The 57,671-nt window shown below is 61.0% G+C and carries 50 protein-coding genes and 1 pseudogene (1 of these 51 running past the window's edge); 27 read left to right on the forward strand and 24 right to left on the reverse strand.

The features are described from left to right. Positions 1-736: IS21 family transposase (gene istA, locus AACY31_RS14430; RefSeq protein ID WP_339504663.1), on the reverse strand; the 736-nt coding region annotated here is incomplete at its 3' end. A gap of 464 nt (positions 737-1,200) precedes the next feature. Between istA and AACY31_RS14435 the strand changes: the two genes are divergently transcribed. The 9 genes from AACY31_RS14435 (at position 1,201) to AACY31_RS14475 (ending at position 11,603) form a co-directional block, all read left to right on the forward strand. Then, positions 1,201-2,883, forward strand: coding sequence for a flavin monoamine oxidase family protein (locus tag AACY31_RS14435; RefSeq protein ID WP_339504664.1), 1,683 nt, complete (start codon positions 1,201-1,203; stop codon positions 2,881-2,883). Between the two features lie 12 nt (positions 2,884-2,895). Beyond that, positions 2,896-3,690: a carbon-nitrogen hydrolase family protein gene (locus tag AACY31_RS14440; RefSeq protein WP_339477206.1), complete on the forward strand. Its 795-nt coding sequence runs from the start codon at positions 2,896-2,898 to the stop codon at positions 3,688-3,690. 62 nt (positions 3,691-3,752) lie between these two features. Continuing rightward, complete coding sequence (gene pqqF / locus AACY31_RS14445; protein WP_339504666.1) at positions 3,753-6,191, forward strand: pyrroloquinoline quinone biosynthesis protein PqqF; 2,439 nt, start codon at positions 3,753-3,755, stop codon at positions 6,189-6,191. Positions 6,192-6,364: 173 nt separating this feature from the next. Then, positions 6,365-6,439 (forward strand): pyrroloquinoline quinone precursor peptide PqqA, encoded by a 75-nt coding sequence (pqqA, locus tag AACY31_RS14450; protein ID WP_003177660.1) that lies wholly within the window; start codon positions 6,365-6,367, stop codon positions 6,437-6,439. A gap of 80 nt (positions 6,440-6,519) precedes the next feature. Continuing rightward, positions 6,520-7,431 carry a pyrroloquinoline quinone biosynthesis protein PqqB gene (pqqB, locus tag AACY31_RS14455; protein WP_339477212.1) on the forward strand — a complete coding sequence of 304 codons (912 nt, stop codon included), beginning with the start codon at positions 6,520-6,522 and terminating at the stop codon, positions 7,429-7,431. Positions 7,432-7,642: 211 nt separating this feature from the next. Beyond that, positions 7,643-8,395 (forward strand): pyrroloquinoline-quinone synthase PqqC, encoded by a 753-nt coding sequence (gene pqqC / locus AACY31_RS14460; RefSeq protein WP_339477215.1) that lies wholly within the window; start codon positions 7,643-7,645, stop codon positions 8,393-8,395. Continuing rightward, positions 8,392-8,667: a pyrroloquinoline quinone biosynthesis peptide chaperone PqqD gene (pqqD, locus tag AACY31_RS14465; RefSeq protein ID WP_339477217.1), complete on the forward strand. Its 276-nt coding sequence runs from the start codon at positions 8,392-8,394 to the stop codon at positions 8,665-8,667. Before pqqC ends, pqqD begins: the two co-directional genes overlap by 4 nt. Next, on the forward strand, positions 8,639-9,808 hold the full coding sequence (gene pqqE / locus AACY31_RS14470; RefSeq protein ID WP_339477219.1) for a pyrroloquinoline quinone biosynthesis protein PqqE: 1,170 nt from the start codon (positions 8,639-8,641) through the stop codon (positions 9,806-9,808). Before pqqD ends, pqqE begins: the two co-directional genes overlap by 29 nt. After that, on the forward strand, positions 9,774-11,603 hold the full coding sequence (locus tag AACY31_RS14475; RefSeq protein WP_339477220.1) for a S9 family peptidase: 1,830 nt from the start codon (positions 9,774-9,776) through the stop codon (positions 11,601-11,603). Before pqqE ends, AACY31_RS14475 begins: the two co-directional genes overlap by 35 nt. A gap of 63 nt (positions 11,604-11,666) precedes the next feature. On the opposite strand, the gene AACY31_RS14480 is transcribed toward AACY31_RS14475, so the two are convergent. From AACY31_RS14480 to bioB, 11 genes are all read right to left on the reverse strand, one after another. Beyond that, positions 11,667-11,825, reverse strand: coding sequence for a YqaE/Pmp3 family membrane protein (locus AACY31_RS14480; RefSeq protein ID WP_339477223.1), 159 nt, complete (start codon positions 11,823-11,825; stop codon positions 11,667-11,669). Between the two features lie 346 nt (positions 11,826-12,171). After that, a complete protein-coding gene (locus AACY31_RS14485; RefSeq protein ID WP_339504669.1) occupies positions 12,172-13,950 on the reverse strand; it encodes an acyl-CoA dehydrogenase C-terminal domain-containing protein in 1,779 nt (592 codons plus the stop codon). Positions 13,951-14,169: 219 nt separating this feature from the next. Then, positions 14,170-15,966 carry an acyl-CoA dehydrogenase C-terminal domain-containing protein gene (locus AACY31_RS14490; RefSeq protein ID WP_339477227.1) on the reverse strand — a complete coding sequence of 599 codons (1,797 nt, stop codon included), beginning with the start codon at positions 15,964-15,966 and terminating at the stop codon, positions 14,170-14,172. Between the two features lie 91 nt (positions 15,967-16,057). Beyond that, entirely contained in the window at positions 16,058-17,347 is a 1,290-nt protein-coding gene (locus AACY31_RS14495) for a GGDEF domain-containing protein (protein ID WP_339477230.1), read from the reverse strand. 266 nt (positions 17,348-17,613) lie between these two features. Next, entirely contained in the window at positions 17,614-19,419 is a 1,806-nt protein-coding gene (locus AACY31_RS14500; RefSeq protein WP_339477233.1) for a phenylacyl-CoA dehydrogenase, read from the reverse strand. A gap of 275 nt (positions 19,420-19,694) precedes the next feature. Continuing rightward, the gene (locus AACY31_RS14505; protein ID WP_339477236.1) at positions 19,695-19,991 is read right to left on the reverse strand and encodes a pyrroloquinoline quinone biosynthesis protein PqqE; all 297 of its coding nucleotides are present in this window, start codon (positions 19,989-19,991) and stop codon (positions 19,695-19,697) included. Positions 19,992-20,112: 121 nt separating this feature from the next. After that, positions 20,113-20,793, reverse strand: a complete 681-nt coding sequence (bioD, locus tag AACY31_RS14510) for a dethiobiotin synthase (protein ID WP_339477239.1) — start codon at positions 20,791-20,793, stop codon at positions 20,113-20,115. Further along, a complete protein-coding gene (bioC, locus tag AACY31_RS14515) occupies positions 20,790-21,602 on the reverse strand; it encodes a malonyl-ACP O-methyltransferase BioC (RefSeq protein WP_339477241.1) in 813 nt (270 codons plus the stop codon). The genes bioD and bioC overlap by 4 nt, the downstream gene beginning before the upstream one ends. Next, the gene (locus AACY31_RS14520) at positions 21,595-22,326 is read right to left on the reverse strand and encodes an alpha/beta fold hydrolase (RefSeq protein ID WP_339477243.1); all 732 of its coding nucleotides are present in this window, start codon (positions 22,324-22,326) and stop codon (positions 21,595-21,597) included. Before AACY31_RS14520 ends, bioC begins: the two co-directional genes overlap by 8 nt. Then, on the reverse strand, positions 22,319-23,497 hold the full coding sequence (gene bioF, locus AACY31_RS14525; RefSeq protein ID WP_339477245.1) for an 8-amino-7-oxononanoate synthase: 1,179 nt from the start codon (positions 23,495-23,497) through the stop codon (positions 22,319-22,321). Before bioF ends, AACY31_RS14520 begins: the two co-directional genes overlap by 8 nt. Positions 23,498-23,600: 103 nt before the next feature. Continuing rightward, the gene (bioB, locus tag AACY31_RS14530; protein WP_339504672.1) at positions 23,601-24,656 is read right to left on the reverse strand and encodes a biotin synthase BioB; all 1,056 of its coding nucleotides are present in this window, start codon (positions 24,654-24,656) and stop codon (positions 23,601-23,603) included. Positions 24,657-24,746: 90 nt separating this feature from the next. On the opposite strand from bioB, the gene AACY31_RS14535 reads away from it, so the two are divergent. The 5 genes from AACY31_RS14535 to rarD all read left to right on the forward strand — a co-directional run bounded on the left by AACY31_RS14535 (position 24,747) and on the right by rarD (position 30,400). Further along, on the forward strand, positions 24,747-25,487 hold the full coding sequence (locus AACY31_RS14535; protein WP_339477250.1) for a ComF family protein: 741 nt from the start codon (positions 24,747-24,749) through the stop codon (positions 25,485-25,487). 57 nt (positions 25,488-25,544) lie between these two features. Further along, on the forward strand, positions 25,545-26,309 hold the full coding sequence (locus AACY31_RS14540) for a TOBE domain-containing protein (RefSeq protein WP_339477251.1): 765 nt from the start codon (positions 25,545-25,547) through the stop codon (positions 26,307-26,309). A gap of 66 nt (positions 26,310-26,375) precedes the next feature. After that, complete coding sequence (locus AACY31_RS14545) at positions 26,376-28,277, forward strand: PhoX family protein (protein ID WP_339477253.1); 1,902 nt, start codon at positions 26,376-26,378, stop codon at positions 28,275-28,277. A gap of 145 nt (positions 28,278-28,422) precedes the next feature. After that, positions 28,423-29,397 carry a serine/threonine protein kinase gene (locus AACY31_RS14550; protein ID WP_003206247.1) on the forward strand — a complete coding sequence of 325 codons (975 nt, stop codon included), beginning with the start codon at positions 28,423-28,425 and terminating at the stop codon, positions 29,395-29,397. Between the two features lie 115 nt (positions 29,398-29,512). Further along, positions 29,513-30,400 carry an EamA family transporter RarD gene (rarD, locus tag AACY31_RS14555; RefSeq protein WP_339477255.1) on the forward strand — a complete coding sequence of 296 codons (888 nt, stop codon included), beginning with the start codon at positions 29,513-29,515 and terminating at the stop codon, positions 30,398-30,400. A gap of 217 nt (positions 30,401-30,617) precedes the next feature. Here rarD and AACY31_RS14560 read toward each other — a convergent pair whose 3' ends face one another. Further along, entirely contained in the window at positions 30,618-31,136 is a 519-nt protein-coding gene (locus AACY31_RS14560) for a glycine cleavage system protein R (protein ID WP_339477257.1), read from the reverse strand. Between the two features lie 582 nt (positions 31,137-31,718). Between AACY31_RS14560 and AACY31_RS14565 the strand changes: the two genes are divergently transcribed. Continuing rightward, on the forward strand, positions 31,719-33,896 hold the full coding sequence (locus AACY31_RS14565; RefSeq protein ID WP_339491547.1) for a malate synthase G: 2,178 nt from the start codon (positions 31,719-31,721) through the stop codon (positions 33,894-33,896). A 142-nt stretch (positions 33,897-34,038) separates the two neighbouring features. Here the strand turns inward: AACY31_RS14565 and AACY31_RS14570 are convergent, their stop codons facing one another. Further along, the gene (locus AACY31_RS14570; RefSeq protein ID WP_339477261.1) at positions 34,039-34,485 is read right to left on the reverse strand and encodes a response regulator; all 447 of its coding nucleotides are present in this window, start codon (positions 34,483-34,485) and stop codon (positions 34,039-34,041) included. Positions 34,486-34,743: 258 nt separating this feature from the next. Here AACY31_RS14570 and AACY31_RS14575 point away from each other — a divergent pair, with 258 nt between their 5' ends. The 5 genes from AACY31_RS14575 (at position 34,744) to AACY31_RS14595 (ending at position 39,673) form a co-directional block, all read left to right on the forward strand. Beyond that, positions 34,744-36,678 carry a putative nucleotidyltransferase substrate binding domain-containing protein gene (locus tag AACY31_RS14575; protein WP_339477673.1) on the forward strand — a complete coding sequence of 645 codons (1,935 nt, stop codon included), beginning with the start codon at positions 34,744-34,746 and terminating at the stop codon, positions 36,676-36,678. Next, the gene (locus AACY31_RS14580) at positions 36,675-37,382 is read left to right on the forward strand and encodes a 3'-5' exonuclease (protein WP_339477264.1); all 708 of its coding nucleotides are present in this window, start codon (positions 36,675-36,677) and stop codon (positions 37,380-37,382) included. The genes AACY31_RS14575 and AACY31_RS14580 overlap by 4 nt, the downstream gene beginning before the upstream one ends. 156 nt (positions 37,383-37,538) lie before the next feature. Continuing rightward, the gene (locus tag AACY31_RS14585) at positions 37,539-38,669 is read left to right on the forward strand and encodes a PepSY-associated TM helix domain-containing protein (protein ID WP_339504674.1); all 1,131 of its coding nucleotides are present in this window, start codon (positions 37,539-37,541) and stop codon (positions 38,667-38,669) included. Further along, positions 38,666-38,845 carry a hypothetical protein gene (locus tag AACY31_RS14590; protein WP_339477269.1) on the forward strand — a complete coding sequence of 60 codons (180 nt, stop codon included), beginning with the start codon at positions 38,666-38,668 and terminating at the stop codon, positions 38,843-38,845. Before AACY31_RS14585 ends, AACY31_RS14590 begins: the two co-directional genes overlap by 4 nt. A gap of 198 nt (positions 38,846-39,043) precedes the next feature. Then, a complete protein-coding gene (locus AACY31_RS14595; RefSeq protein WP_339477271.1) occupies positions 39,044-39,673 on the forward strand; it encodes a glutathione S-transferase in 630 nt (209 codons plus the stop codon). Positions 39,674-39,871: 198 nt separating this feature from the next. Here AACY31_RS14595 and creD read toward each other — a convergent pair whose 3' ends face one another. From creD to rloA2, 5 genes are all read right to left on the reverse strand, one after another. After that, the gene (creD, locus tag AACY31_RS14600; RefSeq protein WP_339504676.1) at positions 39,872-41,245 is read right to left on the reverse strand and encodes a cell envelope integrity protein CreD; all 1,374 of its coding nucleotides are present in this window, start codon (positions 41,243-41,245) and stop codon (positions 39,872-39,874) included. A gap of 54 nt (positions 41,246-41,299) precedes the next feature. Next, positions 41,300-42,271: an alpha/beta hydrolase gene (locus tag AACY31_RS14605; RefSeq protein ID WP_339504679.1), complete on the reverse strand. Its 972-nt coding sequence runs from the start codon at positions 42,269-42,271 to the stop codon at positions 41,300-41,302. A gap of 171 nt (positions 42,272-42,442) precedes the next feature. Next, the gene (creC, locus tag AACY31_RS14610; RefSeq protein ID WP_339504681.1) at positions 42,443-43,861 is read right to left on the reverse strand and encodes a two-component system sensor histidine kinase CreC; all 1,419 of its coding nucleotides are present in this window, start codon (positions 43,859-43,861) and stop codon (positions 42,443-42,445) included. Further along, the gene (gene creB / locus AACY31_RS14615; RefSeq protein ID WP_339504683.1) at positions 43,861-44,541 is read right to left on the reverse strand and encodes a two-component system response regulator CreB; all 681 of its coding nucleotides are present in this window, start codon (positions 44,539-44,541) and stop codon (positions 43,861-43,863) included. Before creB ends, creC begins: the two co-directional genes overlap by 1 nt. Before the next feature lie 69 nt (positions 44,542-44,610). Next, positions 44,611-45,117 (reverse strand): retropepsin-like aspartic peptidase RloA2, encoded by a 507-nt coding sequence (gene rloA2 / locus AACY31_RS14620; RefSeq protein ID WP_339477283.1) that lies wholly within the window; start codon positions 45,115-45,117, stop codon positions 44,611-44,613. A gap of 343 nt (positions 45,118-45,460) precedes the next feature. Here rloA2 and AACY31_RS14625 point away from each other — a divergent pair, with 343 nt between their 5' ends. The 3 genes from AACY31_RS14625 to AACY31_RS14635 all read left to right on the forward strand — a co-directional run bounded on the left by AACY31_RS14625 (position 45,461) and on the right by AACY31_RS14635 (position 48,061). Further along, positions 45,461-46,354 carry an acyltransferase gene (locus AACY31_RS14625; protein WP_339504685.1) on the forward strand — a complete coding sequence of 298 codons (894 nt, stop codon included), beginning with the start codon at positions 45,461-45,463 and terminating at the stop codon, positions 46,352-46,354. 80 nt (positions 46,355-46,434) lie between these two features. Continuing rightward, positions 46,435-47,514, forward strand: a complete 1,080-nt coding sequence (locus tag AACY31_RS14630) for an RHS repeat-associated core domain-containing protein (RefSeq protein ID WP_339504687.1) — start codon at positions 46,435-46,437, stop codon at positions 47,512-47,514. 154 nt (positions 47,515-47,668) lie between these two features. Next, positions 47,669-48,061, forward strand: coding sequence for a DUF3757 domain-containing protein (locus AACY31_RS14635; protein WP_339504689.1), 393 nt, complete (start codon positions 47,669-47,671; stop codon positions 48,059-48,061). Between the two features lie 38 nt (positions 48,062-48,099). Here the strand turns inward: AACY31_RS14635 and AACY31_RS14640 are convergent, their stop codons facing one another. Continuing rightward, positions 48,100-48,678 (reverse strand): DUF2780 domain-containing protein, encoded by a 579-nt coding sequence (locus AACY31_RS14640; protein WP_339504691.1) that lies wholly within the window; start codon positions 48,676-48,678, stop codon positions 48,100-48,102. 301 nt (positions 48,679-48,979) lie between these two features. Between AACY31_RS14640 and AACY31_RS14645 the strand changes: the two genes are divergently transcribed. From AACY31_RS14645 to AACY31_RS14660, 4 genes and pseudogenes are all read left to right on the forward strand, one after another. Then, positions 48,980-49,402, forward strand: a complete 423-nt coding sequence (locus tag AACY31_RS14645) for a DUF3757 domain-containing protein (protein WP_339477292.1) — start codon at positions 48,980-48,982, stop codon at positions 49,400-49,402. Positions 49,403-49,918: 516 nt separating this feature from the next. After that, positions 49,919-50,191: a hypothetical protein gene (locus tag AACY31_RS14650; protein ID WP_053182600.1), complete on the forward strand. Its 273-nt coding sequence runs from the start codon at positions 49,919-49,921 to the stop codon at positions 50,189-50,191. A 189-nt stretch (positions 50,192-50,380) separates the two neighbouring features. Then, complete coding sequence (locus AACY31_RS14655) at positions 50,381-50,593, forward strand: cold-shock protein (protein ID WP_339477295.1); 213 nt, start codon at positions 50,381-50,383, stop codon at positions 50,591-50,593. Positions 50,594-50,619: 26 nt separating this feature from the next. Beyond that, positions 50,620-51,131: pseudogene (locus AACY31_RS14660) on the forward strand (RHS repeat-associated core domain-containing protein); the annotation flags it as partial. A gap of 589 nt (positions 51,132-51,720) precedes the next feature. Here the strand turns inward: AACY31_RS14660 and fdhA are convergent. The 4 genes from fdhA to AACY31_RS14680 all read right to left on the reverse strand — a co-directional run. Further along, positions 51,721-52,920 carry a formaldehyde dehydrogenase, glutathione-independent gene (gene fdhA, locus AACY31_RS14665; protein WP_339477298.1) on the reverse strand — a complete coding sequence of 400 codons (1,200 nt, stop codon included), beginning with the start codon at positions 52,918-52,920 and terminating at the stop codon, positions 51,721-51,723. 210 nt (positions 52,921-53,130) lie between these two features. Then, on the reverse strand, positions 53,131-53,988 hold the full coding sequence (gene purU / locus AACY31_RS14670; protein ID WP_039590651.1) for a formyltetrahydrofolate deformylase: 858 nt from the start codon (positions 53,986-53,988) through the stop codon (positions 53,131-53,133). 127 nt (positions 53,989-54,115) lie between these two features. Next, positions 54,116-54,748: a sarcosine oxidase subunit gamma gene (locus AACY31_RS14675; protein WP_339491557.1), complete on the reverse strand. Its 633-nt coding sequence runs from the start codon at positions 54,746-54,748 to the stop codon at positions 54,116-54,118. A 166-nt stretch (positions 54,749-54,914) separates the two neighbouring features. Then, positions 54,915-57,671: the 3' portion of a sarcosine oxidase subunit alpha gene (locus AACY31_RS14680; protein ID WP_339491558.1), read on the reverse strand. The gene runs 261 nt beyond the window's last position; 2,757 of the gene's 3,018 nt are visible here — the last part of the coding sequence; the start codon falls outside the window, past its right edge; it ends in the stop codon at positions 54,915-54,917.

Below are 57,671 nucleotides of genomic sequence, written 5' to 3' on the forward strand. Positions count from 1 at the left end.
TGTCCTTGGGTTTACGCGAGCGCGCGGGCAGCACGGCTACGCCGTAATGCTCGGCGAGATCGCGGTAACTGGGGTTGATATCCGGCTCGTAGCGATGCGCCTTGGTGACGCCGCTGCGCAGATTGTCGGGCACCAGGATCTGTGCGGTGCCGCCGAAAAAAGCAAAACAGCGGGCGTGCGAGCCCAGCCAGTCGGGCAGTTTCTGCGACCAGGTGGCCTCAGCGAAGGTGTAGCTGGAGGCGCCGAGGACGGCGACAAAAATCTGGGCCTGGCGGATCTCTCCGGTTCGCCGGTCGATGATCGGCACGGTCTGACCCGCGTAATCGACGAACAGTTTTTCGCCGGCGCGATGTTCCTGGCGCATGACCACGTCGACCTTGGCCGCCCAGAGGCGGTAGTGCTCGCAGAACCAGCTGTATTGGAAGCCTTGCGGATGGGCGAGTCGGTACTCTTGCCAGAGCAGGGCCAAGGTTACGCCGGGGCGGCGTAGCTCGGCGTGGACATGAGCCCAGTCCGGTACCGGACGTTGATCACTGGGGACAGCGGGCGGCGGCGGAAAAAGATGCCGTTGCAACTCGGCGTCAGTCAGCGCAGACGGCCAGGTAAGACCGCTGGCAGCAAAGCGATTGAGGTACTCACCGACGCTAGCTCGACCTACTTGCAAGCTGATAGCGACCTGGCGGGCAGATAGGCCGACCTCGAATTTAAGACGTAGCACTTCTCGAATCTTACGCATGGATAACCGCTCCACGACGACCTCTCTGCTTCGATAAAAGAGGTCGATGGTAGTGAATTAATCCTGCGTTGCTGCCTGCCTTAAGGGTGGCCGGATGACCGTGGAATGGGTGGCCGGATCATCGTGGAATCAGTGGCCGGATGTTCATGGAATAGGTGGCCGGATGGCCGTGGAATCCGCAGTCTAAACCCTGCATCACTTAACCTGTGGGAGCGAGGCTGCTCGCGATGGCATTAATTCACTCAGCACCTTCATGGACTGACATACCGCTATCGCGAGCAAGCACGCTCCCACAGGGGACCCGTTTCGTCACTATGATTTATAAATAGATCAAAATGACTGACATGCACTCAAAACGACGACATATTGTGTCTTATTAACGTGCTCCACCCTCCCTAGAATGGCTGGCATCTTTCCTATACTCAGACGCGAACACTGCGTCGAGTCGCCCACCAAGGTCAGCCATGAACAAGAACAATCGCCACCCAGCAGACGGTAAGAAGCCCATCACCATTTTCGGGCCGGACTTTCCTTTCGCCTTTGACGACTGGATCGAGCATCCGGCCGGCCTGGGCAGCATTCCCGCCCACCACCACGGTACCGAAGTGGCGATTGTCGGTGCCGGGATCGCCGGTCTGGTGGCGGCGTACGAGCTGATGAAGCTGGGCCTCAAGCCGGTGGTCTACGAGGCATCGAAGATGGGTGGGCGCCTGCGCTCACAAGCGTTCAATGGCGCCGAAGGGGTGATTGCCGAGCTGGGCGGCATGCGTTTTCCGGTGTCATCCACCGCGTTCTACCATTACGTCGACAAGCTGGGCCTGGAGACCAAGCCGTTCCCCAACCCGCTGACCCCGGCTTCCGGCAGCACGGTCATCGACCTGGAAGGCCAGACCTACTACGCACAGAAGCTGGCGGACCTACCTGCATTGTTCCAGGAAGTCGCCGATGCCTGGGCCGATGCGCTGGAAGATGGCTCGCGCTTCGGCGACATCCAGCAGGCCATCCGCGACCGCGACGTGCCACGCCTCAAGGCGCTGTGGAACACCCTGGTGCCCCTTTGGGACGACCGCACCTTCTACGACTTCGTCGCCACCTCCAAGGCCTTCGCCAAGCTGTCGTTCCAACACCGCGAAGTATTCGGCCAGGTCGGTTTCGGTACGGGCGGCTGGGATTCGGACTTCCCCAATTCGATGCTGGAAATCTTCCGTGTCGTAATGACCAACTGCGACGACCACCAGCACCTGGTGGTCGGCGGCGTCGAGCAGGTGCCCCACGGCATCTGGAACCACGTGCCCGAACGCTGCGTACACTGGCCGGCAGGTACCAGCCTGAATGCTTTGCACCTGGGCGCCCCACGCGGCGGCGTGAAGCGCATTGCCCGCGCATCTGATGGCCGGTTCAGCGTGACCGACGTCTGGGACAACACCCGCGAATACGCCGCGGTGCTGGTCACCTGCCAGAGCTGGCTGCTGACCACCCAGATCGAGTGTGAAGAAGCACTGTTCTCGCAAAAAATGTGGATGGCCCTGGACCGCACCCGCTACATGCAATCGTCGAAGACCTTCGTGATGGTCGACCGGCCATTCTGGAAGGACAAGGACCCGGAGACCGGCCGCGACCTGATGAGCATGACCCTGACCGACCGTCTTACCCGTGGTACCTATCTGTTCGATAACGGGGACGACAAGCCAGGGGTGATTTGCCTGTCGTATTCCTGGATGAGCGACGCGCTGAAAATGCTCCCGCACCCGGTGGAAAAACGCGTGAAGCTGGCCCTCGATGCCCTGAAGAAAATCTATCCCAAGGTGAACATCGCCGCACGGATCATCGGTGACCCGATCACCGTATCCTGGGAAGCCGACCCGCATTTCCTCGGGGCCTTCAAGGGCGCCCTGCCCGGCCACTATCGCTACAACCAGCGCATGTATGCGCATTTCATGCAGGACGACATGCCAGCCGAACAGCGCGGGATCTTTATCGCCGGTGATGACGTCTCATGGACACCGGCCTGGGTCGAAGGCGCGGTACAGACCTCACTCAATGCCGTGTGGGGAATCATGAAGCACTTCGGCGGTGAAACTCACGCCGAGAACCCGGGCCCAGGTGATGTGTTCCATGAGATCGGTCCGATCGCTCTGCCCGAATAAAAGGAGTTATTGATGCGTGTAGCCCTCTACCAATGCCCGCCGCTGCCACTGGACCCAGCCGGCAACCTGCAACGCTTGCACCAGGTGGCACTGGAAGCCAGGGGCGCCGATGTGCTGGTGCTGCCGGAGATGTTCATGACCGGCTACAACATCGGCGTCGACGCGGTGAATGTATTGGCCGAGGTCTACAACGGCGAGTGGGCGCAACAGATCGCCCGCATTGCCAAGGCCGCAGGCCTGGCGATTGTCTATGGCTACCCTGAGCGCGACGAAGACGGACATATCTACAACGCCGTGCAGCTGATCGACGCCCAGGGCGAGCGCCTGACCAACTACCGCAAGAGCCACCTGTTCGGTGACCTCGATCACGCCATGTTCAGCGCCGGCGACGCCGCATTGCCCATCGTGGAGCTCAATGGCTGGAAGCTCGGCCTCCTGATCTGCTACGACCTGGAGTTTCCGGAAAATGCCCGACGCCTGGCCCTGGCCGGTGCCGAGCTTATCCTGGTGCCTACCGCCAACATGCAACCCTACACGTTCATCGCCGACGTCACCGTGCGGGCCCGGGCCATCGAGAACCAGTGTTTCGTGGCGTACGCCAACTACTGCGGCCAGGAAGGTGAATTGCAGTATTGCGGCCAAAGCAGCATCGCCGCACCGAATGGCAGCCGCCCGGCCCTTGCTGGGCTGGATGAGACCTTGATCGTCGGAGAACTGGATCGACAACTGATGGAAGACTCCCGCGCGGCCTACAACTACCTGCACGATCGACGCCCTGAGCTTTACGACGACCTGCACAAACACTGATTGAGGATTGAGAACGCGGCCTAATCCGCTAGCATGAGCGCATCTTTGTTCTGGAAGCGCTCATGCCGGCCCCCGACTCCCTCCACCCCCACACTGAAACCCTGGCCAACGGCTTGCGGGTGACATTGCGTCATGTCCCAGGCCTCAAGCGCAGCGCTGCGGTACTGCGAGTCGCGGCTGGCAGCCATGATGCGCCCTTGGCCTGGCCGGGATTGGCGCACTTGCTCGAGCATCTGTTCTTCCTCGGCACCGAGCGTTTTCCCGTTGGGGAGAACCTCATGGCCTACGTGCAGCGCCACGGCGGCCAGCTCAATGCCCGCACCAGCGAACGCACCACGGATTTTTTTTTCGAATTGCCACCCGCAACCTTCGTCGACGGACTGGAACGATTGTGGGACATGCTCGCCCACCCACGCCTGGATGAAGCCGATCAGTTGCGCGAACGGGAAGTGCTGCACGCCGAGTTCGTCGCCTGGTCCCAGGATGCTGCGGCCCAGCGACAGCTTGCCTTGCTTGACGGCCTGTCGGCGGCCCATCCGTTGCGCGGTTTTCATGCTGGCAATCGCGACAGCCTCGCGGTGACGCAAGCCGAGTTCCAAAGCGCATTGCACGACTTCTATCGCCGCTTTTACCAAAGCGGCCAGATGACCCTGAGCCTGGTCGGCCCGCAAAGCATCGACGCCTTGAAAGCATTGGCTGAACAATTTGGCAGCCATGTACCGGCCGGCGAAGCGCTTGCCAGGCCGGCACCGCCAAAGCTGATGGCAACGTCCCAGACGAGTTATCAACAGGGCCACGAGGGTTGCCTTGATCTGCTGTTCGCCTTCGAAGATTTGCCCGCCGCCTCGCCTCAAGCCCTGGACTTTCTCTGTACGTGGCTGAACTCCAGCAAACCAGGCGGCCTGCTCGCCACGCTGCGTCAGCGCGGCCTGGCTGACAGCCTTAAAGCCACCGTGCTGTATGAATTTACCGGGCAGGCGCTGCTGCACATCGAACTCAAGCATGCCGACGCTCAGGTAGCGGCGCAGATCCAGCCGCTGCTGCACGACTGGCTGGGGTTCTTTGCCGCCCAGGACGACTGGGCGCCGCTGCGCCAGGAGTTCACCGCACAGCTGGTGCGTCGGCAGGAGACAGGGTCGGCCTTGCAGGTGGCCCGCGGGGACGGTGACGGGTGTGGCGCGCCGCTGCTGGCGAACGACCTCGTGAGGCTCAGGGAAATTCTCAAGCAACTGCACCCTGTCGATAACATCATCGAACAATGGCAATTGCCCGCGCCCAACCCGTTCTTGCAAATGCCAAGCGAAGCGCCCCGCGCCGGACTGATACGCGGCCAGACCAGCGCCCACCGCGGCTTGCGAACCTTCGCCCAGGACCGCTCCCGGGGTCGCCGGGAACGCTCGCCGATGCAGTTCAGCCAGGCGCTGCCGGACAACGCTCGTGACGGCGCGGTGTACCTGCGTTGGCAACTGACGACCCAGGCACCGCTCGACTTTCCATTCAGGCTCGACCGGCACCTGCAGGATGTGCGTGAGGATGCTCGCCAGGCTGGCGTGGACGTCAGCTTCGAACCCTCCGGTCATCAATGGCTGCTGAAACTGGTCGGCTTGCAGTCGCCGATACCGCTGGTGCTCGAACACCTGCTGGTAAAGCTTGCGCAACCACTGCCAATGGCCCGCACCGTTCACGAAACCCCGCCGATACCGATTCGACATCTGTTGAAGGCGCTGCCGAATCACTGCCGGCACAACCGGCAATCATCAGCGCTGCCAGTGCCCGACTGCGACCAAAGTGTGTGGGCAACGGCCCGATGGGACGGGCTGTCCATCGGCCTGTCGGCCGCCACCCAAGGGGCGCTGGGCCCTGCGTTGGCCCGGGTGCCGGGCATCGTCGGCGATCAAGCCAGCCAGGTACCGGCACCTCGCGGGCAACGCACCTGGCATACACTCCAGACTCACGGCGAAGAACCGGCCGTATTGCTGTTTTGCCCGACAGCCACCTCGACACTGGCCGACGAAGCCGCCTGGCGGTTGCTGGCGCAGCTGTGTCAGACGCCGTTCTACCAGCGCCTGCGCGTGGAGTTGCAGTTGGGTTATGCGGTGTTCAGTGGGTTGAAACAGATCGACGGGCAAACCGGAATGTTGTTCGGCGTCCAATCACCCAGCCTCTCGGCGCCGCAACTGAGCGCCCACATCGAGCAATTCCTGACCGGGTTACCGGCGCTGATCGAGCAGCTCGATGACTCATCCCTGACCGGCCAGCAGCAGGCGCTCGCCGCCCAACTCCAGAGCACCGCCCTGCCCTGCGCCCAGGCCGCTGAGCTACTCTGGCAGGGCACGCTGGCCGGCCACCCGTCGGATTATCTTGAGCAACTGTCCGCTGCCATCGTGTGCCTGGATCGCACGCAGCTGCAAATGGCCGTCCAACACTTGATCGAGGCTGAAGGGGGATGGTATTGCCTGAGCAACGGAACCTGCCCGAGAGAGCGCTGGCAAGCGGCGTAGTGATCATTACAGGGGGTGTAATGAGCTTTCTTCGAGAATCACGGCGAACGAACATGTCAGATTTAGTAACATAGGCGCCTAAGCATCTGAACATCTCCGAAAGGAGGTGGACTATATGTATAGGTCTCAACCGTTCTATCTAACGAAAGCACCCCAACCAAAGGAGTATTCCCATGTCCTGGTCCAAACCCGCATATATCGACCTGCGTATCGGTTTCGAAGTCACCATGTACTTCGCCAGCCGTTGAATGCTGCAGGCGATTAAGCACGCAGCACTACGCCTCGGTCAGCCGAGGCGTTTTTATTTCGGTTTGCAGATGGAGCAGCCATGTTCGTCCAGATTCTAGGTTCTGCCGCCGGTGGCGGTTTCCCCCAGTGGAACTGCAACTGCGCCAATTGCGCAGGTTTTCGCGACGGCAGCCTGCGGGCCCAGGCGCGCACCCAATCGTCCATCGCCCTGTCCGATGACGGTGTGAACTGGGTGTTGTGCAACGCCTCCCCGGACATCCGCGCCCAGCTCCAGGCGTTTGCCCCGATGCAGCCGGGCCGGGCCCTGCGCGACACCGGCATTGGCGCGATCATCCTGATGGACAGCCAGATCGACCACACCACCGGCCTGCTCAGCCTGCGTGAAGGTTGCCCGCATCAAGTCTGGTGCACCGACATGGTCCATGAAGACCTGAGCACCGGCTTTCCGCTGTTCAACATGCTGACCCACTGGAACGGCGGGTTGAGTTGGAATCGCATCGAACTCGACCAGAGCTTCACCATCGCCGCCTGCCCGAACCTGCGCTTCACCCCGCTACCCCTGCGCAGCGCCGCACCGCCCTACTCACCGCATCGCTTTGACCCGCACCCGGGTGACAACATCGGGTTGATCGTCGAAGACCTGCGCACGGGCGGCAAGCTGTTCTATGCCCCAGGCCTGGGCAAGGTCGACGCGTCGTTGTTGGCGCTCATGGCCGGCTGCGATTGCCTGCTGGTGGACGGCACGATGTGGGACGACGATGAAATGCTGCGCCGTGGCGTCGGCACCCGCACCGGTCGGGAAATGGGCCACCTGGCCCAGAATGGCCCCGGCGGCATGCTGGAAGTACTGGAACAAGTGCCTGGACCGCGCAAAGTCCTTATCCATATCAACAACACCAACCCGATCCTGGACGAAGACTCGCCCGAGCGAGCTGAGCTTGTACGTCGAAAGATTGAAGTGTCTTACGACGGAATGAGTATTGAGTTGTAGGAAGGACGCGACGATTGTGGGAGTGGGTGTGCGCTGTGTCAGCCAATCGCTGCTGGCTGATGAGACGCCATCGCGAGCAGGCTCGCTCCCACAGTAATTTGAGTCGTACCGGATATTTCATGCGTTACAGATCGAGTGTGGGAGCGAGCCTGCTCGCGATGGGGCCAACCCTGACGCCACAGAATCCACGGGAATTGCCCGGAGAACCACAATGACTAACACCCCCCTGTCCCCCGCCGAGTTCGAAGCCGCCCTGCGTGCCAAGGGTGCGTATTACCACATCCATCACCCATATCACGTGGCGATGTATGAAGGCCGTGCCACTCGCGAGCAGATCCAGGGCTGGGTCGCGAACCGTTTTTACTACCAGGTCAATATTCCGCTCAAGGACGCCGCGATCCTGGCCAACTGCCCGGACCGGGAAATCCGCCGCGAGTGGATCCAGCGCCTGCTCGACCACGACGGCGCTCCCGGCGAAGACGGCGGCATCGAAGCCTGGTTGCGGCTGGGCCAGGCGGTGGGCCTGGACCCCGATCAACTGCGTTCCCAGGAGCTGGTGCTACCCGGTGTGCGTTTCGCCGTGGATGCCTATGTCAACTTCGCCCGCCGGGCCTGCTGGCAGGAAGCCGCCAGCAGCTCGCTGACCGAACTGTTCGCCCCGCAGATCCACCAGTCGCGCCTGGACAGTTGGCCCCAGCATTACCCATGGATCGACCCGACCGGCTATGAATACTTCCGCACCCGCCTGGGCCAGGCCCGGCGTGATGTAGAGCATGGCCTGGCAATTACCTTGCAGCACTACACCACCCGCCAAGGGCAGGAGCGCATGCTGGAAATTCTCCAGTTCAAACTGGACATCCTCTGGAGCATGCTCGACGCCATGAGCATGGCCTATGAATTGAACCGCCCGCCCTACCACAGCGTGACCGAACAACGGGTGTGGCACAAAGGGATCGCCTTATGAGTTTCGACCGCAGTAAAACCCCGCACTGGCGCCCCGGCTATCGCTTCCAGTACGAACCGGCCCAGAAAGGTCACGTGCTGCTCTATCCTGAAGGCATGATCAAGCTCAACGACAGCGCGGCGTTGATCGGTGGCCTGATCGATGGTGAACGAGATGTCGTGGCCATCATCGGCGAGTTGGCGAAGCAGTTCCCCGACGTGCCGGAACTCGGTGACGACATCGAGCAATTCATGGAGGTCGCCCGTGCACAGCACTGGATCGAACTTGCCTGAGAGCAGCGGTCTGCCGCCCAAGCCTGAAGTCGGCTTACCGCTGTGGTTGCTGGCGGAGCTGACCTATCGCTGCCCACTGCAATGCCCGTACTGCTCCAACCCGCTGGACTTTGCCGAGCAGGGCCAGGAGTTGAGCACCGAGCAGTGGTTCAAGGTCTTTCGCGAAGCCCGCGAGATGGGCGCCGCGCAGTTGGGCTTTTCCGGCGGCGAACCGTTGGTGCGCCAGGACCTGGCCGAGTTGATCGGCGAGGCACGCAGGCTGGGGTTCTATACCAACCTGATCACCTCCGGCATCGGCTTGACCGAGCAGAAAATCAGCGACTTCAAGAAGGCCGGCCTCGACCATATCCAGATCAGTTTCCAGGCCAGCGACGAGCAGGTGAACAACCTCCTGGCCGGTTCGAAGAAAGCCTTCGCGCAAAAACTGGAAATGGCCCGGGCGGTAAAGGCCCATGGTTATCCGATGGTGCTGAACTTCGTGACCCATCGGCACAACATCGACAAGATCGATCGCATCATCGAGCTGTGCATTGCCCTGGAAGCCGACTTCGTCGAGCTCGCCACATGCCAGTTCTACGGCTGGGCGCAGCTCAACCGCGCCGGCCTGCTGCCCACCCGGGAGCAACTGGTGCGCGCCGAGCGCGTCACCAACGAATACCGCGCCAAGCTGGAAGCCGAAGGCAACCCGTGCAAGTTGATTTTCGTTACGCCGGACTACTATGAAGAACGCCCCAAGGGCTGCATGAACGGCTGGGGCAGTATTTTCCTCACCGTCACGCCGGACGGCACGGCATTGCCCTGTCACGGTGCCCGCCAGCTGCCGGTGCAATTTCCCAACGTGCGCGACCACAGCATGCAGCACATCTGGTACGACTCGTTCGGCTTCAACCGCTTCCGCGGTTATGACTGGATGCCCGAACCGTGCCGCTCCTGCGATGAAAAAGAAAAGGACTTCGGCGGCTGCCGCTGCCAGGCGTTCATGCTCACAGGCGACGCCAGCAACGCCGACCCTGTGTGCAGCAAGTCCGAACATCACGGGGTGATTCTGCAGGCGCGTGAAGACGCCGAGCACGCCACGCAAACCATTGAACAATTGGCCTTTCGCAATGAACGAAACTCGCGCCTCATCGCCAAAGGTTGAGCCTTTCAGCGCCGCCCAGGCCGTTGCCGCCGGCACCGACTTCGCCGAACTGCAGCTGGGGCCTTTGGGTCTGTTTTGGAATGAATACCGCCCCGCAGACGGCGCCTGCCGGATCTGGCATTGGCAAGACGCCATGCCTCGCTGCCTGACACCGGACGGGTTCAGCGCGCGCAGCCGGATCTATGAATACGGCGGCGGATCATTCTGCCTGAGTCATGACGGTGTGCTGTTCGTCAATGAGGCCGACCAGCAGCTGTACCACCAATCCCTGAATGACGAACGCCCCGTGGCGCTGACCTCGGGTGACTGCCGCTATGGGGATCTAGGCTTCGTCGACGGCCAGGTATTGGCGGTGGAAGAACACGCCAATCAGCATCGCCTAGTGTCGATCGGGTTGGCGGATCATCAACGGCATCTGCTGGCCGAAGGCGCTGATTTCTATGCTTCGCCGACCGTGAGCCCGGACGGTCAGCGGCTCGCCTGGATCGAGTGGAGCCGTCCGCATCAACCATGGACCGCAACGCGCTTGATGCTCGCCGAGCGCAACGCTACGGGTTGGGGTGAGCCGCGCTGTGTCGCGGGCAACGGTGAAGAAGAGTCCATCCAGCAACCGCGCTTCGACGCGACCAGTCGTCTTTATTGCCTGACTGATCGCGGTGGTTATTGGCAGCCTTGGATGGAGTCGGCCCAGGGCCTGAAACCGCTGCCCGCCGCCCAAGCCGATCATGCCCCAGCGCCTTGGCAACTGGGTGGTTGTACCTGGCTGCCGCTGGGTGAACACACGTACCTGGCCAGTTGGACCGACGCGGGCTTCGGACGCCTGGGCCTGTGCCAAGGAGACGATGCCGATGAGGACTTCACCGGCACCTACACCCGCTTTCGCAGCCTGACGCTGGATGAGCAGTTCATCTACGCCGTTGCAGCCTCGCCGACCCACCCATCGGCGATCATTGCCATTGAGCGGCATAGCCACGAAGTGGCCGTGCTGGCCGGCGGCATCACGCCATTACCCGTCGAACAGATCAGCCGCCCTCGAACCCTGCGCTATCCATCCGCGTCAGGGGAGGCCCACGGGTTCTTTTACCCGGCCATGAACGCACCCGCAAAACCGCCATTGGTGGTGTTCATTCACGGCGGCCCCACCTCGGCCTGTTATCCCCTGTTCGACCCGCGTATCCAGTATTGGACCCAGCGTGGCTTTGCCGTCGCCGATCTCAACTACCGCGGCAGCAGCGGCTATGGCCGGGCCTATCGGCAGGCGTTGCATTTGAATTGGGGCGTGGTGGATGTCGAGGATGCCTGCGCGGTGGTCGCCTATCTGGACGAGCAAGGCCTGATCGACGGCCGTCGTGCGTTCGTTCGAGGCGGCAGTGCCGGTGGCTACACGACCCTTTGCGCCCTGGCATTCCACGATGTATTCCGGGCCGGCGCCAGCCTCTATGGCGTGAGCGACCCTGTCGCCCTGGGCCGTGCCACGCACAAGTTCGAAGGTGACTATCTGGACTGGCTGATCGGCGATCCGCAACAGGACCTCGAACGCTACCGCGCCCGCACCCCACTGCTGCACGCCGGGAACATCCGGGTGCCGGTGATCTTTTTTCAGGGTGAACTGGACGCTGTGGTGGTACCGCAACAAACCCGCGACATGGCCAGTGCTCTACAGGCCAACGGCGTGGCGGTCGAGGCGCACTACTATCCCGATGAACGCCACGGTTTTCGCAAGGCCGCGAACCAGGCCCATGCGCTGGAGCACGAGTGGTTGTTCTATCGCAAGGTGATGGATAGCGACCTATAGGACACCAAAAAACTATGGGAGTGAGCTTGCTCGCTCCCACAGGGGGTTCTATAACCGATGAATTCAGCGCTTGGCGATGATGTACACCGCATGCACGATGCCGGGGATATAACCCAGCAGTGTCAGCAGGATATTCAGCCAGAAAGCCCCGCCGAAGCCGACCTGCAGGAACACTCCCAGTGGCGGTATCAGGATGGCGATAATGATGCGAATGAAATCCATGGATGACTCCCTGATCGACGATGGCCAAATTGCCCTATAGCTCATTGACCCCATGCCGCTCGCCAGGGTTCAGTGAATCGCAACCAGAAGCAGCCCCGATGGTGGGTGCCTGACAGGAACAAAAAACGCGCACAAAAAGAAAGCCCCGCCGAAGCGGGGCTTTGCAGACTGTTTCCCTGACATCCATTTCACTCTGCCGTCCTGGCAGAATCCTACGTATCCATGTTGTTACTCTGCGCGTCCTGCGCTACATCCATGGAAGCTAGATTAGCCCTGGATCCAATCCGTCGATAGAGGGAAAACGCCAGCACGACGTGTAAGATAATGCTTACACATCGTCATCATTTCAGAACTGGCCGGATTCCAACAGGAACAGCGACTCGCTGCCCGCCTTGACCGAAGCGCTCAAGGAATGAATACGCGGCAGCAGGCGGGCGAAATAGAATCGCGCCGTGCCCAGTTTGCTCGCGTAGAAATCATCCTGGTTTTCTTTGCCCAAGGCCGCCCTGGCCATCAGTGCCCACATGTAGGCATACGCGATGTAGCCAAACGCCTGGAGATACTCCACCGACGCCGCGCCGATTTCGTTCGGGTTGCTTTTCGCCCGGTCCAACAGCCAGTCGGTCAATTCGTCCAGCGTGCCGACAGCGCTGTTCAACGGCTTGATGAACTCCGCCAGATCGCTGTTCGCGGTGGCCGTGAAGTGACGGATTTCATCGGCGAACAACTTGTAGAACGCACCGCCGCTGCCGACGATCTTGCGCCCCACCAGGTCCAGCGCCTGGATACCGTTGGTGCCTTCGTAGATCTGGGTGATACGCACATCGCGCACCAGTTGCTCCTGGCCCCATTCACGAATGTAACCGTGGCCGCCGAACACCTGTTGACCATGGACGGTGGTTTCCAGGCCCAGGTCGGTCAGGAAGGCCTTCGCCACCGGTGTCAGCAACGCCACCAGGTCTTCGGCGCGCTTGCGTGTGGTTGGGTCTTCGCTGAACTTGGCGGTATCCAGTTGCATCGCCACGTAGGTAGAAAAGGCCCGACCGCCTTCGTTCGAGGCTTTCATGGTCAGCAGCATCCGACGCACGTCGGGGTGGACGATGATCGGGTCAGCGACCTTGTCCTTGTTCTGCGCACCGGTTGGCGAACGACTTTGCAGGCGGTCACGGGCATATTCGATGGCGTTCTGGTAGGAACGCTCACCGGAGGCCAGGCCTTGGATGCCAACCCCCAGGCGCTCGTAGTTCATCATGGTGAACATCGCCGCCAGGCCCTTGTTCGGCTCGCCTACCAGATGACCCACGGCTTCGTCGAAATTCATCACGCAGGTGGCGGACGCCTGGATGCCCATCTTGTGTTCGATAGAGCCGCAGTTGGCTGCATTGCGCGCGCCCAAGCTGCCGTCGGCATTGACCATGAACTTGGGCACCAGGAACAGCGAGATGCCCTTGGGACCTGCCGGCGCGTCCGGCAGTTTCGCCAGCACCAGATGAATGATGTTCTCGGTGAGGTCGTGTTCACCGCCGGTGATGAAAATCTTCGTGCCGCTGACCTTGTAGGAACCATCGGCCTGGGGCTCAGCCTTGGTACGAATGATCCCCAGGTCCGTACCGGCGTGAGGCTCGGTCAGGCACATGGAGCCGGCCCAGATGCCGGCGTACATGTTCGGTAGGTACGCCGCTTTCAGTTCTTCGCTGGCATGGGCATTGATCGACAGGCAAGCGCCGGCGGTCAGCATCGGGTACAGACCGAAGGACAGGCTGGCGGAGTTGACCATTTCCTCGACCTGGGCCGACACGGCCTTGGGCATGCCCATGCCGCCGTACACCGGGTCACCCCCGACACCGACCCAACCGCCTTCAGCGTAAGTCTTGTAGGCCTGTGGGAAACCTGCCGGCGTGGTGACGGCGCCGTCGGCCCAGTGGCAACCTTCTTCGTCAGCGGAGCGGTTGAGGGGCGCGATGCTTTTGCTGGTGACTTTGCCGGCTTCTTCAAGGATCGCTTCGACCGTTTCGGCATCCACGGTGTCGGCCAGCGCCGGCAATTGGGCCCAGAGTTTCGCGACCTCGAACACTTCATTGAGGACGAAGCGCATATCGCGCAGGGGCGCTTTGTAGTCAGCCATGGCAAACCTCGCAGGATCTAAACAGTTGGTTCGTAAAAGACGGTTTTCGCAATGACCTGAGTGTACCTCAACAACTTTTGCGACACATAGGGTCAACCCATGACTGTTTTGTTATTTTTAGTCACCAACAAGAATCGCAGGCTTCGCCAGCTCCTACGGGGAATACGCATTTCCATGTAGGATCTGACGAAGCCTGCGATCGTTGGCATTCACCCTCAATCAAAGCGCAAACAACTCCGCCGGCAGCTTCATCAGGCAATCACTCCCCGCCTCGACGGCAGCCCGATGGGCGGTCGTGCGCGGTAGCAGACGTTTGAAGTAAAACTCACACGTCGCCAATTTACCCTGACAGAAATCCCCATCACCGTGGCCGCTGTCAAGCTGCGCCTGGGCTACCAAGGCCATGCGCACCCACAGGTAGGCCAGGATGATGTAGCCGCTGTACATCAGGTAATCCACGGAGGCGGCCCCCACCTCATCGGGATTCTTCATGGCCGCCATACCGACCTGGGTGGTCAGTTCACCCCATTGCTGGTTGAGTCCGTTCAGTTGGGCGACGTACTCCTTGAGCTGCGGATGCCCGGCGTTCGCGGCGCAGAAGGTGTGGACGATTTTGGTGAAGCCTCGCAACAACTTGCCCTGGCTACCCAGCACTTTGCGCCCCAGCAAATCCAGGGCCTGGATGCCATTGGTGCCCTCGTAGATCGGCGCAATGCGACAATCTCGCACCAATTGTTCCATGCCCCATTCGCGAATGAAGCCGTGACCGCCGAACACTTGCATGCCGTGGTTGGTCACTTCCAGCCCGGTGTCGGTCATGAAGGCCTTGCAGATCGGGGTGAGAAATGCCAACAGGTCATCGGCCTCCTGGCGGGCGGATTCGTCCGGGCTCAGGTGCGCGGTATCGAGCAGTTGCGCGGTGAAATACGTCAGCGCCCGGTTGCCTTCGTTGAAGGCCTTCATGGTCAGCAACATTCTGCGCACATCGGGATGGACGATGATCGGGTCGGCGGCCTTTTCCGGCACCTTGGGGCCGGTCAGCGAGCGCATCTGCAAACGGTCGTTGGCGTACTTGATCGCGCCCTGGAAGCTCGCCTCGCCCAGGCACAGGCCCTGCATGCCGGTGCCGAGCCGGGCGTGGTTCATCATGGTGAACATGCAATTGAGGCCCTTGTTCGGCTCGCCGATCAGGAACCCCTTGGCCCCATCGAAATTGAGCACGCAGGTGGCCGATGCCTTGATGCCCATCTTGTGTTCGATCGAACCGCAGGAAACGCCATTGCGCGCCCCTGCCTCACCCGTGGCGTCGGGCAGGAACTTGGGCACGATGAACAGCGAGATGCCCTTGGTCCCGGCGGGAGCATCTGGCAACTTGGCCAGCACCAAGTGGATGATGTTATCGCTCATGTCGTGTTCGCCAGCGGAAATGAAGATCTTGCTGCCGGAGATCGCGTAGCTGCCGTCGGCCTGGGGTACGGCGCGGGTTTTGATGATACCCAGGTCGGTGCCGCAGTGGGCTTCGGTCAGGCACATGGTGCCGGTCCACTGGCCGGCGGTGAGTTTGCTCAGGTAGGCCTGTTTCTGTTCTGCCGTGCCGTGGGCGTGAATCGCCGACATGGCGCCGTGAGTCAGGCCCGGGTACATGCCCCAGGAGGTGTTGCTGGAGCCGATCATCTCGCTGATGACCAGGCCCAGGGAGCTGGGCAAGCCCTGGCCGCCATACGCCGGGTCCACCGCCAGCCCATGCCAGCCGCCCTCCACGTACTGTGCGAAAGCCTGCTTGAAGCCTGTCGGTGTGGTGACTACGCCGTTGTCGAAATGACAACCTTCTTCGTCACCGGAGCGATTGAGCGGCGCCAGCACGTTCTCGCAGAACCTGGCGCCTTCCTCGATAATCGCGCTGACCATGTCCGGGCTGGCATCGCTGGCGCCCAGCTCGGCATAGCGGCCATGGAAATCGAAGACGTGATCGATCAGAAAGCGCATGTCGCGCAGCGGGGCTTTGTACTCGGGCATGGTGGTCTTCTCCGGTAGCAGATCGTTTCAACCTACTGCCGGCCACCCAGGCCCACAATCACAGTCCAGACGCTGAATGCGCCGTCATCACTCAACCCGCGGCAGCCTCCATGCGCACCGCGCCGCGGCGGCTCTGCCCGAAGGCAATCACACAGTTACGCCCCGCGCCCTTGGCGTTATAGAGCGCCTGGTCGGCGGACTTGAGCACTTCTTCAGGCGTGCGTTGCTCAACGCGCTCCGCGACGCCGATGCTCACCGTCACCGAGACGCTGGACGTTCCGGCGCCGGAACGGCGCTGGCGGCCTTGCTGATCGTCCTGGGGACGACTGTCGGGGTTGCGCAGCTGGATGGCGTACGTCTCGATGGACTGACGGATGACTTCCAGATGGGGCATGCACTCGTCGATGGTCTTGCCTGCGAACACCAGGGCAAATTCCTCACCGCCATAGCGATACGCCCTACCGCCACCGCCGATTTTCGACAATTTGCTGGCCACTAGGCGCAGGACCTGGTCACCCACATCGTGGCCGTGGGTGTCGTTGAATTTCTTGAAGTGGTCCACGTCGCTCATCGCCAGCACATAATTGCGACCCAGGCGCTGCATGCGTTCGTTCAGCGCCCGACGCCCGGGCAGGCCGGTGAGCTCGTCACGGAAGGCCATTTGATAGGCCTCGTGGGCAACCGCCGCGGCGATCATCAGCATCACCTGGCTGCACATGATGTTCAGGGTGAACGGCAGGATGAAGGTTTTCGGCAGCATCCAGAACAACCCCAGCACCCCCACCAATTGCGCAGCATGCAGTGGCCGGGGGTTGCGCCAATATTGCCAGGCCAGCAGCAGGAACGCGGTGGCGAACATTGGGTAAGACAATTGGATCAAGCTCATCCAGGCGCCGTGCAACGCCGGCCAGCGGATCTCAGAAAGCCACAACAGCAGGGCCTGGGGAAAACTCTGCTCCAGGGCCAGCGCCACACTGCCAAAAACCAACAACACCGCGAACCGCGCCACCATGTCCTGGAACAGATGGGTGCGCTCCTGCCAGGCGGCGAACAGCCCGAACAATAGTGGCAGCAACAGGCAAACGAGATGGAACACCACCGCCGCGTCTTCGCGCACCTTGCCGTTATCGCGGTAGAAGTCAGTCTGGGTATCCAGCAAGAAATAGGCGATGTACACCGTGACCATCAGAAACAGCTCACGTTGACGTCGGTAAACCGCGCAATACGCCCCGCCCAGCAATAACACCAGTGTCGGGAGGACGTTGAACAGCGAGGTGAAGAAAACGTTGAGATCCTTGACGTAGGCAGCTGCAAGCCCCGCTAGCAACAACAGCAATGACGGTAGGAAATGGCTTAGACGTACAGCGGAAGAACGCGGCAAGGGTAAAGCTCCGACCCGGCTGATCAAGGATGGCATTGTGCCTGCAACTGGAGCAGTAAGGCACGCGAGACGTGACAGATGTCACACTGCCATCGCTGTAACGGCAGAGGGGACGGTTTTCTTAGGGTCGAGTTGGATGAATGTTTTTTCGAAATGTTTAGAGATCCCCCTGTGAGAGCGGGCCCGCTCCCACAAGGTGATTTACGGCGGACATGAAAAAGCCGCTGCTCCCGAAGAAACAGCGGCTTGGAAGAACCGCGTTAGGCTTAGTAGCCCAGCGCGAAGTCCTCTTCCTTCATGTCCATCAGGTTGTTGGCGCCCGACAGCATGGTTGCCACGTGGGTACGGGTACGCGGCAAGATGCGCTGGAAGTAGAAACGCGCGGTCTGCAGCTTGGCAGTGTAGAAGGCTTCTTCAGTGGTGCCGGCTGCGAGTTTTTCCGCCGCCAGGCGCGCCATGTCGGCCCAGAAATAGGCCAGGCAGGCGTAACCGGAGTACATCAGGTAGTCCACCGACGCCGCGCCGACTTCTTCGCGATCCTTCATGGCCGCCATACCGACTTTCATGGTCAGCTCGCCCCATTCCTTGTTCAGCGCAGCCAGGGGTTCCACGAACTCCTTGACCGCTTCGTTGCCTTCGTTGCCCTGGCAGAACTTGTGGACGATCTTGGTGAAACCCTTGAGCGCCTCACCCTGGGTCATCAGCACTTTACGACCCAGCAGATCGAGGGCCTGGATGCCGGTGGTGCCTTCGTACAGCATAGAGATACGGCTGTCGCGAACGTTCTGCTCCATGCCCCACTCGGCGATGAAGCCGTGGCCGCCATAGATCTGCACGCCATGGTTGGCCGATTCGAAGCCGACTTCGGTCATGAAAGCCTTGGCGATAGGCGTCATGAACGCCAGCAGCGCATCGGCTTTTTTCTTCTCTTCTTCATCCTCGCCGTACTTGACGATGTCGACCTGCTTGGCGGTGAAGTAGACCATCGCCCGGTTACCTTCGGCGAAAGCCTTCATGGTCAGCAGCATGCGACGCACGTCAGGGTGCACGATGATCGGGTCGGCGGCCTTGTCTGGCGCTTTCGGGCCGGTCAGGGAACGCATTTGCAGGCGATCACGGGCATATTTCAGACCGCCCTGGAAGCCGATCTCGGCGTGGGCCAAGCCTTGCAGCGCGGTGCCCAGGCGTGCGGTGTTCATGAAGGTGAACATGCAGTTCAGGCCTTTGTTCGCCGGGCCGATCAGGAAACCGGTGGCCGCGTCGAAGTTCATCACGCAAGTGGCGTTGCCGTGGATGCCCATCTTGTGTTCCAGGGAACCACAGCTCACCGCGTTGCGCTGGCCGATGGAACCGTCCGCGTTAGGCAGGAATTTTGGAACGATGAACAGCGAAATGCCCTTGGTGCCAGCCGGTGCGTCCGGCAGGCGCGCCAGCACGATGTGGACGATGTTGTCAGCCATGTCGTGTTCGCCGGCCGAAATGAAGATCTTCGTACCGGAAACTTTGTAGGAACCGTCGGCCTGAGGCTCGGCCTTAGTGCGCAGCATGCCCAGGTCGGTGCCGCAGTGCGGTTCGGTCAGGCACATGGTGCCGGTCCATTCGCCGGAAACCAGCTTGGTCAGGTAGGCCTCTTGCTGTTCGGGCGTACCGTGCTCGGAAATCGTGTTCATCGCGCCATGAGACAGGCCCGGGTACATGCCCCACGACCAGTTGGCTTCACCGACCATCTCGCTGACCGCTAGGCCCAGGGATTCCGGCAGTCCTTGACCACCGTGCTCGACGTCGTGGGCCAGGCTTGGCCAGCCGCCTTCGACGAATTGCTTGTAGGCTTCCTTGAAACCCGTCGGGGTCTTCACGCCGGACTCGCTCCAGGTGCAACCTTCGATGTCGCCCACGCGGTTCAGCGGAGCCAGCACCTGCTCACAAAACTTGGCGCCTTCTTCGAGAATGGCGTCAACCATGTCCGGAGTTGCATCCTGGCAAGCCGGAAGGCTCTGATAATGCGCTTCGTAGCCAAGCAGTTCGTCACGAACGAAGCGAATATCACGCAAGGGGGCCTTGTAGTCAGGCATAGCGATAAACCTCTGCTGATGTAACCGGGAATGAACGACCGCGTGGATTTGTTGTAGCGGTCAAACAGCTGTTTGAAACATACGTTTACGCCCAAATCTTGTCAAGCGCCGATCTTTTGCCGTTCATCATCAGCCGAAAAAAATGTCGGACACGGGAAATCCATCGCGCTGAAGAATCCGCGATGTGCGTAGGAAAATATTAGTTGAGCAATAAGACGTTAGAGGCAAGAACGCCGCGAATAATCGCGGCGTTCTCGAAAATCTGAAGAGCAGGATCAGGCGAAGGTATCGATCAACGTACCGAGCATTTCGTCGGATGCCTTGGCCACGTTCACGCCCAACTGCACCTGGGACTTGCCTTGGGACAGTTCGACCATGTTGCTGGTCAGGTCCGACTGCTGGCTACGATCCACTGACCGCAGGCGATCAACCTGGACTTCGGACGACTGGCTGGTGACCGAACGCTCGATCGTGGTGTTGGCAATCTGGCCGGCCGCCTGATCGACACGGTTCTGCCCTGTCTGAATCGTGCTCAGACCGGCATAGAACGCGGTGTTTCCTGAGATTTCCATGGCAGGGCTCGTCTTCTTGAAGGGTCGACAATGGCTATTGAATCAGAACCCCAAGGAAAAGACCCGACAAAAACACTAATGGCACAGTGCCTTGTCATAGTAAAAACCTTCCCTTGGATGATTAATCCAGCAAATCCAGGTGCAGATGCTCAGCCACGATATCGGCCGTAATGCCTTTGACCCTCGGCACGCGCCCCAGACACGGCGCCGGGAGGCGTTCGGCCAAGGTGGCGAGATTTTCTTCCAGGCGCGAGGTCTTGGGATCGATGATATTCGCCACCCAACCGGCCAGTTGCAGGCCGTCCCGGGCGATGGCCTCGGCGGTCAGCAACGCATGGCTGATACAACCCAGGCGCACGCCCACCACCAGGATCACCGGCAAGCCCAGAGCCATCGCCAGATCCGAAAGATTATCCTGATCGGCCAACGGCACGCGCCAGCCGCCCGCACCCTCTATCAAGGTGAAATCGGCCTCCAGGGCCAGCACCTCACGCATCGGCCCCAACAAGGACTGCACCGTCAGCGCCACGCCGGCTTCCCGGGCGGCCAGGTGCGGCGCGATGGCCGGCTCGAATGCCAGCGGATTGACCTGGGCATACTCAAGCGGCACCGAGCACTCGGCCAGCAGCGCCAGGGCATCGGCATTGCGCAGGCCCTTGGGCGTGACCTCACAACCGGAGGCCAAGGGCTTGCCGGCGGCGGTGCTCATGCCGGCCTGGCGCGCGGCGTGCAGCAGCCCCGCCGCGACGGTGGTCTTGCCCACGTCGGTGTCAGTGCCGGTAATGAAATAGGCTAGGCTCATAGCGGTTTCTCCAAAACGGCGTAGACCACCTGGTAAGTCGCCGGCAGCCCTTGCGCCTGACGAAACGGCTCATAGGCTTCAACCAGCGCCAGGATCCGCGCCCTGCCGGTCAAGCCGCCGGGGCGACCGGGGTTCAGATTGTGGGCGCCCAAGGCCTTCAATTCGTGAGTCAGACTGCGCACGTCGGGGTAATGCAACACATGGGGACGGTTTTCAAGGCTGACGACATTCAGCCCGCTGTCCGCGCAAAGGTGTTGATACGTCTCGAACCCACGAAAACGGTTGACGTGCACCAAGCCATCCACCTGACGCCAACTGTCGCGCAACTCGTACAGTGTGCCTACGCAGAGGCTGGTGAAGGCAAACACCCCGCCCGGTTTCAACACACGATGGGCCTCGCTCAGCACCGCGGTAAAATCGGCACACCACTGCACCGCCAGGCTGGAGAACACCAGGTCGCAGCTGGCCGCTTGCAAAGGCAACCGCTCAGCGTCGCCAGCGACAAAATGCGCGGCGCCACCTTGGGGACGAGCATGGTTGAGCATGCCCTCGGCGATGTCCAACGCCAGACCGGAAGTCACGCCAAAACGCGCGCCCAGGGCCCGGGTGAAATAGCCGGTGCCGCAACCCAGGTCCAGCCAACGTTGCGGGACAAACGAAGACGGCAAGCGCCCGAGCAACTGTTGGCCCACGTCGCGTTGCAGTTCGGCCACGCTGTCATAGCTGGTTGCCGCCCGGGAAAACGAAGCCGCCACCTGGCGCTTGTCGGGCAAGGCACCGGGCAATTGGGGAAGAGACAGATCAGTCATCGCCGGACTCATGCAAAAAAGCCTGGATCGCCCCCGCTACACCGTGCGGGTCCTCCAGAAGGAATCCGTGGCCGGCCTGTTCGATCAGACCGATTTCGACATCCGGCAGCAAGGCCAGCAATTCACCCGCGGCCTCGGCCGGCACCAGCGCATCGAGCCCGGCAAACAGATGCAGTTGCGGGCCACCAAAGCGCTGCAATGCGGCGCGAGTGTCCAATTGAGCCAGCAGTTCGAGCCCGGCCATCAAGACCTCGGGCGATGTACTCGGCGCCCCGGCCAATAACAACCGCGACAACCCGCGTGGATCACTGCAGCCCTGGGCGCACAACAAACTGAAGCGCTTGAGGGTCTGGCGTGGATCGGCCGCACAGCCAGCGAGGAAGCCATCGAAGGTCTGGCCGTCCATCGCGCTCGGCCATTGCTCATGGGCGACAAAGGACGGATTGCTCGCCAGGGTCAGCAGACCGCGGCAGCGCTCACCCCGATGCGCCGCCAGCGCCGCGGCCAGCATCCCGCCCAGGGACCAACCGCCCAGCCAGGCGTCCTGAGGCACGGTGGCGTCCAACTCTTCGAGCCATTCATCGGGGTCGTTCGATACCAACGCCGGCAACGGTTCGATTTCCACTCGCCAGTGTTCGTCGAGCCCTTGCAATGCCGCCGCCAGCGGCTCCAGTGGTGAAACGCCCAACCCCCAGCCCGGCAGCAGTATCAGTCGATCACGCATCGCTTGGCTCCGGTCCCAATAGGGCAAAACACTCGGCCAGTGCATTCAACAATAGCTGCACCTGGGCCTCGCTGTGGGCGGCGGTCAGGGTCACGCGCAAACGGGCGCTGCCGGCCGGTACGGTGGGTGGGCGGATCGCCGTGACCATCAACCCGCGCTCACGCAGCATCTGCGACAAGCGCATGGCCCGCCCCGCATCGCCAATCAGGATCGGCTGGATCGGCGTGAAGCTGTCCATCAAGTGCAGGCCGATCTGCTCGGCGCCCTGGCGGAACTGACGAATCAGCACCTGCAAGTGCTCGCGCCGCCAATGCTCGCTGCGCAGCAGTTCAAGGCTCTTGAGCGTGGCGCAGGCCAGGGCCGGCGGTTGACTGGTGGTGTAGATATAGGGGCGAGCGAATTGGATCAGGCTCTCGATCAATTCTTCACTGCCGGCGACAAAAGCCCCGGCGGTGCCAAAGGCCTTGCCCAGAGTGCCCACCAGCACCGGCACGTCATCCTGACTCAGGCCAAAATGCTCGACGATACCGCCGCCATGGGCCCCCAGCGGACCGAAACCGTGGGCATCGTCGACCATCAGCCAGGCGCCCTTGGCCTTGGCTTCACGGGCCAGGGCCGGCAGGTCGGCAATGTCGCCGTCCATGCTGAACACGCCGTCGGTGACCACCAGAGTATTGCCGGTGGCTTTCTCCAGACGGCTGGCCAAACTCGAGGCATCGTTGTGCAGGTACCGGTTGAAACGCGCACCGGACAACCGCCCAGCGTCGAGCAGCGAAGCATGATTGAGGCGGTCTTCCAGCACTGTGTCGCCCTGCCCCACCAGCGCAGTGACGGCGCCGAGGTTGGCCATGTAACCGGTGGTGAACAACAACGCCCGCGGGCGGCCGGTCAGGTCGGCCAAGGCTTCTTCCAGGGCGTGATGAGGGCCACTGTGGCCGACCACCAAATGGGAGGCGCCACCCCCGACCCCCCAACGGAGCGCCCCGGCGCGCCAGGCTTCGATCACTTGCGGGTGATTGGCCAGGCCCAGGTAATCGTTGTTGCAGAACGCCAGCAACGGCTGGCCGTCCACCACCACTTCCGGGCCCTGCGGGCTTTCGAGCAGCGGGCGCTGGCGATAGAGGTTGTCGGCACGACGGGCAGCCAGGCGTGCGGCGAGATCGAAGGGCATGCAGGCCTCGGGGTGAACCACTGATTTAAGACGGGATGAGATCCCCTGTGGGAGCCGGCTTGGCTCCCACAAAGCCCGCTCCCACACTGGGTTTTGCGTCAACTCAAACAGCGGCGTTATAGAACTGCTCGCTGCTCTTCTGCTCCACCAGCGCCTGTTCAATCGCCGCCTGATGCACTTCGTCGGCATGTTCTTCGCCGGCTTCGGGCTGAATGCCCAGGCGTGCGAACAACTGCATGTCCTTGTCGGCTTGCGGGTTGGCGGTGGTCAACAGCTTGTCGCCGTAGAAAATCGAGTTCGCTCCGGCCAGGAACGCCAGGGACTGCATTTGCTCGTTCATCGCTTCACGGCCGGCGGACAGGCGCACATGGGACTGGGGCATCATGATCCGCGCCACGGCGAGCATACGGATGAAATCGAACGGATCGACGTCCTCGGCATTCTCCAACGGCGTGCCGGCAACTTTGACCAACATGTTGATCGGCACCGATTCTGGGTGCTCTGGCAGGTTCGCCAGTTGGATCAGCAAGTTGGCGCGGTCGTCCAGGGATTCGCCCATGCCGAGGATGCCGCCGGAGCAGATCTTCATCCCCGAATCACGCACGTAGGCCAGGGTTTGCAGGCGCTCGCTGTAGGTGCGGGTGGTGATGATGCTGCCGTAGAACTCCGGCGAGGTGTCGAGGTTGTGGTTGTAGTAGTCCAGGCCGGCCTGGGCCAGCGCTTCGGTCTGCTCCTGGTCGAGTCGGCCCAGGGTCATGCAGGTTTCCAGGCCCATGGCCTTCACGCCTTTGACCATTTCCAACACATAGGGCATGTCCTTGGCCGACGGGTGCTTCCAGGCCGCCCCCATGCAGAAGCGTGTCGAACCAATGGACTTGGCGCGCGCGGCCTCTTCGAGGACCTTCTGCACTTCGAGCAATTTCTCTTTATCCAGCCCGGTGTTGTAGTGACCGGACTGCGGACAATATTTGCAATCTTCCGGGCACGCGCCGGTCTTGATCGACAGCAGCGTGGAAACCTGGACGCGGTTGGCGTCGAAGTGCGCGCGGTGCACGGTCTGCGCCTGGAACAGCAGGTCATTGAATGGCTGGACGAAGAGTGCCTTGACTTCGGCCAAAGACCAGTCATGACGCAGGTTGGCAGTGGTGCTGGCGCTCATGGGCATTTCCTTGATTATGCTTGGCTAGCGCCTGGGGCATGGAATACCCACAGGCGCGACACGGATGTTCGGCATATTTAAGGAAGAGCCATGCGCTGTCAACCACGATACAAAGGACCGGTTTACATCTGGTTAAAAAACAAACAACCCTGCCTGCTGTGCGGCGAAAGCACCGATACGCCACAACCCATCTGCACACCCTGTGAAAGCGAGTTGCCCTGGCTCGGCGATCAATGCAGCGTCTGCGCCTTGCCGCTGCCCATGGCCGGACTGCGTTGCGGACAGTGCGCCTCGCGACCGCCGGCCTTCAAACGGGTCCTGGCGCCCTGGACCTACGACTTCCCGATGGACAGTCTGATCACCCGTTTCAAGCATCAGGCGAAATGGCCCCTGGGCAGGCTGCTGGGCGAATTGTTGGCGCAGTCGCTGCAACACCATTTCGACGAAGGGCTGGAGCGGCCCGACGCGCTGGTGCCGGTGCCACTGGCGGCCCGGCGTTTGCGCCAGCGCGGTTTCAACCAGGCAGCGTTGCTGGCCCGCTGGCTCAGTGGGCCGCTGGCGATCCCATGCGAAGAACACCTGCTGCGACGCACCCAGGACACCCCCGCCCAACAGGCTCTCGATGCCAGGGCCCGGCGGCGAAACCTGCGTCAGGCCTTTGCCCTCGCGCCCCAGGCATCGTTGCGCAACCGTCACTTGGCGTTGGTCGACGACGTGCTCACCACTGGCGCCACCGCTCAGGCACTGGCCGCCCTGCTGCTCGATGCCGGCGCTGCGCGGGTCGATGTGTACTGCCTGGCTCGCACGCCGAAACCCGGAGAGTCGGCTTGACGCGCCACGCCCAAGGCGCCAACGTCCGCTCATCGACCTTTACACGCAGTTTCCGCCATGTCCTTGCCCACGCTTCTGACCCAGCACATCGTTCGGCGCCCGCAACGCATCGCCCTGTTGCAGCATATCGCCGAACAAGGTTCGATCACCCGCGCAGCCAAGAGCGCGGGCCTGAGCTACAAGGCGGCGTGGGATGCCATCGATGAGTTGAACAACCTGGCGGACCAACCGTTGGTGGAACGCAGTGTCGGCGGCAAGGGCGGTGGCGGCGCCAAGTTGTCGGAGGAAGGTCAACGCGTGCTGCGCCTGTATCTGCGCCTGCAAATGCTGCAGACGCAACTGCTGGAAGCAAGCGAGGATGCCGGCGACCTGGGCCTGCTCAGTCGCCTGATGCTGCGCACCAGCGCCCGCAATCAATTGCATGGCAAGGTCCTGAGTATCGAGGCCCAGGGGCACAACGACCGGGTACGCCTGGAGCTGGCCCGGGGCCTGCTCATCGAAGCCCAGATTACCCATGACAGCACGCTGCGCCTGGAGCTGGCTGTCGGCACCGACGTGGTGGCGCTGATCAAGGCTGGCTGGCTGCAATTGCACCCCATCGAACAAGCGGAAAAACCGGGGACCAATACGCTGCGCGGCCTGATCGAACAGGTCGACGCCGCCGAAGACGGCCCCAGCGAAGTGCGCATCGGCCTGCCCAACGGCCAGACGCTGTGCGCCCTGGCCGACCCGCTTGAGCTACACAAGCAGCATCTGGAAACCGGCTCACCGGTGCAAGTGACGTTTTCAGCGACAAATGTGCTGCTCGGCACACCGCTGTAGCGTGTTGCAACAATAGTTTCATCGACCCGCTCTAAGGTGACTGCCAAAACCAGCAGGGAGCCTCAGATGAGCCTATTAGAAGAAAACCAATCCACCGACCTGGAAAAGATCGTCGGCCTGAGCCGGCGCAGCTTCATCAGCGCCGGCGCCCTGTGCGGCGCGGCGATGTTCCTGGGCGGCAACCTGCTGAGCCGCAGCGTCCTGGCCGCCGCCGTGAGCGAAGGCAACAGCCGCCTGCTGGGCTTCAACAGCATCGCCGCCGCCACGGCCGACACCATCACGTTGCCGCCAGGCTACAAGTCCTCGGTGCTGATCAGCTGGGGCCAGCCACTGCAGAAAAAAGCACCGGCCTTCGACCCCAGTGGCAACGGCACCGCCCGCGCACAGGAAGAGCAGTTCGGCGACAACAACGACGGCATGAGCCTGTTCCCCTTCCCCGGCGACAATAACCGGGCGCTGATGGCGATCAACAACGAATACACCAACTACCGCTACCTCTTCCCCCACGGCGGCCAGCCGCAGTCGGCCGAAGACGTGCACAAGGCCCAGGCCAGCGAAGGGGTGTCGGTGATCGAGGTCCAGCGTCGTCGCGGCCAATGGCAGTTCGTCCAGCAATCGCGCTACAACCGCAGGATCCACGGCAACACGCCGATTCGCCTGCGCGGCCCGGCCGCCGGCCACGACCTGCTTAAAACCAGTGCCGACCAGAGCGGCAAAAATGTACTGGGGACTTTCCAGAACTGCGCCAACGGCATGACGCCGTGGGGCACTTACCTGACCTGCGAAGAAAACTTCACCGACTGCTTCGGCAGCAGTAAGTCCGACTTGCAGTTCGATGAAGCGCAAAAACGCTATGGCGCGACCGTCACCAGCCGCGAGATCAACTGGCACCTGTACGATCCGCGCTTCGACCTGGCGAAGAACCCCAACGAACTCAATCGCCACGGCTGGGTGGTGGAAATCGACCCGTTCGATCCGCAATCCACTCCCGTGAAACGCACCGCCCTGGGCCGTTTCAAACACGAAAACGCCGCCCTGGCGCAAACCAATGACGGTCGTGCCGTGGTGTACATGGGCGATGATGAGCGCGGTGAGTTCATCTACAAGTTCGTCAGTCGCGAGCGCATCAACCCGCGCAATGCCCAGGCCAACCGTCATCTACTGGACGATGGCACCTTGTACGTGGCGCGCTTCGATGCCGGCGACGGCAACCCGGACCACCCAAAAGGCAAGGGACAGTGGATCGAGTTGACCCACGGCAAGAACGGCCTCGACGCCAGCAGCGGTTTCGCCGACCAGGCCGAAGTGCTGATCCATGCGCGCCTGGCCGCCAGTGCCGTGGGCGCCACCCGCATGGACCGCCCTGAGTGGATCGTGGTCAGCCCCAAAGACGGCCAGGTCTATTGCACCCTGACCAACAACGCCAAGCGTGGCGAAGACGGCCAACCGGTGGATGGGCCGAACCCTCGGGCCAAGAACGTCTACGGGCAGATCCTGCGCTGGCGCACCGACCGCGACGACCACGCGTCCAAGTCCTTCGACTGGGACTTGTTCGTGGTCGCCGGCAACCCGACGGTACACGCCGGCACGCCGAAAGCCGGTTCGTCCAACATCAATGCGCAGAACATGTTCAACAGCCCCGACGGCCTGGGCTTCGACAAAGCCGGCCGGCTGTGGATCCTCACCGACGGTGACTCCAGCAACGCCGGGGACTTTGCCGGCATGGGCAACAACCAGATGCTCTGCGCCGACCCTAACAGTGGTGAAATTCGCCGTTTCATGGTCGGGCCGGTGGGCTGCGAAGTGACCGGGATCAGTTTTGCCCCGGACCAGAAGGCCTTGTTCGTCGGGATCCAGCATCCTGGGGAAAACGGCGGCTCGACCTTTCCTGAGCACTTGCCCAACGGCAAGCCACGGTCCTCGGTGATGGTGATTACCCGGGAAGATGGCGGGGTGATCGGCGCCTGAGTAGGCCTCATCGCGAGCAAGCCCGCTTCCACAGGGCTCGGGTCATCTTGCTCGCGATGGTCTCAACAGCCACCACCTATCTGCCTCTGTCTGCGCTACCATGCTGGGCCGGACGCGGCAGCCCTGCCGCTGCGCAGGAGTCAGCATGTCCCATCCGTTTGAAACCCTCACGCCCGACCTGGTGCTCGATGCCGTTGAAAGCATCGGATTCCTCAGCGACGCCCGCGTGTTGGCCCTCAACAGCTACGAGAACCGCGTCTACCAGGTGGGCATCGAAGATTCCGAGCCGCTGATTGCCAAGTTCTATCGCCCTCAGCGCTGGACCAACGAAGCGATCCTGGAAGAGCACAGCTTTACCTTTGAACTGGCCGAATACGAAGTGCCCGTCGTCGCACCACTGATCCACAACGGCACCAGCCTGCACGAACACGCCGGGTTTCGTTTCACCCTGTTCCCCCGTCGCGGCGGCCGTGCACCGGAGCCGGGTAACCTCGATCAACTCTATCGCCTGGGACAATTGCTCGGGCGCCTGCACGCGGTCGGTGCGACCCGCCCGTTCGAACACCGTGAAGCCCTGGGCGTGAAGAACTTCGGCCACGATTCACTGGCCACCGTGCTGGCAAGCGGCTTTGTCCCGCGTAGCCTGCTGCCGGCCTACGAGTCGGTCGCCCGGGACCTGCTCAAGCGCGTTGAAGAGGTCTACGCCGCCACGCCCCACCAGAACATCCGCATGCACGGCGATTGCCACCCGGGCAACATGATGTGCCGCGACGAGGTGTTCCACATCGTCGACCTCGACGACTGTCGCATGGGCCCAGCGGTGCAGGACTTGTGGATGATGCTCGCCGGCGATCGCCAGGAATGCCTGGGGCAATTGTCGGAACTGATGGACGGCTACCGTGAGTTCCACGACTTCGACCCGCGGGAATTGGCGCTGATCGAACCACTGCGGGCCTTGCGTCTGATGCACTACAGCGCCTGGCTGGCGCGACGCTGGGACGACCCGGCCTTCCCCCGTAGCTTCCCGTGGTTCGGCAGCGAACGCTACTGGGGCGACCAGGTGCTGGCGTTGCGCGAGCAATTGGCGGCGCTCAATGAAGAGCCGTTGAAGCTGTTCTGATGTACCGCAGAACCACCCTGTGGGATCTGCGGTGATTGTGCACAATACTCACAGCACAACCAGACAAATCTCCTTACAATCACCCTTCTGTTAGCTGCCTAAGCAAGGATTCTGCATGCAAGCCGCCAACCCACGTCGCGGGTACATCCTGGGCCTGAGTGCCTACATCATCTGGGGTCTGTTCCCGATCTACTTCAAGGCCATCGCCAGCGTCCCGTCGGTGGAGATCATCATCCACCGGGTGCTGTGGTCGGCCTTGTTCGGCGCGGCGTTGCTGATGGTCTGGAAGCACCCGGGCTGGTGGCGTGAACTGCGGGACAATCCACAGCGCCTGGCGATCCTCGCCCTGAGCGGGACCCTGATCGCAGCCAACTGGCTGACCTACGTCTGGGCGGTGAACCACGGCCGCATGCTCGAAGCCAGCCTGGGTTACTACATCAACCCGCTGGTGAACGTATTGCTGGGCCTGTTGCTGTTGGGCGAGCGCCTGCGCCGCATGCAATGGCTGGCGGTGGGATTGGCGGCGGTCGGTGTGGCGCAGCAGGTCTGGCAAGTGGGCAGCCTGCCGTGGGTGTCGCTGGTACTGGCGCTGACCTTCGGTTTCTATGGGTTGATCCGCAAGCAGGCACCGGTCAAGGCGTTGCCGGGGCTGGTGGTGGAAACCTGGATGCTGGTGCCGATCGCCATTGCCTGGTTGCTGTTCAATCCCACGGCCACCAGTGCCCAGGCGGCCTTCTGGACCACCTCCGAAGCCTGGTGGCTGGTGGCGGCCGGCCCCGTGACGCTGGTGCCGTTGGTGTGTTTCAACGCCGCAACACGGCATTTGCCCTACACTACCATCGGTTTTCTCCAGTACATCGCGCCGACACTGGTGCTGTTGCTCGCCGTGATGCTGTTCGGTGAGCACCTGTCGTCCAGCACGCTGGTGGCGTTCCTGTTTATCTGGGCCGGTCTGGCGGTGTACAGCGTCGATGCGATGATCAGCATGCGTCGGCGCAACTGATCAAAAAACACACAAAGTTCTCCAGGCCACGCCTGCCGTGGCCTGCACGTATCCTTCCCAAGGTTATCCACAGCGTGATCCCCGCCGTTTGTGCACAAGCCCTTGAAAACTGGTGCTTTTTTGATCATTAACCGCTAAGCCCCGGCGGGCTTGGGCTGGAGCCGGGTCTCTACAGGTTATCCACAGGCAGGCGCCGTTTTTCCTTGGATAACCTTGATTACGCTTCGTCGCTGAGCTTGAGCTCCACCATCAACTCATCGGCCAGGGTCTCCAGGTGTTCCTGCAACGTCTCCAGCGACAAGGTCAACGGCACCCCCAGAGTCGCTTCGGCGTGGAACAGCAGCTCGCTGCTCATCGGCGCCGGCCGGACGTAGGTCACCAGACGCTCGACATTGACGCCCTGCTCGCTCAACAACCGGGTGATGTCCCGCACGATGCCGGGACGGTCGTTGCCCACCAGCTCCATGGTGATGGGTTTCCAGGCGCAGGACTCCTCAAGGGCGCTTTCAGCGATCAACACGCGGATGCCGTGAGTCGATAGCCCCTGCAAGGCTTCGATCAGTTCCTCATGGACCTCGGCCGGGGCGCTGATTCGCAGAATTCCGGCAAACTGCCCAGCCAGGCGCGACATGCGACTTTCCAGCCAGTTTCCGCCGTGTTCGGCGATGCAATCGGCAATGCGCTCGACCTGCCCGGGCTTGTCCGGGGCAAAAACAGTGATGACGAGGTGGTCCATGGCGCAGTCCTCTTGTTGGGGAAGGGACAGTATAGGCAAGAGAGACAATCAGCACGTTCGCGCTTTTGTGGCGAGGGAGCTTACTCCCGCTGGACTGTGTAAGAGCTGCGTAGGAGCTGTCGAGTGCAACGAGGCTGCGATCTTGTCCCTATCAATTGAGTCTAAAGCGAAAGGTCAAAAGATCGCAGCCTTCGGCAGCTCCACAGGGGAGCAAGCTCCCTCCTCACAGTGATTTGTGTACGAACACTAAAATTATATGGAACAATTCATCTATTTTTTGAGAACATCCCGTGTCTCGACGTGACCGTAACACTTTAGTCGGTCGCGGAACGACGCAATTAGTCTAATTTTCACAACCGCAATTGATCATGTAGTATGCCGCAGCTAGCACTACATAACGCTGTACCGATGTCTGCTTAAGGCGCAGTCGCATCCCTGAAAAGCCCCGTCAGCAAGGCTTACCACCCAGCCGCCAGCGATGGCATGCACTGGTTCCGGGGTTTGTGCTTTAAATGTCCCGAGGCTTCATTGTCAAAATCGAAGAGCTGAAAAGCGAAATAGCTGAGCAGAGTGAGGCAAGCAATGACTGAATACGTTCAAGTCGGTGGCCTGCAGGTCGCCAAAGTCCTGTTCGACTTCGTGAATAACGAAGCCATTCCCGGAGCCGGCCTCACCGCCGACGCGTTCTGGGCCGGCGCCGACAAGGTCATCCACGACCTGGCACCGAAGAACAAAGCCCTACTCGCCAAACGCGATGATTTCCAGGCGCGGATCGATGCCTGGCACCAGGCCCGTGTCGGCCAGGCCCACGACGCCGTGGCTTACAAAGCCTTCCTGCAAGACATTGGATACCTGCTGCCAGAAGCGGCGGATTTCCAGGCCACGACCCAAAACGTCGATGACGAAATCGCCCGCATGGCCGGCCCGCAGCTGGTGGTGCCGGTGATGAACGCCCGCTTCGCCCTCAACGCATCGAACGCCCGCTGGGGTTCGCTGTATGACGCGCTGTACGGCACCGATGCCATCAGCGAAGCCGATGGCGCGCAAAAAGGCAAAGGCTACAACAAGGTCCGCGGCGACAAGGTCATCGCCTTCGCCCGTGCCTTCCTCGACGAAGCCACGCCCCTGGCGGCCGGCTCCCATGTCGACTCCACCAATTACAAAATCGTTGATGGCAAACTGGTGGTCACCCTCAAGGGCGGCAGCAACAGCGGCCTGCGTGACGATGCCCAGTTGATCGGCTTCCAGGGCGATGCCTCGGCACCGACCACCGTGCTGTTGAAGCACAATGGCCTGCACTTCGAAATCCAGATCGATGCCAGTACCCCGGTCGGCCAGACCGACGCCGCCGGCGTCAAAGACATCTTGATGGAGGCCGCGCTGACCACCATCATGGACTGCGAAGACTCGGTCGCCGCCGTCGATGCAGCCGACAAAGTGGTGATCTACCGCAACTGGCTCGGCCTGATGAAAGGCGACCTGGCTGAAGAAGTCGCCAAGGGTGGCCAGACCTTCACCCGCACCATGAACCCCGACCGTGTCTACACCGCCGTCGACGGCTCGAGCGTGACCCTGCACGGCCGCTCGCTGTTGTTCGTGCGTAACGTCGGCCACCTGATGACCATCGACGCGATCCTGGACAAGCATGGCAACGAAGTGCCAGAAGGCATTCTCGACGGTCTGATCACCAGCCTGGCCGCGACCCACAGCCTCAACGGCAACACCAGCCGTCGCAACAGCCGCACCGGCTCGGTGTACATCGTCAAGCCGAAGATGCACGGCCCGGAAGAAGCCGCGTTCACCAACGAGCTGTTCGGTCGCGTCGAGGACGTGCTGAACCTGCCGCGCAACACCCTCAAGGTCGGGATCATGGACGAGGAGCGTCGTACCACGGTCAACCTCAAGGCCTGCATCAAGGCCGCCAGCGAGCGCGTGGTGTTCATCAACACCGGTTTCCTCGACCGTACCGGCGATGAAATCCACACCTCCATGGAAGCCGGCCCGATGGTGCGCAAGGCCGACATGAAAGCCGAGAAGTGGATCGGCGCGTATGAGAACTGGAACGTCGACATCGGTTTGAGCACCGGCCTGCAAGGTCGCGCACAAATCGGCAAAGGCATGTGGGCGATGCCGGACCTGATGGCGGCGATGCTCGAACAGAAAATCGCTCATCCGCTGGCCGGCGCCAACACCGCATGGGTGCCCTCGCCGACCGCCGCGGCCCTGCACGCGCTGCATTACCACAAGGTCGACGTGTTCGCTCGCCAAGCCGAACTGGCCAAACGCGCTCGCGCATCGGTGGACGACATCCTGACCATCCCACTGGCCGTCAACCCGAACTGGACACCGGAGCAAATCAAGAACGAACTGGACAACAATGCCCAGGGCATCCTTGGCTACGTGGTGCGCTGGATCGACCAGGGTGTCGGCTGCTCCAAGGTGCCGGACATCAACGACATCGGCCTGATGGAAGACCGTGCGACGCTGCGTATCTCCAGCCAGCACATTGCCAACTGGCTGCGCCACGGCATCGTCACCCAGGACCAGGTGATGGAAAGCCTCAAGCGCATGGCGCCGGTGGTCGACCGCCAGAACGCCAGCGACCCGCTATACCGTCCGCTGGCACCAGACTTCGACCGCAACATCGCCTTTCAAGCGGCAGTCGAGCTGGTGATCGAAGGCACGAAGCAGCCTAACGGCTACACCGAGCCGGTACTGCACCGCCGTCGGCGCGAGTTCAAGACCGCCAATGGGTTGTGATTGAGCGGTAAACAGCGGCACAAAAAAAAGCCCTGATCGAAAGATCAGGGTTTTTTCATTTTCCAGTACTCGACCGCTTTCATAGCGCTTTTATGGCGACGGTATTCATCTGTGGGAGCAAGGCTTGCTCCCACAGATGATCTTAAAGCTCCATCCCCAACTCACGCTTGACCAACCCCAACAGCTTGTCGGTATCGATCGGCTTAAGCAAAAAGTCCACCACGCTCAGGCGCATGGCTTCAATGGCGTCCTTCACGTCGGCATCACCCGACACGATGATGATCGGCAACGCCGCCCGCTCGGACTCGCGCACCAGGCGAACCAGTTCCAGGCCATCGACGTTGCGCATCCGCAGGTCGGTGATCAACAGGCCGATCGATGGCTTGGTTTCCAGCATCTTGAGTGCCGTTTCACCACTGGCAGCGGTCATGCAGCGAATCCCGTCCAACGCCAGGATCTCCGACAGCAGCTCACGAGCGTCCTTGTCGTCATCGACGATCAAGACGCGCTGCGGCGGCAGGTCAGGTTCCAGCATGGCGGCACTCAGCGCCTCGCGCTCGGCGTCACTCAAAATATCGTGGTCGGACATGGTGCTCTCTACGTTCTTTAAATCAATCCCCTGGCACAGTGGTCAGACATCGTTCTGCTGCGCTTCAATGTGCACTTCGTCGGATTTTTTACCAAGAACATTAATGAAGACTTTTCTGCCACCTAGCGTAGCCTTTTTCCGTAAGCCCACCCCTATTCAGCGACCTAGACTTACGTCCAATGGGCACCCCACGCTGAGGGGCCGACCATGCAATAACGGATCCGACCACAAACAATCAAAAAAGACTGCGCAATGGTTATGAAAAAAGCGGACGCCTTCACCCAGGCAGGGAAAACCGCGGTGTTGCAAAACATCCAGGGGACACTGCAGTTTCTCCAGCGCTTTCCCCCATTCAACCAGATGGAAAACGCTCATCTGGCCTATCTGGTGGAGCAATGCCTGCTGCGCTTTTATGCGCCGGGCGACACCATCATCAAACCGGCCGACGGCCTGGTGGAACACTTCTACATCGTCAAGCAAGGCCGGGTGGTAGGCGAACGTCCGCATACGGCCAAGGGGGGTACAGAGACCACCTTCGAGATCACCACCGGCGAATGTTTCCCCCTCGCCGCACTGCTGGGCGAACGGGCCACACGCACCGAACACCGGGCCGGCGAAGACACGTTCTGCCTGCAATTGAACAAGCAGGCCTTCATCAAGCTGTTCGCCCTGTCCGGCCCGTTTCGCGACTTCGCCCTGCGTGGGGTCAGCAGCTTGCTCGATCAGGTCAATCAGCAGGTCCAGCAAAAGTCCGCACAAACCCTGGGGACCCAGTACTCCCTCAATACACGACTGGGTGAACTGGCGATGCGCCATCCGGTCAGTTGCAGCCCGGATATGCCGCTGCGCGAAGCCGTCAAGCTGATGCACGAGCAGCAGGTCGGCAGCATCGTGGTGGTGAACGAGCAGAAAGCCCCGGTGGGGATTTTCACCCTGCGCGACCTGCGGCACGTGGTGGCCGATGGTACCGGGGACTTTTCCCAGGCAATCGTCGGGCACATGACCCAGGCGCCGTTTTTTCTCTCGCCGGATCACAGCGCCTTCGACGCAGCCATCGCCATGACCGAACGGCACATCGCCCACGTCTGCCTGGTCAAGGACCATCGCCTGTGTGGCGTGGTATCGGAGCGCGATCTATTTTCCTTGCAGCGCGTCGACCTGGTGCACCTGGCCCGAACCATCCGCAACGCGCCCAGAGTGGAAAACCTCGTGGCCCTGCGCGGCGAGATCGGCCAACTGGTGGAGCGCATGCTGGCCCACGGCGCGTCGTCGACCCAGATCACCCACATCATCACCCTGCTCAACGATCACACTGTGTGCCGGGTCATCGAGCTGACCCTGGCCGACAAGGGTGACCCAGGCGTGCCGTTCAGTTGGCTGTGCTTCGGCAGTGAAGGCCGACGTGAACAAACCCTGCACACCGACCAGGACAACGGCATTTTGTTCGAAGCCCGGGACGCCGCCCATGCCGCGCAGATTCGTGGCCTGCTGCTGCCCATCGCCCAGCAGATCAACCAGAACCTGGCCTTGTGCGGTTTCACCTTGTGCAAGGGCAACATCATGGCCGGCAACCCCGAGCTGTGCCTGTCCCGCGCCGAATGGGCGCGCCGCTTTTCGGCATTCATCCGCGAAGCGACGCCAGAAAACCTGCTGGGCTCGAGCATCTATTTCGACTTGCGGGTGGTCTGGGGCGATGAGCAAGGCTGCGATCAATTGCGTCGGCATCTCCTCGACCAAGTGGCCGATAACCGCTTGTTCCAGCGCATGATGGCCGAAAACGCCTTACGCCACCGCCCGCCCGTGGGACGCTTCAGGGATTTCGTGCTGAGCCGCAAGAATGGCGAAAAGGCCACCCTAGACCTGAAGGTGCAGGGCCTGACGCCCTTCGTCGACGGCGCCCGTCTGCTGGCGCTGGCCAACGGCATCGAAGCCAACAATACCCTGGAACGCTTGCGGCAATTGGTCGACAAACAAGTCATCGAACCGCTCGATGGCGCAGCCTATGAAGAGGCCTATCACTTCATCCAGCAAACCCGCATGCAGCAACACCAACTGCAAACCCGCGAGAACCTGCCCTACTCCAACCGCGTAGACCCTGACAGCCTCAACCATCTGGACCGACGCATCCTGCGCGAATCCCTGCGCCAGGCCCAACGTCTGCAAAGCAGCCTAACGCTGAGGTATCAGTTGTGAGCATTTTTTCCTGGTTGCGCCCAGCCCAACCCATGTTGCCCGAAGAAATGCAAAAGCACCTGGAACGCCTGCCGGCGGCTTCAGCCTTGGGTGAATGCGACCTGCGGGAACAACGCTGGGTCGTGCTGGACCTGGAAACCACCGGGTTGAACCTGAACAAGGACCAGGTGCTGTCCATCGGTGCGGTGGTCATCGAAGACGGCGCCATCGACTTCAGCCAACAGTTCGAACGCACCTTGCAATGCGATAAGCAGAAACTCGGGCCGAGTGTGTTGATCCATGGCCTGGCGCCCAGTGCCATCGCCGCTGGCAGCAACCCGGCCGAGGCGCTACTGGCGTTCATGGAGTTTGTCGGCGACAGTCCGCTGCTGGCCTTTCACGCACCGTTCGATTCCCACATGCTCGGGCGCGCCTTGAAAGATTACCTGGGCTATCGCCTGCAGCATCCGTTCCTCGACGTGGCAGACCTGGCCCCGATGCTTTGCCCCCAGGCCCACCTGCGCAAATCCGGCCTGGACGAGTGGATCGACTGGTTCAAGCTGCAAGTCTTCGACCGCCACAACGCCAGTGCCGACGCCCTGGCCACGGCGGAACTGGCGCTGATCCTGTTCAGCCGCGCCCGTCAGCAGCAGCTCCACAGCCCACTTGACCTGCAACAGCGCCTGAGCCAGTGGAAACGACGGCAGCAGGCGCCCTCACTCTAAATTCTCTGCTCCTAGGGTGGTTCGCCTGTGGGAGCAAGGCTTGCCCGCGATGGAGGCGACTCGGTTTCAGAAAGACCGCATCGCCTGTTTCGCGGGCAAGCCTTGCTCCCACAGATACCCCTCGCCACAAGGTGCCCTTTTGCATCCGGATCGATCATGAAAAGCAAAACCATCCGCCGCTGGTCCTTCGTCCACACCTGGACCAGCCTGATCTGCACGGTGTTCCTGCTGATGCTGGCAATCACCGGGCTACCGTTGATCTTCCACCATGAAATCGAACACTTGCTGGGCGACGCTCCGCAGCTTCGGGAAATGCCCGCCGACACGCCGCCACTGGACCTGCAACAACTGGTGGAAAAAGCCAAGGCCCATCGCCCGGGGGAAGTGGTCCAGTATTTTGGCTGGGACGATGACGAGCCCAATGGTGTCATCACCATCATGGCGCCGACGCCGGGTACCGAACCCAACTCATCCCACACCTTCATGCTCGATGCGCGTACCGGCGAGACCCTGGAAATGCCCTCGGCCAATGGCGGTTTCATGATGGTCATGCTGCGCCTGCACGTGGACATGTTCGCCGGGCTGCCGGGCAAGATGTTGCTGGCGTTCATGGGCCTGCTGTTCGTGATCGCTATCGTCTCCGGGGTGGTCCTGTACCTGCCGTTCATGCGTCGCTTGAAGTTCGCCACGGTGCGCCAGGACAAATCCACGCGCCTGCGCTGGCTCGACCTGCACAACCTGATCGGCGTGGTCACGCTGGTCTGGGCGCTGACCGTGGGTATCACTGGTGTGATCGCCGCCTGCGCCGACCTGATCATCGCCGCGTGGCGCAACGACAGCCTCAGCGCCATGGTCGAACCCTACCGCGACGTCCCGTCGCTGACCCAACTGGCCCCGGCCACCCGCTTGCTGGATATTGCCAAGGGCGTCGCGCCTGGCATGGCGCCGAGCTTCATCGCCTTCCCCGGCACGCTGTTCTCCAGCGAGCACCACTACAGCGTCTTCATGAAGGGCGACACCCACCGGACCTCGCACCTGCTCACCCCCGTGTTGATCGATGCCACCACCTTGGACGTCACCGCCGTCGCCGAGCGACCGTGGTACATGGACATGATGAGCCTGTCCCTGCCCCTGCACTTCGGCGACTACGGTGGCCGGCCGATGCAGATCTTCTGGGCGACCCTCGATGTGCTGACCATCATCATCCTCGGCAGCGGCGTTTACCTGTGGCTGGTGCGGCGCAAAGCGGCCAAGCGCGCGACCATCGGCACGCAGGTCCTCTCGTGAGGCCTCGGCAGTCGAGTTTCTGGAAAGTGTTTGGTATTCCCCTGATGATTGGTGCGCTCAGTGCGGCGGGGTTGGTCAGCGCATTACTCGGTGACGGCGCCTGGGATGCGGTGAGCTGGGTCGGGCTGGGAATACCGACGGTGCTGGGGGCTTGGGGATTGATCAAGCGCGGATAACTCCAACCGGACGCAAACCCAATGTGGGAGCGAGCCTGCTCGCGATTGCGGTGAGTCAGTTGCATTGAAGTTGACTGACACCCCGCTTTCGCGAGCAGGCTCGCTCCCACATTGGAATCCAACTGGTCACCCGACCGCTCGCCAGCCACCCCGTAACTGGCTAGGCTAAGCCCCTGGCCGTTTATCGAGGATATCCGCATGTCCACCCCCAGCATGACGCTGTTCCACAACCCCGCTTCCCCTTTCGTGCGCAAGGTCCTGGTGCTGCTGCACGAAACCGGCCAGCAAGACCGCGTGGCGTTGCAGCTCAGCCAGCTCTCGCCGGTCAAGCCGGACCGGGCGCTCATCGATGACAACCCGTTGAGCAAGATCCCGGCCCTGCGCCTGGCCAACGGGACGGTGATCCACGACAGCCGCGTCATCCTCGACTACCTCGATCACCAGCACGTCGGCAACCCGCTGATCCCCCGGGACGGCGCGGCCCGCTGGCGGCGCCTGACCCTGGCCTCCCTGGCCGATGGGATCATGGATGCGGCCGTGATGATCCGCTACGAAACCGCGCTGCGCCCTGTGGAAAAGCACTGGGACGAATGGCTCGATGCGCAGCGGGACAAGATTCGCCGTGCCCTGGGCCAGCTCGAAGCCGAAGCGATTGCCGAACTGGCCTGCCATTTCGACGTGGCCTCCATCAGCGTGGCCTGCGCCCTGGGCTACTTGGATTTGCGCCATCCCGATCTGGAATGGCGCGAGGCCAACCCGCAATTGGCGCAGTGGTTTGCCGAGGTGAGCGTGCGGCCTTCGATGGTCGAGACGGTGCCCAGGGTTTAGCTCTGCATTGAACGTTCCGGCCTCATCGCGAGCAAGCTCGCTCCCACATTGGGTTGTTTTGTTTGGACCACCGGGATCCCCTGTGGGAGCGAGCTTGCTCGCGATAGGGGCACACCGGATCCAAAGGAAACAACCCAGCAACCTGCATCACTAACACTTCTCGCCATTGCCGGTCCTCACGCAACCCCAACGACCGGCTCATTTCACCTCTCCCAACTCGAAGTTCATCGCCGCGGCTGGCTTCGACCCGACCCCGTACCAGTCCAACTTGCGGGTCAGGACCATGAACACGCCTAGCAGGCCGAACAGCAACAGCGAGCCCATCAACAGCGCGTAGTCCTCGGCGCTCAACAGGCCGTAGAGCAAACCGTACAAGCCCGCCAGCCCCGCCGAAAACCCCAGACCGTGACTCACGCTGCGCAGCACATGGCAAACATAAAACCCGATCAGCACGACACAGGCACTGGCCGACACCAGGTACGCCAGGGTGAAGCCGATGTGCTCCGACAGCGACAATAGCAGCAGGTAAAAGAATGCCAGCGCCACGCCCACCAAGGCGTACTGGACCGGGTGCACCGCCAGGCTCTTGAGCACCTCGAAGAGGAAGAAGCCGGCGAAGGTCAGGGCGACAAACAGCAGCGCATATTTGATCGCCCGGTCGCTCTTGAGGTACTGGTCCACCGGATCGATGAAGCTCACCCCGAAGGCCCGGCTGCGGAACGCGTCACAACCATCGCGCGGTTCGCAGGCCTGCAGCGTTTCCAGGAGGTTGGTGGAGAAAAACGACGTCTGCCAGTCGGCACTGAAACCCTGCTCATTGATCTCACGCTGGGTGGGCAGGTAGTTGCCGATGAAACTCGGATGTGGCCAGTCGGCCGACAGGTGCACCTTGGTGGATTTGCCCACTGGCAGAATCTGGAAATTGCCAGTGCCTTGCAGGCGCAGGTCGAAACCGAAGGTCAACTCAGGGCCGCCCTGGGCGGTGATCATCGGCAGCGGCACATGCACACCCTGCCCCAGCCAGCCGAGCCGCGAGCCAGGCAGGAAGTCGACGGTCTGCTGGTTGAGCGTCAGGGTCAGCGCATTCTCGATGCCACGAATATCGCTGATGCCAACGCTCAGGTACGGCTCATCAAAACGGTAATCGGCAAAATCCTTGGCAGCAACACCGTAGCGCTCAGGCACCTTGAAGCGGCCATCGATCCGGTTATCGGCGTGGAACATCCGCGCTTCGTAGATGCCCCGGGCACGGGTTTCGGTGCGGACCTGACCGTCGAGCTCAAACTGCTCCGGCAAAAAATACAACTCGCCGGTTCGCTCGACGGTTTCCAGGAAACGCACGCCGGTCTTCTCGTTGGTATTCCAGACCTTCACGCTCTTGCGAAACGGCACCACGATCATCGGCCCGATCAGTTGCTGGTTGTAGCTGGAGCTGCGGGCGATGTCCTGCAGCACACCGTCACGCAGTTCCTGGCGCTCATCAATGAGCCCGTTGATCATCAACAACGGGATCATCAACAAGAGAATCAATAGGGCGATCATGCCCAGTTTTATGGCGAGGCTGCGGTTCATGTGGGGCTCTCCCTGTTCGAATGAGGGAGAGTCTGGGGTGGCTGTGTGCTGAGCTTATGGAGCGTTTGTGGAGATTGTGTGGAGACTGCCATCGTGTCGAGCACGAACCCCGGCATTCGCCACGTCCACGGTCTGGAAAGCTTCGCGCAGGGAATCCTCCATCAGCTGCCAGGCCTCCTCGGCCGACTCGTCCGGTCCCAAGTGGGTGAACATATGGTCGCAGCCTTCAAACATTCGCTGGCGCACCGGCACGCCGGCCTGGCGCAACTTCTCGGCATAGGCCTCGCCTTCGGCACGCAAGATATCGTATTGCGCCGTGATCACCGTGGCAGCCGGCATCCCCACCAGCGCGTCGACCGGCGCCAACAGGGGAGAGGCCAACGGATCGCGAGCCTGTGCCGGATCGCTCAGGTAGCAGTTGTTGAAGAAGCGCATCAGGCCGGCATTGAGCAGTGGCCGGGCACTGGTGGACGTCTTCAAGGCAGGGTCCTGGTGCAGATCCAGCGCCGCATAGTCGATCAACTGATGCACCACCTTCAACCCTTGATGCCCTCGCGCCAGACCCGCTACAACGGCAGCCAGATTGCCGCCGGCGCTATGGCCGCCGACGGCGAAACGCTGAGGATCGATGCCCAGCGTTTCGGCTTCGCTGGCCAGCCATTCGAGCACCGCGAAGCACTGTCGCGGGGCTGCGGGGAAGGCGTGCTCTGGCGCCAGCACGTAGTCCAGATTGACCACCAGGCAGTTCAGGTTATGGGCCAGTCGACGGCAATAGCTGTCATCGTGTTCGGGGGTCCCCGCAACAAAGCCACCGCCATGAAAATTCAGGTACACCGCCAGCTTCACCGAGGGCTGCGAATGGGGCCAGTAGAACAGCGCCCGCGCATCCCCCCAAGGGGTCGGAATGGTCTGCACGACAACGGCGCGCAACGCAAACAGCGCAGCGTCGTAGGTAAACTTCGCTTTCATTCTCTTGGCGAAGGCGCGCAACAACTTGGCCTGCAGTTTTTGCCAGAGGCTCACCATGCTCATGCTCCCGGTTGTGTATCCACGAATAGGACCAGCCGACCGAAAGTCATCTCGCCGTAGGGCATGGCATGCTGACAGGTCTATAGAATAGTTCGCCGGTACTGGAGGGAAATTAAACCTAAAAAATGGTTATGTAAATTAATCAATAACAAGATTAATCAAATTCCCTCAAGGCAATCTCAACACCACCTCAACCCCACCCGCGACATTGCCAATACTGAATTGCCCCCCATGCAACTGCACCACCTCCTCCACGAAGTTGAGCCCCAGGCCAGTGCTCTTGCGGCCGCTGTCCGGGCGCGGCAGGGAGTAGAAGCGCTCGCTCAGGCGTGGCAGCGCGTAGTCGGGAATCGGCGCGGCCTGATTGAACAGACGAATCTCGACGCGGTTCCCGTTGCGCTCGGCGCTGATACGCAGCCGACCGTTGACGGGAGTGAAGTCCAGGGCGTTTTCCAGCAGATTACCCAAGGCCTGGCGCAACAGAAACGGCTCACCGGTCAGCGTCAGGTCGGCAGCGATGTGCTGCTCAACCATCAACTGGCGACTTTCAATCCAGCCGCCACGCGCTTCCAGCAGCTCGTCCATCAACGCCGCCAGCGGCACCGCGACTTCTTCTTCCAACCCCTGGCGCTGCTCGATCTGGGCCAGGTTGAGCAACCGTTCGATCAACTGCTGCATGCGCACACTTTCGTTGTCGATGTTATTGACGAAGCGTTGGTGCTGGGCGGCGGGCATGTCGCTTTGCAGCAGCTCGGCGGCCCCGCGAATCGCCGCCAGCGGGCTCTTGAGTTCGTGGGTCAGCGTGTGCACGTAACGCTCGACGTAAGCCTTGCCTTCCAGTTGCGTGCGCATGTGCTCCACAGCGCCCGCCAGTTGCTCGAACTCGCCCCCACGATAATGCGGCACTTCCACCCGCCGCCCCTGGCTGACCGCCTGGGCATAGCTCGTCAAACGCCGCAATGCCGCGCTGAGCCACCAGGACAACAAGCCGCCCAGCAACAAGCCCAGGGCGACCAAGCCGGCGCCATAGATCAACAGCCGCCGCTCGGTGCGATCGACATAAGGCTGCAACGAGCTGTTGGGCTTGGCGACCGTGACGACACCAATGATGCGGCCGTTGTCGCGGATCGGCGCGCCGACGTGCATCACCGACGACGCCGGATCGTCCGGATCGCTGCGGCTCGAACGGGCGCCGTAGTGGCCGCGCAAGGTCAGGTAAACGTCGTTCCAACGCGAATAATCCTGCCCGACCGCCACGCCACTGGAATCGAGCACCACGATGCCGTTGGCATCGGTGACATAGATGCGATGGCTGACCTGGTTTTTCGGCAAACCCCAGATCGTCGCCGCCGGCTGGCGCTCGCCGTAAGCCTTGAGCAACTGCGGCCAGCGATTCTGGTTGAGGGTGCCGGCCTTGAAATCGTCCCGCAGGATCTCGGCCATCAGGTTGGCGGTGTCCACCAGGGTTTCTTCGGTGGACTGGCGCACGCCGGGGCGGATTTCCTCCATGACCGTGTTGAGCACGAAATAACCGGTCAAGGCGATAAACAGCACATACACCAGGAAAATCCGGATCCCCAACGACATCAGCTGTGCCCCGGGCTGTAGCTGTAGCCCAGGCCCCGATGTGTCTGGATCGGCTCAGCCTCGGCCCGGACCAGGCGCAACTTGGCGCGCACGCTCTTGATGTGGCTGTCGATGCTGCGCTCGTAGCCGGCATCGCTGGCCACGCCCAGGGCATCGAGCAATTGCTCACGGCTGAAGACCCGCTCAGGTTGCTCCAGCAGACAATTGAGCAGGCGGAATTCGTGGCGGGTGAGGTTCAGCGGGGTGCCGCGATAGTTGATCTGCACGCGGTCGGAATCGACCTGAAACAACGCCATGCCCACCTCCGCCGCCGGCCGCGGAGCCACGCGCTTGAGAATCGCCCGGACCCTGGCCGCCACCTCGCGGGGGCTGAAGGGCTTGACCACGTAATCGTCGGCACCGATCTCCAGACCCACGATCCGATCGATCTCGCCATCCCGAGCTGTAAGAAAGATGACCGGAACGTCGCTGAAACGTCTGATTTTTTTACAAGTCTCGAATCCACTGATATCCGGCAGGCCCACATCGAGAATGATCAGGTCCGCCGGGGTGTTTTTCTGGTGTTCGAGAGCGGCTGCGCCAAGGCTCAACCAGGTGGTGTCAAACCCCTCCCCTTGCAGGGCAAACACCAGTGTATCGGCGATGGCGGCTTCGTCTTCGACAATCAGGATATGAGGCATGGCTTGCGGGCCCGGCAGTAAAGTTGCCGGAACGGTGCCGCAAGGCTTGGGGTACGTCAATCAGGGAAATCAGCAGTCAGGCTTATCCGCCGTAAACCGCCGCGCCGGGTTCACCGCCGCGCCAAACTCACGCAACGCCTTGGCCCCGATCAACAGCGGATAATTGAAACTGCTGCGGTCGGTCAGGTTGACCTCGACCGTGCGCTTGACGTTGCCCAGGCACAACTCCAGATCGACCACCGGCCGCTTGGTGGGGGCGATCTTTTCGTCGTCGTCCTCATCCTCTTCGGAACGGGTCTTGATCTTGCTGATGCGCGCGATCTTGTGTTCGTAGACCTTGTTGCTCGCATCCTTGGTCGCCAGGCGGAACCGCACCCAATCGTCGCCGTCACGGGTGAAGGTCTCGATGTCCTTGGCTGACAGCGACGCGGTCAGGGCGCCGGTGTCCATCTTGGCCTTGAGCACTTCACCGCCGATATCCGGCAACGCGATGTATTCATAGCGCCCGTACAGGGTCGGCTCGGCGGCCAGCACTGGAAGGGCCATCAGGGAAAGCAGGGCGAGGACTGATTTCATGTAGTTAGGGCTTCCATTGTGGGCGTGGTTTTTTAGACCGTGGCTGATGAATTCGTTCGGTTGATCGCACACCTGTGGCGAGGGCGCTTGCTCCCGCTCGGCCCTGTAGGAGCTGTCGAGTGAAACGAGGCTGCGATCTTTCCAAAGGCACTTGAGTCCAAAGCGAAAGATCAAAAGATCGCAGCCTTCGGCAGCTCCTACAACAGCCCAGCGGGAGCAATCTCTGGCCACAAAAGCAGTCCCAACCTACCCTAGCCCAGGTGAAACTTTCGTCCACACCGATTTGGCCTGCCGCCCGAAGCTTGCTTATCATGGCCCGCCCACCTGTTTGCAAGAGTCATCTATGCGCCGCCTGCTCACCGGCTGCTTCGTCACCCTGTTGCTGTTGCTCAACACCCTGGTGCTGTTCGGGCCGCTGATGGTGTTCGCCCTGCTCAAACTGGTCCTGCCCGGGCGCTTTCGCGACTATGCCTCGTGGGCGGTGATGTGGATCGCCGAGACCTGGGCCGAAATCGACAAGCTGATCTTTGCCCTGTGCATCCCCACCCGCTGGGACATCCGCGGCGGCGCGGACCTGCGTGGCGATACGTCTTACCTGGTGATCAGCAATCACCAATCCTGGGTGGACATCCCCGCCCTCGTCCAGACCCTCAACCGGCGCACGCCGTTCTTCAAATTCTTCCTCAAGAAAGAGCTGATCTGGGTGCCGTTCCTGGGGTTGGCCTGGTGGGCCTTGGACTACCCGTTCATGAAGCGCTACACCAAGGCGTTCCTGGCGAAGAACCCGGAACTGGCCGGCAAGGACCTGGAAATCACCAAGGCCGCCTGCGAGCTGTTCAAGCGCCAACCGGTCACCGTGGTCAACTACCTCGAAGGCACCCGCTTCACCGCCACCAAAAGCCAACAACAGCAATCGCCCTTCACCCACCTGCTCAAGCCCAAGGCCGGTGGCGTGGCGTTCGTGCTGGCGGCCATGGGCGAACAACTGGACGCGGTGCTGGACGTGACCGTGGTCTATCCGCAAGACCGCATCCCCGGGTTCTGGGACCTGATCAGCGGCGCGGTGCCCCGGGTCATCATCGACATCCAGACCCGCGAACTGGACCCGACACTGTGGCAAGGCGACTACGAAAACGACCCGGTGTTTCGCCAACAGGTGCAGGATTGGGTCAACCGGCTCTGGACTGAAAAGGACCGGCGCATCGCCCAATTGCGCAACGAAGGGAGTGGAACCTAACAGTTCTGATAGTAGGCAGCGGCTGAAAAAACTCCGATGCTAGAGGCCCGGATGTTTGGACCTTGAACGGAGCCAGGAGCATGCCTACCGCCCCTCGCGAAACCGTATTGTGCCGCTACCGCTACGACCCGCTGGATCGCCTGGTCGATTGTGCGCCTTCCGCTGAGGCTGGAATTCAGCGGTTTTACTGCAAGAGCCGATTGGCGACGGAGATACAGGGCGCGGTGCAACGTAGCGTCTTTCAGCACGACGACCAGTTGCTGGCGCAACTTCGGCGCGAGGATGTGAAGGTTGAGACTGCGCTACTGGCGACCGATCAGCAGCGGTCGGTGTTGAATGTGCTCGATGCGAACCGGGTTCATCCCCTTGCCTATAGCCCTTACGGCCATCGCCCGGCAGCGAACGGTCTGCTCAGTTTGCTTGGGTTTAACGGCGAACGGCCGGATCCGGTGACGGGGCATTATTTGTTGGGGAATGGGTATCGGGCGTTCAATCCGGTGTTGATGCGGTTTAATAGTCCGGATAGTTTGAGTCCGTTTGGGGAGGGAGGAATAAACTACTATGTGTATTGTGGAGCTGACCCAATAAACCGAACAGATCCAACTGGGCATATACTCACGAAATTCACTCAATTCTTCAAAGGATTCTGGCAAACTTCTCCAGCGAGCAAAACGCAGCTCACTGATTTGAATTTCGACACCTTTCAGGAAATATCAAAGCATCTATCAAGCACGGACATGAACAACTTAAGACTCGCATCCAAACAAACAAAACACATGGCCGACCAAGCCTCAGGCCACAACTTTAACTCTTACTTAAACGAACAAATCTCTCATTTTCCCGACGGCCCTCCAAAGACCCAGCTAGACAAACTAATAGCGGTCGGTCTAGGTCGACAATCTGGAATCAGCAGCTCCGAAGCTAGCAAGTTAATGACCCTTAACAAGGCCCAACAGCTTTTTCCTAAGCATTCATCAGTTGGCTATTCATATATGACTCCCGACTTCATAACTGGCAGATGGGTACAATTCGAGAGGAGGCCGGGTCATGGGCTGGGGAATACAATAGTGCGTCGTCATTCCTTCAGCCTAGGCGATAAATTAGGCAAATTAGGCCCATTACCTTTAGACATACGCAACATCCGCCGTGAAAGTTTATAACGCACAACCAAAAAATAACTAGCAACAATAATCATAAAGAATAAAAACCTTAGCAATAATTCCAAATAAGCATAAAAAACTGTCAACCCTGACAGTACCCCTCACCAGCCCCAGCCGTAACCATGTCGCCGGGACATCATACGGAAGCACACCCATGCGAAACTTCATGACGGGCGGCGGCGGAATAATTCTGCTGATGATCGGCCATGTCCACGCAGGAGAAGTCACTTGTCCGGCCGTGACACAACTCCATGACAACACTGCGACGATAGAAATGCAGGATGATCCCGAATGGCAAAGCCAGAGCCTCGTGCAGGAGCTCAACCCGGCGGCACTGCCCTTCAACGACGCCGAGTTCGCGATCCATGAACCCGACGAAGATGAGCAGGTAACGAGGAGGGTGACCATCACCTGCAATTACGGCGAGAACAATCTCACGCTGGATTATCAGCCGATGTCTTTGCCCTCGGCGGCCGACCGTTGCGTCAGCCGGGACACCAACACCTGCAGACGAGTGAACACCGACTATTTCAGCTTGAGATTCTGATGGTTGCGTGGCGGATTTTCGATGTCGCCACACCCTCATCAAACCCCCGCACCACTCCCCCAAATACCGCCCAAGTTCTGCAACAGCGAACCGGCAACACCCTGTTGACCGAGGTACCGCAAGATGATCGGGGCAAACTGGCCGATCATGCCACTGTCCATGCCCAGCGCACTGAAGGCGTTGTTCAGGTCGCCGGTGTCCTTGACGTTGCCCAGCAAGCCGTCGAGCAGTGCATTCTTGTCCGACCCGCCCCCGAGCAAACCGCCCAGGCCATTGAGCCCGCCGATGGCGCTGTTCCCAGCGATCTGATCCAGGCCCGGGACACTTTTGCTCAACTCGGAAAACTGCGGCTCGCTGAGTCGGTTCTTCGCCAGCCCCAGCATCGCACCGGCACCACCGATGGCCTGTTCCGGCGTGATCTTGAGTTCCGATCCCAAGGTGTTGAGCAGGCCGGCGGCTTTCGGCGCGGCGGCCACGGCGCCCTCACCCTGCTCGCCTTGGTTGCCCTGCATCGCCGACACCACATTGGCTGCATCACTGAGGCTGAACTGCGCGAAGGCTGGGCTGGCAGCCAGCGTCAACAGCCAAGACAGTGCAAAACCGCGTGAAACCTTCATCCGGGACATCCTCTTGAGCATGAAAAAGCCGCCCATGAAGAGCGGCGTAAAGCGTGCGTTGGACTGGCGCGGACGCAGATTGTTCCTAAACGCATTACATAAATGGCCGATAGCCATTACAGAAAATTCTCCAAAGGCCGTCAGAAGTGTCTGATTCAACGAAAACTGCGCTTTTTAATATGTCTAAAAGTTACCAAACATTCCTATACAGTTCTAAATTGACATAAATAACTGCCAACGTTGACAGTAGCCCGCCCGAGCGAAGCCGTGAATAGTTGAACTGAGCCCTGGAGCCTGGCACATGAAGAAAAAACTGGCTGGAGGTGCGGTGTTGCTTTTGCTGATCATCGGCCACGCCCATGCCGGTGAAATCACCTGCCCTGCCGTCCCTGATATCCATAGAAACATTGAATCGGTGGAAGATATTTTCTTCGTCGAGGTACAGGACGACTACGAATGGGAGAGCGAAAGCCTGGTGGACGTGGTCGACCCGGCATCGTTGCAATTTGAAGGCGCCGAGTACGTTATCCATGAGGACGATGGGAACGAGCAGACACCCGCCCTTGCGACCATCACATGCAGGTACGGGGCGATCAATCTGAAGTTGGACTATCAACAAATCCTGGAACCGACCTTTTCGAAGTGGATGAGCAATCGCTGCGAAAGCGCGGATACCCGAATGTGCAGATTGATGGACGCCGACTACTTCAACTTGATTTATTGATCGGTCATGGCAACCGTCTCACTGTTCCAGCACAGCCCCCCTGCCATCCCCTGTGCCATTTACCGTACAGTTCGGCGTCCTCCAGCAGAGTGTGTCCATAATCGGCGGCGCCACCGTCGCGGTCATCCTGACCGGCATGCTCATCGTCCTTGGGCGTCAATGAGCGAGCGGGTCGAGACCGCAACAGCCCCGTAGGAGCTGGCGAAGCCTGCGATCTTTTGATCTTTCGCTTGAGACTCAAGTGTCTGGGGCAAGATCGCAGCCTCGTTTCACTCGGCAGCTCCTACACAGTGTCCACAGCCCGACGCGTGCAATTTCTGGCCACAACCGGCGCTCGATCACCGTCGACTAAAAATCTTACAACTACTTGGGAAATCCCCCGCAATAGCGAGCCTTGCCCCAGCCAATCCGCGATGCCTATAGTTTGTCCCGTCGTCCACATGGCGACTCGGGTTTGGCGACTCGATACACCACGGCCTGAAGTCCTAATTTTATTAATCAATAAAGGCTCTAGCCATGAACCGATACATGCCCCTCACCGGCGTCGACTGCTCCCCCGCCGCCCTGCTCATCGACACCCAAGCCCCCCTCGACGTCCTCCACGAAACCGCCGCCTACCGCATCCGCGCCGTGACCCAACTGTTGGAAAACATCGCCTTTCGCGAAGAACTCAGCTCCGACGCCGTCGTCCTCCACGACTTCGCCCTGCTCCTGGCGATTCCGTTACGCGACGGTTGCGACGTGCTGGACGTGATCGGCCGCCGCTTGCAGGCACACGCCATGGCCTGACCGCGCCGCCAGTCATCCGACTATCAACGCGCAAGCCGTTATTCCCTCTTGGTATTGCCTACTGTCAATCTTGACAGTAGGCAGCTGTTCACACGGGTTCTAAGCTGCAGCCGTGACAACGAAAACAAGGCTCTGGGCAATCCACAGTCCCTGTGCCTTTCTTCATTCGGGCAGACAGGAATAATAAAAATGAACGACCGAATCAAAGGAACCGTTAAATGGTTTAACGATGCAAAGGGCTATGGCTTCATCACTTGCGGCAAAGGAGGCGAGGAATTGTTCGTTCATTACTCGGCCATCGCCGGCGAGGGTTACAAAACGTTGAAACAGAAGCAGACGGTCTTTTTTGAAATCGAAAAGGGCGACAAAGGCATGCAGGCCACGAGAGTGACGCCGGAGTAACCCTCGGCTCACGCAGGAGTCAACCGATGTCGGCGAACCGCAAAACGCTGCTCTGCCGTTACCACTATGACCCACTGGATCGCCTGGCCGATTGCACGCCATCGGCCGTTTCTACCTCAAGGAGCGCCTGACCAGCGAAATCCAGGGCTCGGTAGAGCGGTCGATTTTCCAACAGGACGACCAACACCTGGCGCAACAACAGCGCCAGGATGATGCCGTCGAAACCACCTTGCTCGCTACCGATCAGCAACGCTCGGTGCTGCACGCGCTTGATGTCATGCAGCCTCATCCCCTCGCCTATACCCCGTACGGCCACCGACCTGCGGAGAACGGCTTACTAAGCCTGCTCGGCTTCAACGGCGAACGGCCGGACCCGGTGACGGGGCATTATTTGTTAGGTAATGGGTATCGGGCGTTCAATCCGGTGTTGATGCGGTTTAACAGTCCGGACAGTTTGAGTCCGTTTGGGAAGGGTGGGCTGAATGCGTATACCTATTGCGGCGGGGATCCGCTTAATAGGCGGGATCCAACAGGACACTTCTTTTTTCCTAAAGGGTTTAACCCTCTCAAAGGGCTCAGAAACTTGTTGGGCCAAAAAAAATCCCCCCATAAAGCTGAAGCCCCCTCGCCAACCAAACAATATGCTGTGGGTTACCATGGCACTACGGATAGCAGCGCACAAAATTTGCTCAACCGCGGAGTTCTGGATGGATATGCAGGGGCCAACAGCAAACCGGAGGACTTGGTACTGGGTGAAGGATTCTACATAGCCACAGATCCCGGAGTTGCAGAGGAATACGCTCGTTCATTGCTCTCAAAAAGCGAACGAACAGTCGTACTAAAAGTATACGTAACCGATATGCTTTCAAAAGCACTCGACATTGACTATTACCGAGGCGAGGGGATGAGCGAGGGGATAAAGTCTTTGCGCCCTCATATCTATGAGGATATTTCATTTGAATACTATGGTTCTTTCAGGCGAAACCCTATGACTGTTCAAGTCAATCAGGTCCGCCAATGAATAGGCTTCGGAACTTCGGTGCATGCATGCGGCGAGCAATGAAAATAACGACTAATAAAAAAGGGCGACATCACTGTCGCCCTTTCCCCGTCTTACCCTTTACCGCTTACGCCGCACTGAACAACTTATGCGGATCAATCACAAACTTCTTCGGCACGCCCGCATCGAACTCGCCATAACCCTTCGGCGCATCATCCAGGCTGATCACCTGCACGCCCACGATTTCAGCAATGTTGATACGGTCCCACATGATCGCCTGCATCAGTTGGCGGTTGTACTTCATCACTGGGGTCTGGCCGGTGTGGAAGCTGTGGGATTTGGCCCAGCCCAGGCCGAAGCGAATGCTCAGGCTGCCCATTTTGGCAGCCGCATCGACAGCGCCCGGGTCTTCGGTGACGTAGAGGCCGGGGATGCCGATTTTGCCGGCTACGCGGACCACGCCCATCAATGAGTTGAGCACGGTGGCCGGGGCTTCGTGCTTGACGCCGTCATGGCCGTGACCACGGGCTTCGAAGCCGACGCAGTCGACGGCGCAGTCCACTTCCGGCTCGCCTAGCAGCGCGGCGATTTGCTCGTGCAGCGGGGTGTCGGTGGACAGGTCGACAATTTCGAAGCCTTGAGCCTTGGCGTGGGCCAGGCGGATGGCGTTGACGTCACCAATGATCACCACGGCCGCGCCCAACAGGCGAGCGGAAGCGGCGGCTGCCAGGCCAACCGGGCCGGCACCGGCGATGTAGACGGTGCTGCCAGGGCCAACACCGGCGGTGACTGCGCCGTGGTAGCCGGTGGGCAGGATGTCGGACAGGCAGGTCAGGTCGCGGATTTTCTCCATGGCCTTGTCGCGGTCCGGCAGTTTCAGCAGGTTGAAGTCGGCGTACGGCACCAGTACGTATTCGGCCTGGCCGCCAGTCCAGTCGCCCATGTCCACGTAACCGTAGGCACCGCCGGCACGGGCCGGGTTGACGGTCAGGCAGACACCGGTGTGTTGCTCTTTGCAGGAACGGCAGCGCCCGCAAGCCACGTTGAACGGCACCGACACCAGATCACCGATTTTCAGGTTCTCGACGTCGCTGCCCTTTTCGATCACTTCACCGGTGATTTCGTGACCCAGGACCAGGCCGGTCTGGGCAGTGGTACGGCCGCGGACCATGTGTTGGTCGGAGCCGCAGATGTTAGTGGAAACCACGCGCAGGATGACACCGTGCTCAATCTTCCTGCCGCGCGGGTCCTGCATTTTTGGATAGTCGATTTTCTGTACTTCGACCTTGCCGTTGCCGAGATACACGACACCACGATTACCAGACATGCTTTCACCTCGCTGTTGTTTTTGTGGAACTGCGTTGCCCAGGCAGGCAGCGCGTTGATTGCTCGGGTTAGTGCTTGTGTCTTTTGTTTCTTTCGTTGTCTGTAAGGGCCTCATCGCGAGCAGGCTCGCTCCCACAGGGTTTTGAGTTGTACATAGACCCCAGTCATGCCCCAGATCCACTGTGGGAGCGAGCCTGCTCGCGATGGCGATCTAAAGAACAACGGTTCGGTTGGCATTGAGAAACACCCGCCGCTCAATGTGATACCCCACCGCCCGCGCCAACGTGAGCCCTTCGATGTCCCGGCCCTTGGCGATCAGGTCTTCGGGATAGTGGCTGTGGTCCACCACTTCCACGCCCTGGGCGATGATCGGGCCTTCGTCCAGGTCGTTGTTGATGTAGTGCGCCGTGGCCCCCACCAGTTTCACGCCTTTGTTGTAGGCCTGGTGATACGGCTTGGCGCCCTTGAAGCCCGGCAGCAGCGAGTGGTGGATGTTGATCGCCTTGCCGTCGAGCTTGCGGCACAACTCCGGCGACAGCACTTGCATGTAGCGGGCAAGGATCACCAGCTCAGCACCGGTGTCTTCGATCACCTGCCACACCTGCCGCTCCTGGGCCGGCTTGTCGTTCGGGTCCAGGGGGAAATGGTAGTAGGGAATCTGGTGCCAGTCGGCCAGCGGCTTGAGGTCGGGGTGGTTGGAGACCACGGCCACCACGTCCATGGACAATTGGCCGATGCGCTGGCGGTAGAGCAAATCGTTGAGGCAGTGATCGGCCTTGGAGACCATGATCACCACTTTGGGCCGGTAGTTGGGCGGCGTCAGTTCGAAGACCATGCCGAAGGCTTGCGCACGCTCGGCCAGGCCGGCGCGAAAGTTCTGCTCGTCGAAACCGTCGGGCTGGCGAAACTCCACGCGAATGAAGAAACGCGCCGAGAGCCGGTCGTCGAAGGAATGGTGCTCGGTGACGTAGCAGCCCTGCTCGAACAGAAAGCGGGTCACCGCGTCCACCGTGCCGAGCACGCTGGGGCAGTCGGCAGTCAAGATCCATGTGTCTGGGGCGCGGCTCATTCGTGATACTCCTCTGATCGTTCCCATGCTCTGCGTGGGAATGCCGCCATGGACGCTCTGCGTCCGCCTTTTGGGACGCGGAGCGTCCCGGGATGCATTCCCACGCAGAGCGTGGGAACGATCGACATCAGGCCTGCACGCTCAACCCATACTCCGCCGCGGCATCCTGCAACCACAGCCACCAGTAATCCGAGAAGCTGCGGCGGATCACCAGTTCCCAGGTGTCTTCGCCCGTGTGGCGGATCACCAGTTGCGACTTGGCGAACACCGTGCCCACGGCCTTGCCCACCGGGAAGTTGCTTGGGTGAACATCGTAGCTGGTGGATTTCATCAGCACGTCGCGCACGTTCGGGCCGGACAGTTCGAGGATCTGCTGGCCGCCACTGACGTTGACGATCTGGATGTGCAGCTCGCCCAGGGCTTCACGCAGTTTCTGCTCGGCGGCGAATTCCTCACCCGTGGGCACCACCAGCAGCCACTCGTCCGGGCCAAGCCATTGCAGGCTGGTTTCACCCTTGACGATGACGGTCAGGGCGCCCGGCAACTCCAGGCCCAGGGCCTTGTGCACGCCGGCGGCGAACGCCGGGTCGTGACCGTCCCCACGAAGGGTCAGGTGGCCCAGGAGTTTTTTCTCGCGCACGGTCACGCCGGCGTTCTTGCGGCCCTTGCCCACCCTGCTTGCGAGGTCGGCATGGTGCAGCGACGACTCGGCCTTGGCCTCGGTGGTTGGGCGTTGTGGGTACACGTTGACTGCGGTCATATGGAGCACCTGTCTTGAATTCTGTAGTTCCGGCCTTTGTGGTGGCTGTTCTGCCGCCATCGCGAGCAGGCTCGCTCCCACAAGGGTCATGCGGTCTCCTGTGGGAGCGAGCCTGCTCGCGATGCAGACGACGCCGAACAACTGCTCCCACCGGGCCCTCAAGTCATTAAATATTCTGCCGATCCCCCTTCGGATCGAAGAACACCGAAGAAACGATCTCTGCCTCGATCACGCTGCCGTCGGCCAATGGCGCGAACACGCGTTCGCCCATCCGCTTGAGGCCGCCCTTGACCACGCCCATGGCAAATGAATAACCCAGGGAGTTGTGGGCATAGCTGGAGGTCACGTGACCGACCATGGACATCGGGATCGCCTGCTTGGTGTTGAACACCAGTTGCGCACCTTCCGGCAGCCAGACATTCGGGTCGATCGGCTTGAGGCCCACCAGTTGCTTGCGCTCTTCACGCACGCAATCTTCGCGATTCATGCCGCGCCAGCCGATCCACGAGAACGGCTTGGTCCGGCCTACGCACCAGCCCATGTTCAGGTCGTCCGGGGTCATCGAGCTGTCAGTGTCCTGACCGACAATGATGAAGCCCTTCTCGGCCCGCAATACGTGCATGGTCTCGGTGCCATACGGGGTCAGGTTGTACTTCTTGCCGGCCTCGACGATCTGCTCGAGCACGCCCATGGCGTAGTCGGCCTGCACGTTGATTTCGTACGACAGCTCACCGGTGAACGAGATGCGGAACACCCGCGCCGGTACGCCGCCCACCAGGCCTTCCTTCCAGGTCATGAACGGGAACGCGTCCTTGTCCAGGTCGATGTCGGTGACGTGGCTCAGCAGCTTGCGGCTGTTGGGGCCCGACAGGGTCATGGTTGCCCAGTGGTCGGTGACCGAGGTGAAGTACACCTTCAGGTCCGGCCATTCGGTCTGGTGATAGATTTCCAGCCATTGCAGCACGCGCGCCGCGCCGCCGGTGGTGGTGGTCATCAGGAAGTGGTTGTCCGCCAGACAGGCCGTTACGCCGTCGTCAAAGACCATGCCGTCTTCCTTGCACATCAAGCCGTAGCGAGCCTTGCCCACGTCGAGCTTGGTCCAGGCGTTGGTGTAGACGCGATTGAGGAACTCGCGGGCATCCGGGCCCTGGATGTCGATCTTGCCCAGGGTCGAGGCGTCGAGCAGGCCAACGCTGTCACGCACGGCCTTGCATTCGCGCTTGACCGCGGCATGCAGGTCTTCGCCGTTCTTCGGGAAGTACCAAGGGCGCTTCCACTGACCGACGTCTTCGAATTCGGCAGCGTTTTTCACATGCCAGGCATGCAGCGCGGTGAAGCGCACCGGTTCGAAGATGTGCCCGCAATGCCGCCCGGCGATCGCGCCGAAGGTCACTGGCGTGTAGTTCGGACGGAACATGGTGGTGCCCATCTGCGGGATGCTCACGTTCAGCGAACGGGCCGCGATGGCCAGGCCGTTGACGTTGCCCAGCTTACCCTGGTCGGTACCGAAGCCCAGTGCGGTGTAGCGCTTGACGTGCTCCACCGACTCGAAGCCTTCGCGGGTGGCGAGTTCGATGGCGGCGGCCGTGACGTCGTTCTGCAGGTCGACGAATTGCTTCGGCGCCCGTGCAGTGGATTTTTCGTGAGGCACCTGGAACAGCGCCAGGGTCGGCTCTTCGTGACGGCTCAAGGCTTTGGGCAACACGCCCCCAACCGCTTTGAAGCCGGCTTCGTTGGCCGCGCGCACGCCGCCTTCAAAACCGTCAGCCAAGGTATCACCGAGGCTGTAGACACCGTTCACACCGCCGACGCACACGCGCTTCTGCGGTGCTTCGCCCGGCACAAAACCGAGGATGTCTTCACGCCAGATCGGCTTGCCGCCCAGGTGCGAAGCCAGGTGAACCACCGGGCTGTAGCCGCCGGAGCTGGCCACCAGGTCGCAGTCCAGCCATTCGCCGGGGCTGGTGACTTTGTGAGCACGGACGTCGATCGCGGCAACACGGGCCCCGGTGACGCGCTTGCTGCCACGGGCCTCGATCACGGCGCTGCCGGTGAGGATGCGAATGCCCTTGGCGCGGGCTTCTTCCACCAGCGCTCCACGCGGGTTGCTGCGCGCATCGGCGACGGCCACCACTTGCAGGCCGGCGTCGAACCAGTCCAGGGCCACGCGATAGGCGTGGTCGTTGTTGGTGCTCAGCACCAGTTTCTTGCCCGGTGCCACGCCGTAGCGGCGCACGTAGGTGGACACCGCGCCGGCGAGCATGTTGCCCGGCACGTCGTTGTTGCCGTAGACCAGCGGGCGCTCGCAGGCACCGGTCGCCAGGACCACGCGCTTGGCGCGGACGCGGTTGATGCGCTGGCGCACCTGGCCAATCGGCGCACGGTCACCCAGGTGGTCGGTGAGGCGCTCGTGGATGGTCAGGAAGTTATGGTCGTGGTAACCGTTCACCGTGGCGCGAGGCAGCAACACCACTTCTGGCATCGAGCGCAGTTCAGCCACCGCCGCCGCGACCCATTCGGTCGCTGGCTTGCCGTCCAGGCTCTCGCGGGAGTCGAGCAGGCTGCCGCCGAACTCTTCCTGCTCATCGGCCAGGATCACTCGGGCACCGCTGCGGGCCGCGGCCAATGCGGCAGCCAGGCCAGCGGGGCCTGCGCCGACAATCAGCACGTCGCAGTGACGGTTCATGTAGTCGTAGGTGTCCGGATCGTTCTCGGTCGGCGAGCGACCTAGCCCTGCGGCCTTGCGGATGTACTTTTCGTAAGTCATCCAGAACGATTGCGGGTACATGAAGGTTTTGTAGTAGAAGCCCGGCGGCATCAGCTTGCCGCCGACCTTGCCGAGAATCCCCATCATGTCATTGTTCACGTTCGGCCAGCCGTTGGTGCTGGTGGCGACCAGCCCCTGGTACAGCGCCTGTTGCGT

This window comes from Pseudomonas sp. RL_105y_Pfl2_101, from assembly GCF_963970585.1.
Classification (GTDB): Bacteria; Pseudomonadota; Gammaproteobacteria; order Pseudomonadales; family Pseudomonadaceae; genus Aquipseudomonas.

What these genes read in the sequence shown, in the direction of transcription:
- bioC (WP_339477241.1), bottom strand. Translation starts at nt 21,602, where the DNA reads ATGACTGATCTGTCTCTTCCCCAATTGCCCGGTGCCTTGCCCGACAAG.
- AACY31_RS14635 (WP_339504689.1), top strand. Translation starts at nt 47,669, where the DNA reads ATGCGAAACTTCATGACGGGCGGCGGCGGAATAATTCTGCTGATGATC.
- fdhA (WP_339477298.1), bottom strand. Translation starts at nt 52,920, where the DNA reads ATGTCTGGTAATCGTGGTGTCGTGTATCTCGGCAACGGCAAGGTCGAA.
- AACY31_RS14435 (WP_339504664.1), top strand. Translation starts at nt 1,201, where the DNA reads ATGAACAAGAACAATCGCCACCCAGCAGACGGTAAGAAGCCCATCACC.
- AACY31_RS14480 (WP_339477223.1), bottom strand. Translation starts at nt 11,825, where the DNA reads ATGGATTTCATTCGCATCATTATCGCCATCCTGATACCGCCACTGGGA.
- AACY31_RS14560 (WP_339477257.1), bottom strand. Translation starts at nt 31,136, where the DNA reads ATGGACCACCTCGTCATCACTGTTTTTGCCCCGGACAAGCCCGGGCAG.
- AACY31_RS14520 (WP_339477243.1), bottom strand. Translation starts at nt 22,326, where the DNA reads ATGCGTGATCGACTGATACTGCTGCCGGGCTGGGGGTTGGGCGTTTCA.
- AACY31_RS14585 (WP_339504674.1), top strand. Translation starts at nt 37,539, where the DNA reads ATGAAAAGCAAAACCATCCGCCGCTGGTCCTTCGTCCACACCTGGACC.
- creC (WP_339504681.1), bottom strand. Translation starts at nt 43,861, where the DNA reads ATGTCGTTGGGGATCCGGATTTTCCTGGTGTATGTGCTGTTTATCGCC.
- pqqD (WP_339477217.1), top strand. Translation starts at nt 8,392, where the DNA reads ATGAGTTTCGACCGCAGTAAAACCCCGCACTGGCGCCCCGGCTATCGC.
- AACY31_RS14500 (WP_339477233.1), bottom strand. Translation starts at nt 19,419, where the DNA reads ATGCCTGACTACAAGGCCCCCTTGCGTGATATTCGCTTCGTTCGTGAC.
- AACY31_RS14605 (WP_339504679.1), bottom strand. Translation starts at nt 42,271, where the DNA reads ATGGTGAGCCTCTGGCAAAAACTGCAGGCCAAGTTGTTGCGCGCCTTC.
- AACY31_RS14565 (WP_339491547.1), top strand. Translation starts at nt 31,719, where the DNA reads ATGACTGAATACGTTCAAGTCGGTGGCCTGCAGGTCGCCAAAGTCCTG.
- AACY31_RS14490 (WP_339477227.1), bottom strand. Translation starts at nt 15,966, where the DNA reads ATGCCCGAGTACAAAGCCCCGCTGCGCGACATGCGCTTTCTGATCGAT.
- AACY31_RS14640 (WP_339504691.1), bottom strand. Translation starts at nt 48,678, where the DNA reads ATGAAGGTTTCACGCGGTTTTGCACTGTCTTGGCTGTTGACGCTGGCT.
- rarD (WP_339477255.1), top strand. Translation starts at nt 29,513, where the DNA reads ATGCAAGCCGCCAACCCACGTCGCGGGTACATCCTGGGCCTGAGTGCC.
- purU (WP_039590651.1), bottom strand. Translation starts at nt 53,988, where the DNA reads ATGAGCCGCGCCCCAGACACATGGATCTTGACTGCCGACTGCCCCAGC.
- AACY31_RS14475 (WP_339477220.1), top strand. Translation starts at nt 9,774, where the DNA reads ATGAACGAAACTCGCGCCTCATCGCCAAAGGTTGAGCCTTTCAGCGCC.
- pqqB (WP_339477212.1), top strand. Translation starts at nt 6,520, where the DNA reads ATGTTCGTCCAGATTCTAGGTTCTGCCGCCGGTGGCGGTTTCCCCCAG.
- AACY31_RS14630 (WP_339504687.1), top strand. Translation starts at nt 46,435, where the DNA reads ATGCCTACCGCCCCTCGCGAAACCGTATTGTGCCGCTACCGCTACGAC.
- AACY31_RS14485 (WP_339504669.1), bottom strand. Translation starts at nt 13,950, where the DNA reads ATGGCTGACTACAAAGCGCCCCTGCGCGATATGCGCTTCGTCCTCAAT.
- AACY31_RS14570 (WP_339477261.1), bottom strand. Translation starts at nt 34,485, where the DNA reads ATGTCCGACCACGATATTTTGAGTGACGCCGAGCGCGAGGCGCTGAGT.
- bioD (WP_339477239.1), bottom strand. Translation starts at nt 20,793, where the DNA reads ATGAGCCTAGCCTATTTCATTACCGGCACTGACACCGACGTGGGCAAG.
- AACY31_RS14540 (WP_339477251.1), top strand. Translation starts at nt 25,545, where the DNA reads ATGTCCTTGCCCACGCTTCTGACCCAGCACATCGTTCGGCGCCCGCAA.
- bioB (WP_339504672.1), bottom strand. Translation starts at nt 24,656, where the DNA reads ATGAGCGCCAGCACCACTGCCAACCTGCGTCATGACTGGTCTTTGGCC.
- rloA2 (WP_339477283.1), bottom strand. Translation starts at nt 45,117, where the DNA reads ATGAAATCAGTCCTCGCCCTGCTTTCCCTGATGGCCCTTCCAGTGCTG.
- AACY31_RS14675 (WP_339491557.1), bottom strand. Translation starts at nt 54,748, where the DNA reads ATGACCGCAGTCAACGTGTACCCACAACGCCCAACCACCGAGGCCAAG.
- AACY31_RS14550 (WP_003206247.1), top strand. Translation starts at nt 28,423, where the DNA reads ATGTCCCATCCGTTTGAAACCCTCACGCCCGACCTGGTGCTCGATGCC.
- AACY31_RS14650 (WP_053182600.1), top strand. Translation starts at nt 49,919, where the DNA reads ATGAACCGATACATGCCCCTCACCGGCGTCGACTGCTCCCCCGCCGCC.
- AACY31_RS14535 (WP_339477250.1), top strand. Translation starts at nt 24,747, where the DNA reads ATGCGCTGTCAACCACGATACAAAGGACCGGTTTACATCTGGTTAAAA.
- AACY31_RS14505 (WP_339477236.1), bottom strand. Translation starts at nt 19,991, where the DNA reads ATGGAAATCTCAGGAAACACCGCGTTCTATGCCGGTCTGAGCACGATT.
- creD (WP_339504676.1), bottom strand. Translation starts at nt 41,245, where the DNA reads ATGAACCGCAGCCTCGCCATAAAACTGGGCATGATCGCCCTATTGATT.
- pqqF (WP_339504666.1), top strand. Translation starts at nt 3,753, where the DNA reads ATGCCGGCCCCCGACTCCCTCCACCCCCACACTGAAACCCTGGCCAAC.
- AACY31_RS14645 (WP_339477292.1), top strand. Translation starts at nt 48,980, where the DNA reads ATGAAGAAAAAACTGGCTGGAGGTGCGGTGTTGCTTTTGCTGATCATC.
- AACY31_RS14545 (WP_339477253.1), top strand. Translation starts at nt 26,376, where the DNA reads ATGAGCCTATTAGAAGAAAACCAATCCACCGACCTGGAAAAGATCGTC.
- creB (WP_339504683.1), bottom strand. Translation starts at nt 44,541, where the DNA reads ATGCCTCATATCCTGATTGTCGAAGACGAAGCCGCCATCGCCGATACA.
- AACY31_RS14440 (WP_339477206.1), top strand. Translation starts at nt 2,896, where the DNA reads ATGCGTGTAGCCCTCTACCAATGCCCGCCGCTGCCACTGGACCCAGCC.
- AACY31_RS14625 (WP_339504685.1), top strand. Translation starts at nt 45,461, where the DNA reads ATGCGCCGCCTGCTCACCGGCTGCTTCGTCACCCTGTTGCTGTTGCTC.
- AACY31_RS14595 (WP_339477271.1), top strand. Translation starts at nt 39,044, where the DNA reads ATGTCCACCCCCAGCATGACGCTGTTCCACAACCCCGCTTCCCCTTTC.
- bioF (WP_339477245.1), bottom strand. Translation starts at nt 23,497, where the DNA reads ATGCCCTTCGATCTCGCCGCACGCCTGGCTGCCCGTCGTGCCGACAAC.
- pqqC (WP_339477215.1), top strand. Translation starts at nt 7,643, where the DNA reads ATGACTAACACCCCCCTGTCCCCCGCCGAGTTCGAAGCCGCCCTGCGT.
- AACY31_RS14575 (WP_339477673.1), top strand. Translation starts at nt 34,744, where the DNA reads ATGAAAAAAGCGGACGCCTTCACCCAGGCAGGGAAAACCGCGGTGTTG.
- AACY31_RS14655 (WP_339477295.1), top strand. Translation starts at nt 50,381, where the DNA reads ATGAACGACCGAATCAAAGGAACCGTTAAATGGTTTAACGATGCAAAG.